This is a genomic window from Amycolatopsis sp. NPDC114504 (genome assembly GCF_055633595.1).
The window spans coordinates 1-56,974 of the sequence record NZ_JBVKDU010000004.1 but is presented as its reverse complement, the minus strand read 5'-3'; the positions used below and the strand labels follow the sequence as shown (position 1 = coordinate 56,974).

Genomic DNA, 56,974 nt, shown 5'->3' with positions numbered 1-56,974 from the left:
GCGCACACGGACGATCGAGATGCCTGCGATGTCCACTGTGGCGCCGGTCGCGGGCCTGCCGAGCCAGGTGCCGCTGTTGACGCTCGTCTGGTGCCAGCGTGCCGCGACGAGGTCGCCCTCGGCCACCGAGTCCTCGAACGTAGTGTCGAACCGGGAGAACGCAGTGAACACCGTGTTGGCGAGGAAGCTCTGCGTGCCGGCGAGCCCGGTCTGCTGCCCGGTGTCCTCGCCCGGGGCCCGGTCGTGGTGCAGGAAGTTCCGGCTGAGGAACTTCTCCGCCGCCGGCAGGTCCTTGCCGTCCAGCACGGTCTTGACGAAGGACTGGAGCACTGTCGCGTTCTCCGCAGTGGTCATGACAACCGTCCCCTTCGTTCAGTGACTGCCTGCGGCGAGCAGCGGCCGGATGTCCCACTGCTGCCAGGACTCGACGATGACGCCGGCCCGGACGGTCAGCATCGTGATGCCGGAGAGCGTGAGGTACCGGCCCGACGGCGGGATGCCCAGCAGGCCGCCGCGGTGCGTCCCACGGGACGTCCAGCGCACCACTGCCCGGCCGTGATCGACGACGAGCAGGTCGACGGAGACGTTGACGTCGGGGAACGCGGTGCGCCACCGGGCGACGAACTGGCGCACGCCGTCGCGGCCCGGCCGCTGACCGGCCAGTGGCGTGTGGTTTGTGTAGTCCGGGCCGAAGAGGGTGTCGACGATCGTCAGGTCCCCGGCGCTCCAAAGGTCGTAGACGAACCGGCCGGCCGTGGCCGTGACGTCGTCGCCGCCGTCGGCGTCGAGCTCGCCGGGCGCGCTCGCCGCACCCGTCTGCCGCAGTAGCTCGTTCACGTCGGGCGCCTCCCACCCTTCGGCCAGCTTGCCCTCGCGCACTCTGCTGATCGTGATTCCCGGAATATCCACTTCCTTACCCTGGTGGACGAAGGTCAGTGCCCACCGGGTCCCAACCAGATCGTCCTGGGCGACCTGGTCGTCGATCCGGGCCGACCAGCCGGAGAACCGGGTGGACCCGACCTTTGCGAGTCCTGCGACACCGGTCAGGCCGACCTCTTGGCCCCACACCGCGTCGTGCAGGACGTAGGAATCCGCGAAGTAACGGGCCGCGAGCTGTCCGGGCGTGTCGCCGGAGACATCGTCGGCGTAGCCGAGCACGAGTGCCACGTTGTCGGCCTGCTGGGCGGCGGCGCCGCTGGCGACTGTGGCGTCAAGCACGCTTGCGCCGTCGCCCGCGAGCTCCACGACACCGCCGGCCTGCAGCAGCATGCCGTCCCCGGCGGCCAGCTCGGCCGGCTGCCCGGCGGTGAGAGGATCGGGCTTACCGAGCGGGTCCGCCGCACGGGTGACGGTTCCCGTCCCAGACCGCAGCTTCGCGGTCAGCGTGCCGGACTCGACGTGCAGGATGCGGGGGCCGTCGGAGTCCTCGGGCGTCCGGTGCCGCCTGGCGGCGAGGGTGAACCTGCGCACCGACGCCGTGACTGGGGCGGCAGGCAGCGCGGTGACCGGGCCGAGGGTCAGCGGCTCGAAGGTGATGCCGGGCGGGAACTGCTGGGCCGGCTCGCCGGCGAACAGCGCCAGCCCGAGGGTGCGGGCCGGGCCATCACCTGCCGTGCGGGCGCTGTGCACGACGTCCCCGGGCACTACCAGCTGGTCATCCGCCGTCACCGTGAACGTCTGTCCAGCGGGGATGTCCTGCGCGGTCCGGCTCCCCGCCGGAGTTTTGGTGACCACGCCCTCGGCGGTGAACTCGAGAGTTCCCCGCACCACCCGGAAGGCGACGGGGCCGGCGCCCTTCGCCGGTGGGAACGACGCCCCGACGCCGTAGTCGAAGTATGCCAAGGCGAAGAAGGCCGGCGTACTTACCAGCGTTCGGAAGGTCTGCTGGATCACCGGATCGGTCCGGTTGGCCGCCGTGCTGTGGTCGGCTGACTGCGTCATCTCGCCCCTTCCGCGTTCTGGATCCCGGCTCGTTGCTCGCCGAGGTGCCGTAACGTGCTGATCGACGGCGTGAAGAAGTAACCGCCGCCGGTCAACGCGGTCCATGGTCGTTCCGGCTCCAGTGGAATGGTGCGGACACCATCGCCGGCTGGGACCCGCAGCCCGAACACGTGCCGGCCGGTGAACACCGGGGCGACGATCAGGTCCTCTCCCTCGTCCGGTGCGCGGAACTTCGGGTTCGCCAGCCACTGCTCCATGACGAACTCGAACTGCTGCTCGATCGAAGTCTGGTAGCTCAGGAAGAGCAGTCCCCGGTCCCGAGCGTCTACGGAGGACGTGTAAGGGATGCCCCTGCGCAGCATCCGGTGCCGTTGCACTTCCGCTGGAGCGATGTCATCCCTGGGGTAGCACTTCCGGATGTGCGACGCGTACGGGCAGGCCAGTCCGCCGGGGTCGGCCGGTGCAGACGCGAAGCCGCCCCCGCCGCACAGGCCCGGCGCGGCGTCGCCGAGCGGCTGCCGCGGTGACCGGTAGGCGAAGTCGTTGTCGGCGCACCGGTCGAGTGCCATCGCGGGGTCGTCCGCCCACGGTGCCCGGACCGTGGGTGCGCCACTGCGCCACCGGCCGACCAGCAGGGCGGCGAGCCGTTCCTCGGTCAGCCCGGCGAGTGACCGCTCGGTGGCGGCCAGCCGTTCCGCGGTGGCGCCGGTGAACCGGCGGAACTCGACCGGGTCCTGCCGGAACCGGCCGTACACCAGGAAGGACCCGTTGCGCGCCCAGCTGGGTGCACCGGACCGCTCCACCGGTGTGCCGGTCCCGCTTGCGGGCTGCGCCGGGTAGCCGAACACGAACTCGCCCGGCCACACCAGTGCCTGTCCGGGCTTGCCCTCGTCCGGGCGCACGGGGTTCTGCCGGGGTGTCAGCGGTTCCCACGGGACATCGGATCTGCGGCCGCGCAGACCAGGCTGGGAGATCCCGTCCTGGAACCCGAACGGCTCCCGGCCGGCCAGTCTCGCTCCGTACTCCTCGGTGACGGGCCGGAGCCCGGGAACGAGCAGTGCGGCCGCCTCGGCCACCTGGGCGCGCAGTTTGTCCTCGTCGTCGGAGGCGACGAGAAGCAGCACGTCCGCGGCGGCACCGTCGTCCCAGGACGTCAGGTCGACGCCGGCCTCCGCCATCCGATGCCGCATGCCCGCGCGGAAGCCCGCGTCGGCGAACTGCTCGGCGCTGGTGGTAAGCGCGCGCAGCGCGGGGTACGACAACGCGACGTTGCACCAAGTCGACGACACCGGCTTGGCGCCTCGCCGCGAACGCGCCGCCGAGAACAACCGGTTGAAGGACAGCACCTCGGCTGCCGTCGCGACCTGGTCGGCGAACGCGGCGAGCGCTCGGCACGCGGCCGCGCCGTCGGTGATCGTGAACTGCACCACGGCCAGCCGGGCCTTGTTGAACCCGGGGAACACGTTGCCTTGGAGTTCGTCCAGGTCGACCAGCGGTTCGCCGGCGGTGGGCGCCGGCGAACCGCCGACCTCCGTGGTGTCCCACGCCTGCCACGCGTCGACGATCCGGGCGTTCGTCACCCGATAGCTGCCGAACACCGGCAGGGCCAGCAGCTGGCCCGTCGGCCCGTGCCCGGCGGTCGGACCGGTCTGGTTGCCGCGCAGCGTGAGCCTGAGTACCACGGAATCGGTCTCGTGCACCGAGTCCTCGATTTCCAGCCGCCCGTCCGGGAACCTGGCCAGCAGAGCCAGCACCCGGGCGCAGTCGAGCAGCGCGTCATGCGCGGCGGGATCCACCAGCCCGGCGAGCGGACCGGCGTCCCGGCTCCGGTAGACGGTGTCAATCAGGCTGCGGACCACGTCGGCCGGGGTGCGGACGGACGTGTGTACGGTCATCGGCCCGCAGTCCCCGCCGTGCCCCAGGGTCCCGGTCCCGGGTTCGGTACCGGGTTCGGGTACTGGACGAGGCCGAGCTGGAACAGCAGGCTCGCGTCGTCGAAGAAGCCCCAGTGGCCGGTGATCTTGCCGTCGGCCACCGAGTGGATGCTGATTCCACTGACCTCGACCGGCTTTCCGGTGGCCGGTAGACCTCGGAACGTCCCGCGGTGAGTGCCCCGGAACGTGTACCGCGTCGCGACCCTGTCGCCTTCGCCGGTCTGCAGGTCCACGCTCACGGAACAGTCCGGGAAGCCGTTCCGGAACGCATGCACGAGCTGTTTCACCCCGGCCACTCCGGGGCGCTGACCGGCGACGGTGCTGTTGTTGGCGAACTCCGGGGCGAAGATCGTGTCCGCGACGGCCAGGTCGCCGCTGTCCCACATCTCGTAGAAGAACCGGCGGGCGAGCTCCTTCGGGTCTGTGGTCGCCGGTGCTGTGTCGTCTTCGAGCGCGCCGAACGGCGACGGAACGCCCATCTGGTTCAGCAAGCTCAATGCGTCCCGGGCCTCCCATTCCTCGAGGATCCGGTTGTCACGCACGCGCGTGATAGTGATTCCGCCGATGTGGATCTGCTTGCCGCTCGCCGGGAAACCGAGATAGGGGCCGGTGTTCACAAAGCTCTGCGACCAGCGGCCGACGACGATGTCGGCTTCGGCGAGCTGCTCCTCGATCGTGGTGTGGAATTCAGAAAACGCCGCGAAGATGCTGGATATGAAGGCGATCGCGCCCTCGACACCGTGCTGCTCGCCGGGTGCGGGGTCGTGGTTGTAGAAATTGCCCGCCATGTAGTACCGGGCGTTCTCGGCCGCCATGGCGTCGATGACGTTGCGGACGTAGGTCCGCATGAACTCCTTGTTGGCCGCGGGCGAGCCCGTCGGCGGGGGGCCCGGACGCCAGTCGTCCGGCGTGCTCTTCTGCCCGAACGGTCCTTCGGCCGCCCAGTGTTCGGCGATCTTGCCGTTGTCGTCGACCCGGACGACCGAGGTGACGTTGAACTCCATCTCTCCGGCAGCGTCCACACCGGCGGCATCCGGTGCCAGCATGGACGAAAAGTGTGCGGGGGTCGGGGCTTTGCCGGTCTGCCGAATGGTCACGAGATCGCCCTGTACCTCGATGGATTCGACGTGCGACGAATAACCGGGAAGGCTGTTGAGCAGCTGCTGCACCAGCTGCTTGTACCCGTAGCAGCCCTCGCCGTGCCCGGCAGCCAAGCCGGAATGGTCGACGACGTCCGGCGCGACGATGTCGTCCAGCGCTTCCACGTTCCCGGAATTGATCGCGTCAACCCACTGGTGCGCGATCTGTTTCAACTGCGTACTCGACAGCGTCATCTTCGGCCTCCTCCCCAGCCCTGACCGGTTTAGTCGATCTCAACTCTTGACCGGTGAGCGACGCGGTTCTTCTTCGAGGCTGCTATTGTCACGGCCAGGTTGACTGTGTCCTGCTCAGGATCCAAGCTGGGGCGCGAACCGATTTCCCGAGGAGGGTTGATGGACCGCCGTGAGTTCGACGCCGTTCTGGAAGCCGACCAGCGCGGGCACGTCCGGATCAAGCTGCCGTTCGACCCGTCGGCGGCGTGGGGCAAGAAGCAACGGCACTTCGTCCGCGGTTCGCTGAATGGGACGGATTTCGAAGGTTCGCTCGGCAGCAGAGGCGGCGCGTGGTTCTTTCCGGTCAACAAGGCATTGCGGGCTTCGAGCGGTATCGGTCCCGGCGATGACGTGCAGGTCGTCCTGGAGCCGGTCGACAGCCCGGCTCCGACGGTGTCCGCGGACCTGGCGGACGCTCTCCGGGCCGATGCCGCGGCGAAGTCCTTCTTCGACGGCCTGTCAGGGTTTTATCAGCGGGAGTACGTGGCGTGGATCGAGGGCGCCAAGAAGGAGGAGATCCGGAAAAGCCGCGTCGCCGAAGTGATCGAATCGCTCAAGCGGGGCCGTAAGCAGCGCTGACCGGCGCCCGGGACTGCTTGTAACGGGACCCAGCACGGCTGCTGGCCGATCACCGTGCTGGTGTCGGTGACGGTCAGCCCGACCACGACCCGCAGCACGACGACCTCCCGTTCACTGTCGGAGAGCATGGCCAGCAGACGCCACACCTGCGAGACATCGCCGGTGCGTTCATTTGGGCAGCGCCGCTCGCCGGACAGCCGGTTCCACAGCGGCGTCCGAGTCCGCGAGCGCGGGGCATCGCGGCCTGCGCCGAGCCGACCTGCCGCGCGGTGATGCCATACACGAGCCGAAGCAGATCCTGGTACCGCCCGGACGGCCAGGCAGATCTCCTGCGCCAGGTCGTCCCCGGCCACGAACGTCCCGGCGTGCTGCCCGATCCGCGCGCGGCAGTACCGCTTCAATCGGCATTGACATCCTGCGCAGCCCTGTTCGAGGACCGCGCGCGAACGCGATCGCTGAGCGCTGGGTGGGCAGCGTGCGTCGCGAGTGTCTGGATCGGTGCTTGTCGTCGACCGGCGTCATCTGGAGAAGGTGCTGGCCGAGTATGCCGATCACTTCAACCAGCGTCGACCTCATCGCTCTTTGGGCCAACGACCGCTCGATCAGGTGCTGGTTTCCTGTCCGAATGACTGACGTCGGGCGGGTTCGTGAGCGTGATCGGCTCGGTGGATTGATCCACGAATATCAGCAGGTCGCGTGATGAGACACAGTTTCGGCACCTACACGCCCGCAGCGGGTCTGCGCACGGCTCGGTGGTCTCGGCTTCACGGGCACACCGTACATTTCATCGTGCTGGCTGTGGACTATCGTGTTCTGGGGCGTCGCGGCCGCTGGTTCCGCTGGGAGTGACCTGTGCCGGACAAGGAGTCACCGAATTCGATGGACTACATCGCCGAACTGCGCGCTCTGGCCGGTACTCGGCCGCTGATCCTGCCCGGCACCTCCGTGCTGATCGCGGACGAGTGGGAAAGGCTCCTGCTGCTCACCCGCTCGGAGACCGGTGACTGGGGCCTGCCGGGCGGATTCATGGATCCCGGAGAGTCCTTCGAGGACACCGGCCGCCGCGAGGTGCGAGAGGAAACCGGGCTCGTGGTCGACGAGCTCGAACTCTTCGGTGTCTACGCCGGTCCGGAGTACTACTACCGCTACCCGAACGGCGACGAGGTGCACAACGCGACCGCCGTGTTCGTCACGCGGGTGGCCGCCGCGACAGTGCGCGTGGACGGGTTGGAGATCTCCGGGCACGAGTTCTTCGATCTCGACCGGATCCCGGATGACATCTTCGGACCGGAGCGGCCGATCGTGGACGACTACGTCGAGCGGTACAGCGGCAGGTAGCCCGACCCACCTCGGACCCTTCCGACAGCTCGGCAGTCATCCCGGGAGACGGTGAATCGGCGAACTTGGCGAAGAGACTCGATCACGGCCGGCACGCCGGGGATCTTCTTGACGGCGTTCAGCAGACCGAAGACGTCAGTGCTGTCGTGGGATGGCGGCAGGACGATCGCCGATTTCGGGCTGCGCGGGTCCAGTTCGTCCTCGGCTGCCCGTGACGATGCTGTCCATGATCACGAGGTAGAGCTTGCGGTAAGGGGTGATGGCGGCGGCAACCCCGGTGGATCGTTGGCTGGTTTGGAAGGTACTTTCGTGGCTCGGTGCCGTTTTGTCCGGATAACGGTCAAACGCCCCAGGCTTCCACCAGGGGGTTTGCTTGAGTACCGCTGCTCAGGTGACTACTGATGTTACTATCTACATGAGTGTGATCGGATCTTGGTGCGGAAGGCGCGAGGTGGCATGGCCGGCAAGCGGGACTACGGGCAGTTTTGCGGACTGGCGGCGGGCCTGAACGTCGTGGGGGAGCGGTGGACGCTCCTCATCATCCGCGAGCTGCTCATCGGCCCGGTCCGCTTCAGCGAGATGATCGACAACCTGCCCGGCATCGGACCCAACCTGCTGGCCGACCGGCTGCGCGGCCTCACCGAACAGGGCGTGATCGAGCAGCTGCCGGTACCGGGTGACGGACGCGGCAAGCTGTACCTGCTGACCGAGCGCGGCCAGGAGCTGCGCGTCCCGCTGCTGTCCCTGGCGAAGTGGGGGATGCAGTTCCTGGGGGAGGGCGACCGGGACGGCTCGGTGCGCGCGGAGTGGGGATTCGTCGCGGTCCAGGCGATGGTGATCCCGGAGCGCATCCCCGATGTGGACGAGTCCTACGAGTTCCGCGTCGGCGAGCGGGCGTTCACAGTCGAGGTGAGCGGCGGCGAGGTCGGCTACCGCTTGGGTGCCGGGACCAATCCCACGCTCGTGATCACCAGTGATCCGGAGACTTTCGTGCGCATCGGCGCCCGGATGATCAGCCCGTTCGACGCGCTCGCCGCCGGCGAGATCAAAATCGAGGGTGCCACCGAAGCCGTGCAGCGGTGCACCCGGATGCTCGGGCTGGGCTGACTCCGTTTTCCGAAGTATTCCGCGAGTGTCAACAAGAATTTCGCGGTCACTTGTGGTGCCGCAGAATAGGGCCTTGGGCGAGCCGGAGGCAATCCGCTAAAAGGGTTCATATTTAGATAGTGACCTGCTCGGAGGCACCTCGACCTGCGGACTCTTGACGTACGGGACGGGGCGATGGTAGAAAGGGACAATCCAGGCGTCTGAAGTGTCGAAATCTGACTTCTATTTAATGTAGTGACTGGCGTGCGCGGGGGAATGGTCATGGGGCTGGGTGACTCGAAGGAAATACCACGGTCCGCCCGGCCCGCGATCGGTGTGCTTCCGCTGGGTCTGGCCGACTTCTCGAAACGGGGTTTCCGGCTGGATCGACCCGATGCGCGGCAGTTCCTGGAACGGCACGCACGCAGTTTTCTGCACGGATTCAACATTGTCGCGGGGCACGCCGATCCGCACTCGGCCCTGGCGACAGTCGCTGACGAAGAAAAGGGCTTCGCCTACGAAGGCGCGGCCATGCGGGCCGGGCTCCTCGACCTCGTCACGGCCGGCCGCCGCCGGGCCCTCGCCACGCTGCTCGCCGGACCCGGGCAGCGGTACGTCCACCTCATCCACGTCGGGCACGGGTGGGGCCTGGTCCCCACCCGCGTCCCCACGCCGGTTCTCGTGCCCCGGACCCCTTTGCTGCGCTGGCTGGCGCTCGACGGCGCCGGGTTCGCCGAAACCTTCTTCGGCGGGCACCGCGCGTTGCGGTCGCGGTGCCGGCGTGTCCCGACGCCGCGCTGGGAGGCGAGGGTGGCGGGCTGTGGGCGCGCGCTGTGGTTCCTGGAGGCCGCGGACGTGCCCGCCATCGGGCAGGTGATCGAGTCCGTCGCACCGGCGGCACGGGCTCATCTTTGGGCCGGGGTGGGGTTGGCGGCGTGCTACGCCGGTCGCTCCGAAGGTGTGTCCGGCGTGGGGGAGCTGGTCCCGGCGGCCGGCTCCGCCGGGCCGCAGCTGCTGCAAGGGGCGCTTTTCGCGATCGCGGCGCGGGCCCGCGCCGGGATCGTGCCCGCGCACACCGAACTCGCCTGCCGCGATCTCTTCGCGGTCGGCTGCGAAGAGGCTTCGAACTGGACCGACCGGGCCGCCGCAGGCCTGGACGAGTCGATGGAGCCGGCCGCCTTCCTGGAGTGGAAGGCCCGCCTTCGGGTGAAGGCCGCACAGTACCTCTGAACGGCACAGTACTTCTGACCACACGGTACCTCTGAGCCACACGGTATCTCCGCTCGTCGGCATCTGAACAAACCGTGCTGGGCTGCGAAAGCCCTCACGGGAAATCGTTGTCCTGTGAAACCGCGATCGTGGGGAGCATCATGTCCTTTTCATGGCGCGCCGTCGTGTTGCCGGTGGTCGCCTTGCTGCTGGTGACCGGCACCGGTTTGCTGACCGTCCGGCCCGCGCCGGGCGCGGAGGGGGCGCGCGAGCTCGCCGCCCGGTTCGCGTTCGAGAAGATCCCGCTGAACACGCGGCCACCGGCCGCGCGGGCCCAGCGCGACGTGGCACCCGGTCTCGTTCCCATCCGGGCGTGGATCTCCGCGGTCGGGGCCGCGGTCGCGCTCGCGGATCTGCGGCGGGCCGGTCACCCCGGCGACGCCTGCCTCGTCGATCCGCGCGACGACTCGGTGACGGTGCTGCCCGTGCCGGGCAGTGCCGCCCCGTACCCGCGGTTCCAGCTGCGGCCCGACGGCCTGCCGTACGACGCGACCATGGCGCCGATGGGCTGCGTGCCCGCCGACCTGAACGAAGACGGTGCGCTCGACTTCCTCGTGTACTACTGGGGTCGTTCTCCCGTCCTCTTCCTGAACCAGCGGGTGTCGGCCGCGGCCCCCGCGGCCGCGGACTTCCGCGCGACGGAGCTGGTTTCCCCCGTGCAGGTGTGGAACTCCAGCGCGGCGAACATCGGCGACGTCGACGGGGACGGCCACCTGGATGTGCTGGTGGGCAACTACTTCCCGGACGGCGCCCGGGTCCTCGACGTCACGGCGGCCGACGACGGCCGCATGCAGATGCAGGACTCGCTGGGCAAGGCCCGCAACGCCGGGACCAACCGGCTGCTGCTCACCCGGCCGACCGGCCGCCCCGGCGAGGCCCCGCTGCTGACCGACGCGAGCACCGCCTTCCCCGCCGACTCCGCGAGCTCGTGGACGCTCGCCTTCGGGCTGCAGGAGCTGTCCGGCACGGGTGTGCCGGACCTGTACGTGGCCAACGACTTCGGCCCGGACCAGCTGCTCGTCAACACCTCGAGCCCCGGGCGCGTCCGGTTCACCGAGGTCCGGGGCACCCGTGACCTGCTCACCCCGCGGTCGGAGGTGCTCGGGTACGACTCCTTCAAGGGCATGGGCATCGCCTTCACCTATCCGGACGGCACCGGGTTGCCGATGATGGTCGTCAGCAACATCACGACGCCGTATGCCTTGCAGGAGAGCAACTTCGCGTTCGTGCCGACCGGGAGCGCCGCCGACCTGCGAGCCGGGCGGCTGCCCTACGACGAGCGGAGCGAGGACCTCGGGCTGGCCCGCAGCGGCTGGGCTTGGGATGTCAAGGCGGGGGACTTCGACAACTCGGGCACCGACCAGCTCATGCAGGCCACCGGGTTCCTCAAGGGCGACACCGACCGGTGGGCGCTGCTGCAGGAGCTCGCCCTCGGCAATGACCAGCTGCTGCACCACCCCGAGGCCTGGCCGCACTTCCGGCTGGGCGACGACCTGTCGGGTCACCAGCCGAACCCGTTCTACGTCCGCGACGGCGGTGGCCGCTACGCCGACCTGAGCGGCGAGCTCGGGATCGCCGATCCGTGGAACACCCGTGGGCTGGCCTTCGGTGACGTGGACGGCGACGGGCGGCTCGATGCGCTGGTAGCCAACCAGTGGGAGGACTCGGTGCTGCTTCGCAATGTCTCGCCGCGCGCCGGCCAGGGTGCGGACCTGGAGCTCGTGCAGCCCGGTGCGGCCGGCGGGATGCGGGCGGCGATCGGGGCGACCGTCGAGGTGGGCGGGCCGCGGCCGCAGAAAGCCCAGCTGTTCCCCGTCAACGGCCACGCGGGGGTGTCGGCGGCGACCGTCCACCTGGGACTCCCCGACGGCACGCCCCGGCCCGTCACGATCACCTGGCGCGACGGGACGCGCGTCCTCCGCGCCCAGACCCAGCTGACGCCCGGGCACCACGTGGTGACCCTCGGGCCGGACGGAACGGTGGCGACCCGATGACCAGCACTGCGAAGCCCCCGGCGATCGACCTCCTCCGGGAGCGGCAACCGCGCTCCGCGCCCGAAGCTCCGCCCGCAGCGGTGGCGAAACCACCGGCCGACAAGCGGGTGCTGGCGCTGATGCGGTTCGCGATGTCGCTGACCGCCTTCAACATCGCCGGCCACCTGATCCTCGGGTTCGAGCAGTCCCCGGTGACCCCGCTGCTCGCGCTGGTGACCAGCTACGCCGTGGCGCTGCTGTTCGAGACCATCGACAGCCGGGCGCACCGGCGCCGCCCCCAGTACGCCGGCGGGACGCGCAACCTGCTGGTCTTCCTGCTGCCGCCGCACATCACCGCGCTCGCCTGCGCGATGCTGCTCTACGGCAACGCCTCGGTCTGGCCCTACCTGTTCGCCGTCGTGGTTTCGCACGCGACGAAGTACCTCGTGCGCCTGCGGCTCGGGGGCCGGCTCAAGCACGTTCTGAACCCCTCGAACGCCGGAATCGTGGTCACCCTGCTGCTGTTCCCGTGGGTCGGCATCGCTCCGCCCTACCACTTCACCAACAACATCACCGGTGCCTTCGACTGGCTCATCCCGCTGTTCATCCTGGCGGCGGGGACGATGCTGAACGTGGGACTCACCGGCAAGATGCCGTTGATCCTGGGCTGGGTGGGCGGTTTCCTGGCGCAGGCCGTGCTGCGCTGGCTGCTGCTGGACCACGCGCTGGCCGGCGCGCTGCTCCCGATGACCGGGCTGGCGTTCGTGATCTACACCAACTACATGATCACCGACCCGTCGACGACCCCGGTGAAGCCGCGCAACCAGGTCGTCTACGGCGCGACCACCGCACTGGTGTACGGCCTGCTCGTGGTGTTCGGCGTGGTGTTCGGCTTCTTCTTCGCGCTGGTGATCACGTGCGTGCTGCGCGCGGTCGTGCTGGTCGTCGCCGAACAACGGAAGCGCCGGGAAGCGGTGCCCGCGGAGAAGGAGCTCGCGACCGCCGGGGCATCCAGATGACCGGCGGTCGGATCGCGATCGTCGGGCTGGCCTGCCGCTATCCGGACGCCGTGTCCCCGGAACAGCTGTGGCACAACGTGCTCGGGCGGCGACGGGCCTTCCGGCGCCTCCCGGACGTCCGGCTGTCGGACGCCTACCGCGGCGAGCGCGCCGACGTGGAGCTGAGCTACCTGACCCACGCCGGGGTCCTGCGGGACTGGGAGTTCGACCGGGGCCGGTTCGGGATCCCGGGGCCGCTCTTCCGGGCCGCCGACCTGACCCACTGGCTCGCGCTGGAGACCGCGGCCGAAGCCTTGGCCGACTCCGGCCATCCGGACGCCGCCGGGCTGGACCGCGATGCCGTCGGCGTAATCCTCGGCAACTCCCTCGGCGGCGAGTTCACCCGCGCGGCCACCTTGCGGTTCCGCTGGCCGTTCATCGCCGCCGCGGCCGCGACGGCGCTGCGCGACACCGGCGCGGACGCCGGGCTCGCCGGCGAAGTACTGGCCCGGCTGGAAGAACTGGTGAAGCAGCCGTTCCCGGTGCCGGGCGACGAGACCCTCACCGGAGCGCTCGCGAACACCGTCGCCGGCCGGGTGTGCAACCACTTCGACCTGCACGGGACCGGGTACACCGTGGACGGCGCCTGTTCGTCGAGCCTGCTGGCCGTGATGAGCGGCTGTCGCGCGCTCGTCGACGGCGAGTGCGACTACGTGCTGGCCGGCGGTGTCGACATGTCGCTCGATCCCCTGGAGCTGGTCGGGTTCTCCCGGCTGGGCGCGCTCGCCGGGGAGGAGATGCGGGTCTACGACGCCGACCCGACCGGCTTCCTGCCGGGGGAGGGGTGCGGCATCGTGGCGCTGATGCGGGCCGAGGACGCCGACCGCGCCGGCGTCCGCAGCTACGCGCACATCGTCGGCTGGGCGTCCGCTTCGGACGGGGCCGGCTCGTTGAGCCGCCCGGAGCGGCGGGGCCAGGAGCTCGCCATGCGGCGCGCGTACCGGAAAGCCGGCTTCGCGCCGGGCGCGGTGCAGCTGGTCGAAGGCCACGGGACCGGGACCGAGGTCGGCGACCGCACGGAGCTCGGCGCCCTGACCGCCGTCCGCGACGGGGCACCGCCGGCCGCGCTCGGCTCCATCAAGGCCAACATCGGGCACACGAAGGCGGCGGCCGGGGTGGCCGGGCTTATCAAGGCGGCGCTGGCCACCGCGCACCGCGTCCTGCCGCCGACCACCGGGTGCGTCCGGCCGCACGAGCTGCTGCGTGGCCCGGCTCCCGCGCTGCGCGTGCTGGCCGGACCCGAGGCCTGGACGTCGGACGTGCCGAGGGCCGCGGTGTCCTCCATGGGGTTCGGGGGGATCAACACCCACGTCGTGCTGGAAGGCGAGCCGGTCGCCGTGCCGCCCGTGCTGCCCGCCCAGGTGCGGCGGCTGGCGGCCCGCCCGGGTCCGGCCGAGATCGTGGTGTTCGGCGCGGTCAGCCCGGCCGCGCTCGCCGGCCGCCTGCACGCGCTCGCCGGCACCGCCGGCCGGCTGAGCGCCGCGGAACTCGGCGACATCGCGGCCACGACGTGGCGCGAGGGCACCGGCGGCGAACCGTTCCGGGTCGCCCTGGTGGCGACCCGGCCGGAGGACCTCGCCGCGGCGGCGGCGGCCGCGGCCACCGCGACGGAGAACTGGGACGGCAAGTTGCTGCTTGACGAACGGGCGGGCTTCACCCTGGCTTCCGGCCGTCCGGCGCGGGTCGGGCTGTTGTTCCCCGGGCAGGCGGCACCGGTCCGGCACGCGCTGCCCGCGTGGACCTCCCGGCTGGCCACCGCCCTGCCCGGGAACCGCCCCGATCCCGTCGGCGACGAGACGGACACCGCGGTGGCGCAGCCCGCCATCGTCCGGCAGTCGCTGGCCGGGCTCGCCTGGCTCGACGCGCTGGGCACTGTGGCGGTGGCGGCGTGCGGGCACAGCCTCGGCGAGCTCACCGCCCTGCACTGGGCCGGTGCCTGGTCCGCGGCCGAGGTGCTCGACCTGGCGCGGACCCGCGGCAGGCTGATAGCCGAACACGGACTGCCGGGCACCGCCATGGCGAGCATCGGCTGCACCGCGGAGGACCTCGGGCCGCTGCCGTCCGGTGCGGTGATCGCCGGCTACAACGCGCCGGCCCGCGTGGTGGTCGCCGGTGCGGCGAGCGCGATCGGGACGGTCGTCGCCGACGCGGGCGCGGCCGGGATCGAGGCCACCCGGCTGCCCGTCTCCCACGGTTTCCACAGCCCGGCGATGGGCCCGGTCGAAGGCCCGTGGCGGGCCGCCCTCGCCGAGGTGCCCACGGCCGAACCGGTGCGCTGGGTGGTCTCCACCGTCACCGGCAAGGAACTGGCGTCCACTGTGGACGGATTGGTCGATCTGCTCGTCGACCAGCTCACCCTGCCGGTCCTCTTCGCGTCCGCGAGCACGGCGCTGGCCGCGGAGTGCGACCTGCTCGTCGAGGTGGGGCCGGGCAGCACCCTGGCCGGTCTGGTGCGCGCCAACGAAATCGACACCCCCGTGGCGAGCCTGGACTGTGGTGGTGACCCGCGGCGGCACGCCTTCGCGACCGCGGCGCTCGCCGCCGCCGGTGCGGCGGACCTCGACCCGTGGTTCGCTGGCGGGGTGTTCCGCAGGCTCCTGCCGGACGCGGTCCCCGCGTTCGTGGCCGGGCCGTGCGAAAACCGCGCCGGCTGGGCTTCGGCACCGGGCCGCCCGAACGCCACGGCGCCGGTCCGGGTCGCGGTGCCCCCGGCCGAGAGGGCGGGTTCCGGCGCGCCGCTCGAGGTGCTGACCACGCACCTGGTGAACACCCTGGAGCTGCCGGAAAGCTCGATCACTCCGGAGAGCTCCCTGCTCGCCGACCTGCACCTGAACTCGCTGCAGGTCGTCCAGCTCGTCAGCACCGTCGCCACGACGCTCGGCCGGAAGCCGCCCGAGACCCCGATGTCGCTCGTCGAAGCCACGGTCGGGGACGCCGCGGCCGCGCTGTCGGGACTGCCCGTCGTCACCGGCGCGCCCGAGGACGACCGGGTGCCCGGCGTCGCCGGCTGGGTGCGCCCCTTCGAGGCGGTGTGGGTCCCGTTCGAACCGGCGGCGGACGGCCCGGAGCCCGACGCCGTCGTCACCCTCCCGGACGACACCGGTGCGGCCGAGATCGCCGCGCTGTGCCGCCGGTTTGCCGCCGATCCGCCGGACCGCCTGCTGCTGGTCCACAACGGACACCCGGCGGCCGCCGGCCTCGGCCGGAGCCTGGTCGCCGAACTGCCGGCCACGGCGGTCGTCGTGGCCGACGTGGCCGGGCCGCTGCCGGCCGGACCCGCCACGTTGTCCGACGGCGGACGCTACCTCGAACTGCAGCACGGACCCGGCGGCACGTGGGCCCGTTCGGAGCTGCGCGCCCGGCGTCCGCACGGCCGTGGTGAGCCCGTGCTGCCCCTGGGTGCCGGGGACGTCTGCCTGGTAACGGGCGGGATCCACGGGATCTCGGCCTTCCTCGCGGCGGAGCTGGCCGAGCTGACCGGCGCCACCCTCGTGCTCACCGGGCGCACCCCCGCGGACGACCCCGCGGTGGCCGCGGCCCTGGCCCGGCTGCGGGAACGGGTCCCGGCGCACTACGTCGGCTGCGACGTCACGGACGCGGACGCGGTCGCCGGCCTGCTCGCGGCCGCGCGCGGCCACGGCGAGCTGCGCGGCCTGCTCCACGGCGCCGCGGTCAACGAGCCCCACCGCCTCGCCGACGTCACCGCCGCGACCCTGGCGGGAACCCTGCGCCCCAAGGTGACCGGCCTGCGCACCCTCCTCGAGCAGGCCTGCGACGGCCTGAGCCTGGTGCTGGGCTTCGGGTCGATCATCGGCCGCGCCGGCCTGGCCGGCCAGGCCGAGTACTGCGTCGCGAACGACTGGCTCCGGGTCGACCTCGAGCGCTGGGCCGAGCGGCACCCCGGCGTCCGCTGCCACGTCCTGGAGTGGTCGGTGTGGTCCGAGCTGGGGATGGGGGTGCGGATGGACGTGCTGGACACGCTGCGCCGCACCGGCGTCACCGCGATCACGCCCGAGCTGGGCGCGCGGGCGCTGATCGAGCTGCTCGCCGACGAAGACGCTCCGGTGAGCGTGCTGCTGACCTCCCGGTTCCCCGGCTCGCCCACGCTGCCCGCCGGCTCGGAGCCGGCGACGTCGCTCCGGTTCGCCGAACGGTCGCTGGTGCACGTGCCCGGAGTCGAGGTCGTCCAGGAAGCGGATCTCTCGCTCGGCGCCGATCCGTACCTCGCCGAGCACGTGATCGACGGCACGCCGGTGCTGCCCGCGGTCCTCGGGCTGGAGGCGCTCGCGCAGACCGCGGCTCCGCTGCGCGGCACTTCGCTGCCGGTGGCACTGGCCGACGTCGAGCTGCGCGCCCCGGTCACCGCCGGCCGCACGACCGGGGCGACCATCCGCACGGCTGCCCTCTCCGGGCCGGCCGGCGTGGCGGTCGTGCTGCGCGAGCGCGGCGACCGGTTCGCCACCGACCGCGTCACGGCCGTGGTGGAGCCGGCGGCGCCGCGACCGGAGGCGCCCGCGGCCTACCGCGGGCCGTCCGCGAAACCGGATCACGCCTGGTACGACTCCGGGTTGTTCTTCCACGACGGGCGGTTCCGCCGGCTCGCCGGGTACGACCTGCTCACCGCGTTCCGGGTGCGGGCCGGTCTCGCGCCGACCTCGGGGGACTCCTGGTTTTCCGAGTACCACGGCCAGGCGAAGGTGCTGGGCGACCCCGGCGCCCACGACGCCACCCTGCACGTGCTGCTGGCGTGCGTGCCGCACCGGAAGGCACTCCCGGTCGGCGCCGGGCGCTTCACCGCCTGGGCCCGGCCGGAAGGTCCGCTGGTCGTCGACGCGCGCGAAATCTCCCACGGCGACGGCGAATACGTGTTCGACGCGGAGCTGTCCGACGAAGCCGGGACGCTCGTCGCCCGCTGGGAACGGCTGCGCCTGCGGGACGTGGGAGCCCGGCACTGGCCGGACGGCCTGCCGCCGAGGCTGGTCGGCCCGTGGCTGTCCCGGATCGCGATCGAATGCAGGATCGACGGCCCCGCCGAACTGAGCAGCGCGCTCGTGGAGCAGGACCTGGTGGTCACCGCGGAGGAGACCGGGGTGACGCGGGTTTCGGTGACCCCCGTGCCGGAATCGGACGCCTGCCTGTCCCCGCGGGTCGAGCGCACCGGTGCGCTCACCGTCGTCACCGCCGGCACCCGGGTGCGCGGCGTCGGTCCCGTCACCATCACCTTCGCGACGAGGAGCCGCGGATGACCCGCACCTACCACTACCGGCACGTGGTGACCCTCGACGAGACCAACGTCGTCGGGAACGTCTACTTCGCGCACTATCTGCACTGGCAGGGCCACTGCCGCGAGCGGTTCCTGGCCGAGCACGCGCCGAGCGTCCTCAAGGCCGTCCAGGCGGGCGAGCTCGCGATGGCGACCGTGTCGTGCGCGATGGACTACTACGCGGAGTGCTTCGCCCTCGACGAGATCGAGGTCGTGATGACCCTGCGGACGACGTCCGGCAACCGGATCGCGATGGACTTCGAGTTCCTGCGGGCGGGAGTGCTGGCCGCGCGGGGCAGTCAGTCGGTGGCTTGCCTCGCGCGGACGACGGCCGGGACCGAGCCGGTGAGAATTCCGGCGGAGCTGTCGGGTGCGCTCCGGTCGTACAGCTGAGGGCCGCGCCCGCGGCCGGGATTCCGGCCGTGGGCGGGGTTCCGTGCGTCGCCTCGGACCGGGTGTCAGCCGCGGGTGCGGCCGGCGTAGTCGTTGCCCGCGTACCAGTCGCCGCGGCCGGCCGGGAGCAGGTCCAGCAGGTTCCACACCGGCGACAGCAGGTCGATGCCGCCTTCGGTGTCGTCGAGGAAGTTGGCGGGCAGGCTGTAGAAGTGCCGTACCCGGTCCTCCTCGGCGGTGAACACGCTGACCATCGGCCGCTGCCCGCCGTCGCGGTGCTCGCCGTTCATGTCCTCGGTGAACGTCGTCCCGTGCGAGGAAAGCACCCGGAGCCCGTCCCAGCCGCGGCCCAGTGCCCAGGCGCGGACCTTCGGCAGCGGCGCCTTCGCCACCACCGCGAACGCGGCGTGCCGGGTGACGTGGTGCGCGACGCCGTGGAAGCCGTCCACCCACATCGAGCACATCGGGCAGGCCTCCGCCGCCGACGGCTCGAACATCAGGTGGTAGACGACGAGCGTGCGGTGTTCGCCGAAGAGGTCGCGCAGGCGGGTTTCCCACACCGGGGACCGCAAGCCGAAGTCGGGCGGGCCTTCGGCGAGCCGGTAGTCCGGCAGCACCAGGCCCGGCGGCAGGCGCCGGCGGGCCGCGGCCACCTCTTCGATCCGGTCGCGCAGGAGCCGTTCGGCCTTGGCGAGCTCGACGCGGGCCGCGACGTAATCGGCGTCCGCGCCGACCGGCCACATCGGCTCCATATCGCTGTCTTCGGTCGTGTCCATCGCCCGTCCGGATCCCTTCGTCAGCGGAGGTCGGCGTCGGCCACCACGAACAGTAGACCGTGCGGCCGCGCCGGGCCGGTTTCGCCGTGCGGCCAGGACTGCCGGTCGAAGGCGACGCACGACCGGTGGGTGACCTCGTCCCGGAAGGCCGGGTCCGGGCGCAGCCGCCCGTCGGGACCGACCGAGGTCATGCAGATCCGGTGGTCGCCGTCCACACCGGTCAGCGCGGCGAAGTAGTTCGACGTCGCGAGCCTGCTGATCTGCGCGGATTCGTGGTACCGGCCGTCGGCGCCGAGCCGGAAGTTGTCCATCGCGGCCCAGTGCGGCCCGCCGGTCGTGACGTCCCGGATGGGGACCGCGTTGGTGAGCCGGGGGCAGTCCCGCTCGGCGCCGCCCGCGGCGACCTCGGCGAGCGTGTCCACCCGGCACTTCGGCGCCGGGCCCGATCGCAGCAGCGCCTGGATGTCCAGGGCGAACAGCATGCCGGTCTCTCGTTCCCCCGGCGACTTCACGCCGCCGGTCAGCACGACGTGGAACAGGAACCGGTCGTCGGGGGAGACGGCCAGCCAACCGCCGCCGTCGCCGTCGGAGGTCGGGGTGTCCCGCGGGAAGAGCGAGCGGAACGCCGCCTCGTCGTCGAAGACCTCCTGCCACTGCGGGTCCTTCGCGGTGATGTCCGGGGTGTAGAAGACCGCTCCGCCGCCGGAGGTCGAGGCGAAGGCGCCGCGGTGCCCGGGCAGGTTGGTGACCGCCGGTTCCATCACCGCCCGGGGTTCGGCCGTGCTGGGGTCCGCGTCGTGGCGCGGGCCGACCGGCAGGTGCGACACCGCGACCAGGCGCGGCCGGTTGCGGTCGGCGATGTCGAAGAAGCGCACGGTGTCCCGAGCCAGGTTGGGGTCCAGCGGCGGGGTCGTCGGGGACAGCCCGATCAGGTTGCGGATCTCCGCGAAGTCGGTCGTGACGAGCCGGTCGAGGTCTTCGCGAGCCTGGATCCCGTGCGGATTGGCGCAGCTGGGCTGCGGCAGCGCCGGAACGTTCGGGCAGCGCACCGGGTCCTCGCCGTCGGCGGTGGCGGCCGGCATCTCGCTGAGCACGCGCCCGTCCGGTCCGATGTGGACGATCTCGCCGGGCGAGCCGGCGAACCCGTTGCCGGTGCGGACTTGGCCGTCGGAGTAGCGGCAGTCACCGGTGACGTCCGGGCCGCCCATGTTGGTCCCGTACGCCGTGCCGTCCTTCAGCACGGCGAAGGCGTCGGGCGCGGAACCGCACGGTGTGTCGGTGGGCCGGACGACTCCGCTGAGGCTGAGCTGGGGCAGCCGGGTCGCGTCGAACACGTACGTCGTGTCGGAGACCAGGCCGCCGGCGTAGATCTTCTGTCCCTTGTGCCACACGTACTGCATGTGGTGCGGCTCGTTGCCGGTCTGGTTGTCGATCGTGACGGTGTTGACGACCCGTCCGTAGCCGGGCGTGCCGGCGGTGGCGTCGACGACCGCGAGGAAGTCCGGCGCGTTCTCGGTCGCCGCACCCGCCCAGACGAGCAGGTACTCGTGCCGCAAGCGGTGGTACGGCGCGGAGAACGTCTCCGCGGTGAGGTGGTTGGTGATGCCGTAGGCGGTCCCGTCCGCGTCCACGAACCGGGAGCCGACGCTCACGGCCGGTGCGGCGGCCGCGGTGCCCGCGGAGCCGGCGAGCACCCCGCTCGCGACGGCGACGAGTGCGGTCCAGACCGCCGTCGCCCGGATGACCGTTGATCGCGATCGCACCTGCATCGCTTCTCCTCGCGCGTGCGGGACAAGTTACTTAGGTAATATATATCGACTGTGGAGGCTTGGGAACCCCGCTCACGATGCGGACAGAGCCCCGCTGACGGCGGTGATCGCACCGCCGGGCAGCCAGCCGCCCCGGGTGTCGTGCCCGTGGGCGGGCGCGGTGAAGTCCACATTGATCCGCGAGGCCGCGTAGATGCGGAGGGGGCCGGGAGGTCCGGTCGCCGACCACGCCGCGAACCCGGACGACGACGGCGTTTCTCCTGCGAAGCGCGCGTCGAGTGCGGAGCGGTAGGCGAAGGCTTCCGGGCCGGCCGGGGAGAAGTCGAGCGGCAGCAGCTGTCCGGCGGGGATTTCGAGCAGGGGTGGCGTGAGGAGCCACGGCGCGAGGTAGCTGCCGCGGCCGGGAAGTCGTCCCGCGGCCACGTCGCGCAGGACGGCTTCGGTGCGGGTCCAGCCGGCGACGATCACGAGCGGCCCGAGTGGCCGGGTCGGTGGGGAGACGGTGAGACCGAGTCGAGTGGCGGTGGATCGGACCAGGGCTTCGGCCGCGGCTGAGCGTGGTGAGTCGTCGGTGATCAGGGTGAGGGTGTGGTCGCCGCGGCCGGCCAGGAACCCGAGGGTGGCTCGTAATGCCGTGGCGTCGGGGGTGCGCAGGTGATCGGCTGGGCAGGTTGGGGCGCCGGGGTTGCCGGGGTCGCCGGTTCCGCTGGGCTCGCCGGGTCCGCTGGGTGCGCTGGGCTCACCGGTTCCGCCGGGGTTGCCGGGTTCGCTGGGCTCGCCGGGGTCGCCGGCGAGCAGGGTGCCCAGCCACGCGCTGGCACACTCGGCCGCGTCGGGGCCCCGCAGGTCCGGCACCGATGCCGGCTCGCCGGTGGGGACGGGCACCGATGTCCACTGCCCGTTGCGTTCCGCCCACAGCGTTCCGTGTCCGGCCGGCAGCCGCACCTCCGCCCAGCCGCCGGTCGTCCCGGGCCGGGGTGACGGGGTGACGAGGGTGTCCGGTGTGGTGCCGACGCGCGTGCCGTCGGCGGTCACGTGGACGAGACCGCGGCCGTCCCGCCCCGGGATGATGAGCACTCCGGCGTCCGCGATGGCGACCGGCAGGCCCGGCCGTTGCGGGAACGCCGCTCCGGGCACGGCCGCGGTGGCCGCCGCACCGATCGACGCGATCGCGAGACTCGCGCCGATCGTCCGGGCCAAGACCCGGTAGCGGCGGGTGCGGGGGAGGCAGACGGTGAGCCAGCCGAGCGCGGTGAGCCCGGTGAGCAGGCCTGAACGCAGGAGTTCCTTCTGCTGCAATGGATCCCGCGTCGTGAAGTAGGCGCCGGCCATCAAGGCCACGGCGGCACCGGTGGCCGCCGAGAGCGGCCAGCCAGCGAACCGGGCGATGACGGCGAGCATCCCGGGCCGCGCGCCCAGGACGAAGACGGGTACGGCCAAGGTGACCGTCGCGGCCACGGTGGCCGGTGCGGGTCCGGGGCCGGGGAGCAGGACCAGTCCGGCGGCCGCCGCGGCCACGGCGCCGGCCACCGCCAGCCGCTCGCGCCGGCTCGCCGGGGGCATGAACGGTTGCAGCAGCGCGTAACCCGCACCGGCGAGGGTGCCGGCGACCAGCAGACAGCCGAGTAGCGCCCCCCAGATGCCGGGCGCCGCCGTGCCGGCGTGGTCGTGTCCGGGGCCGAGGACGCTGGGTGCCGCTGCGCCGGTGTGGTCGTGCGCGGGGCCGAAGACGCCGGGTGCCGTCGCGCCGTCGTGGTCGTGCACGGGGGCGAAGACGTTAGGTGCTGCCGTGCCATTGTGGCCGGGGCCGGGGCCGGGGCCGGGGCCGGGGACGCTGGGTGCCGCTGCGCCGGTGTGGTCGTGTGCGGCGGCGTAGATGCTGGGTGCCGTCGCGCTGTTGTGGTCGTGCACGGGGCCGAGGACTCCGGGTGCCGCCATGTCGTCGTAGTCGTGCGCGGGCCCGAAGACGCTGGGTACCGCCGCGCCGCCGTGCCCAGGGTCAGTGGCCGGTCTCACCCGTGTTCCCGGACGAGACCCGCCGGTGTCGGGAGCGTAGGAGTCGCCAGCCACCACGGGTTGCGCCTGGCCCAGGCGATCGTCTCCGCCAGGCCCTCCCGCAACGGCGTCCGGCAACGCCAGCCCAGCAGTCCGCCGGCCTTGCGAGTGTCCGGTACCCGTCGGAGACTTTCCGGGCGCCGGTCGCCGAATCCCGTGTCCGTCTCGACCGGCTCGGGTGGTTCGGCTAGGCCGGCCAGTTCGCACACGGTCCGGATCAGCTCGCCGATCACCGTCTCGCGGCTGCTGCCGATGTTGAAGCACTGGCCGTTCGCCGCGCGGGTCGTGCCGGCCAGCACTGTCCCCTCGACCGCGTCGTCGACGAACGTGAAGCTCCGGCTCTGCGCGCCGCCGTCGTAGACGAGCGGGGCGAGCCCGCGCAGCGCGCGGTGCACCGTCTGGCTCACCACGTGCGCCGGTCGCTGGCGAGGTCCGTACACGTTGAAGTACCGGACGATCACCACCGGCAGGGCGCGGCGCCGGGCGAACGCGAACGCCATGTGCTCGGCGAGCGCCTTGCTGGAGGAATACGACCAGCGGTCGAGCGCGGTGCTGCCGAGCACCCGGTCGGCGTCCTCGCCCCAGGGCGCCTCGGGGTTCTTCCCGTACACCTCGCTGCTACTGGCGAGCACGACCTTGGCGCCCGCGGCGTCGGCGGCGCGCAGGACGTTCTTCGTGCCCGAGACGTTCACCTCGATCACCTCGAGCGGGTCGGCCAGGTAGCGGTCCACGCCCACTCGCGCGCTCAGGTGGTAGACGACGTCGACCCCGCGGGTGATCGGCCCGGCCAGCGCGGCCGCGTCGAGAACGTCCCCGCGGACGTGGCGGACCGGTCGGTCGGGGCGGAAGTCGGGCGGGGGTCCGGCGGGGTCGAAGACCGTGACGTCGCCGCCGTCGCGGACGAGCCGTTCGACCAGGTGGCTCCCGATGAAACCGTGGCCGCCCGTGACGACGATCCTGGCCATCGGCTAACTCTTCGCGTCGGGCACGGGTGACCTCCTCGGCTGCCCTCACCCTAGCATTGTAGGTATTTATTTATGAAGCTTTCGCGGTAACATCCCGACGGGGGACCGGCACCCGTGGGCCCATTCCGGCAGCTGGAGGACTTCGATGCGCGTCCTGTTCACCATCATCCCGGCGAGGGGACACCTCTACCCGATCGTCCCGCTGGCCCGGGCTCTGGAGGTCGCGGGGCACCAGGTCCGCGTCGCCAGCCACCGTGGTGTGGCGGGGTTCTGGGACATGCGCGAAATGATCACCTCCCAGGCACTGACCGCGGTCCCGCTCGGCGAGGACCTCGACGTCGCGGCGACCGAAGGACGAGTGCCCGACGACCGGCTGAACGCGGCGATCGACGAGCTGGCCGCGGCCGGGGCGGACCCGGAGCTGCTGACCACCGCGCGCGACTTCGTGCAGTCCGCCCTGTGGGCCTACTATCCCGTCACCCCAACGGGTTCGGGGCGGCTGACGGTCGACGACCTCGTCGAAGTGAGCCGGTCCTGGCGGCCGGACCTCGTGCTCTGGGACCCGCTGTTCCTCGCCGCGCCGGTCGCCGCCCGCGACTGCGGTGCCGCGCACGCCCGGTTCTTGTCGACCCGCGACTACGTGGGCTGGCTGCGCGCCGCGCTGCGGGCCGGGGACCCGGGGGCGGACGATCCGATCGCCGCGCTCATGACCCCGACGCTGCGGCGGTACGGGCAGGACTTCGGGGAGGACCTGCTCGTCGGGCAGTGGACGATCGACCCGATGGTGCCCGAGCTGCGGCTGCCCGCGGCCACCCGGACCGTCGCCGTCCGCCAGACTCCTTACGGCGGGGCCGCCGCGGTGCCGGACTGGCTGGCCGAACCCCGGAGGCGACGCCGCGTCTGCGTTTCGATGGGCGTCACGCCGCGCGAAGACTTGATCGAGCGGGCGGTGCCGCTGGCCGAGCTCTTCGAGGCCGTGGCCGAGGTCGACGCCGAAGTCGTCACGACGATGAGCGCCGAGCAGCTCGGCACGGTGGGTGCCGTGCCCGGCAACGTGCGCCCGATCGGCTACCTGCCGCTGGACCTGCTGCTGCCCGTCTGCGACGCGATCGTTCACCACGGCGGCGCGCACACGGTGGCGGCCGCGGTGGCCCACGAGGTGCCGCAGCTGGTCGACCCGCAGGAGGGACTGGACTACGCGGCGATGGGCCGGTACGTGGCCGCCGCGGGCGCGGGCCTGGTGGTGGAGCCGGGCAGTGGCGCGGACGTCGTCCGCAAACAGCTGTGCCGGGTGCTCGACGAACCGGGTTTCCGTTCCGGGGCGGCAGAACTGCACGCCCGGACCCTGCTGCTGCCGGCCCCCGCGGACATCGTTCCGCTGCTCGTGGAGCTGATCGCGGGGCACCGCCGGTGACGGTGCCCCGCGCGGTCACCGTTTGCCGCGGGACAGGTACTTCACCATTGCGGCGGGCGCGAACAGCACGATCAGCGCGCCGCAGGCGATGGCCGCCCAGGTCAGCTGACCGCTGGTGACGGTGTCGTTCATCAGGCCGCGGGTGGCCGTGCCCGCCGCGCTGATCGGGTTGACGTTGACGATCGCGCGCAGCCAGCCCGGCATGGTGTCCGGTGAGACGAACAGGTTGCTGGCGAACATCAGCGGGAACTGGATCGCCGTGCTGAGCTGCTGCAGGGACGACGGGGTCTTCACCGTCATCCCCAGCAGGACCCATGCCCAGGCCAGGCTGAACGCGAACACCTGCAGCACCAGCAGGGCGAGCAGGACCCCGAGGAACCCGCCCGCCGGCCGGAAGCCGATGAGCAGCCCGAAGGCGACCACGACGACCGAGCTCAGCAGGTAGCGCACCGCGTCCCCGAAGAGCGCGCCCACCAGTGCCGACGGCTGCCAGATGGGCAGGGTGCGGAACCGGTCGAAGATGCCCTTGCCGACCTCGGTGTTGAGCGCGATCCCGACCTGCGGGGTCATCATCACGACCGTCATCACGACGACCCCGGGCAGCACGTACTGGAGGTAGTCGCCGGTCGAGCCGGCGATCGCGCCCCCGAAGAGGTAGGTGAACAGCAGCGTGAACATGATCGGGAACAGGGCCAGGATGACCAGGTCCTGCGGGGCGTGACCGATCCGGAGCAGGGCGCGTTTGCCGAACGTGATCGACGCCGACAGGGCGCCGGGCCGATCCGGCCGCTGCGCGGAGAACAAGGCCCGGCCGAGGGTTTCGTCGTTGGTGGCGATGTCGGAGTGGGTCTCGGAGACGGTCATGCCACGTCCTCCTTGGTGCCGGTGTCGCCGGCGGTCGTGTGGCCGGTCAGGGCGAGGAACACCTCGTCGAGGCTGGGTGGGCCGAACGTGAGTTCCGTGACCGCGATGTCCCGCCGGGACAGCTCCGCCAGTGCGTCGGTGACGCGGCCGGGCGCGGAGGTGCGGCCGCTGAGGGTGCTGGTGCCGTTGTCGGCCGCGTCGACCGCGGTGCCGTCGACGTGGTCGCCGAGGACCTGCTGCGCTTCGCTCACGCGGCCCGCGTCGGCCACGGTGAGCCGGATGGTGGCCGTCCCGGTGGCGGCCTTGAGCTCCGCCGGCGTGCCCTCGGCGATCACCTTGCCGGCGTCGATCACGGCGACCCGGTCGCTGAGCCGGTCGGCCTCGTCGAGGTACTGGGTGGTGAGCAGGACCGTGGTGCCGCCGTTCACCAGCGTCCGGATGATCCGCCAGACCTGGTGCCTGCTCTGCGGGTCGAGCCCGGTCGTCGGTTCGTCGAGGAACAGCAGGTCCGGGGTGAGCACCAGGCTGGCGGCGACGTCGATCCGGCGCTGCATGCCGCCGGAGTAGGTACCGACGAGGCGCCCCGCGGCCTCCGTCAGGTCGAAGGCCGCCAGCAGCTCTTCGGCGCGGGTCTTGGCGGCCTGGCCGCGGAAACCGAGCAGCCGGGCCACCACGACGAGGTTCTCCAGCCCGGTCAGCTGGTCGTCCACCGCCGCGAACTGGCCGGTCAGGCTGACCCGGTCGCGCACCGCGGCGGACTCGTGCACGACGTCGTGGCCGAACACCTTCGCCGTGCCGGCGTCGGGGTGGAGCAGGGTGGCGAGGATCCGGGTGGTGGTGGTCTTCCCCGCTCCGTTGGGCCCCAGCACGCCGTACACCGTGCCGGGGGGCACGGCGAGGTCGATGCCGTCGACCGCCGTGACCTTCCCGAAGTGCTTGACCAGACCGGACGCCTCGATGGCGAGGGAGTGCTCGGTCACTGCTGTCCTCCTGCGGTGAGGGACGGGACCCGTGCTGCTTCCCGGCGATCGGTGTCGGTTTCCCGACTTGTACATACCCAACTGGTAATATAACCCATCGGGTATCAAGTCGGTCAATACCGGGAGGTGCGGGTGAGTAGGGCCTTCGGAGTCCTGGCGGACCCCACGCGGCGGCGGATCCTCGCCCTCCTCCTCGACCGGCCCCGGTCCGTCGGCGAGCTCGTCGGGCTCCTGCCGCTCAGCCAGCCGACGATCTCGAAACACTTGCGAGTGTTGCGGGAAGCCGGCTTCGTGACGGTGCGGCAGGACGCCCAGCGCCGGTTCTACGAACTGTGCCCGGAGCCGCTGCGCCGGATCGACGAATGGCTCAGTGACTACCGGAAGTTCTGGTCGGACCGGCTAGACGTCATGGAACGGCACCTCGGCGGGGCCGAGCCGGTCGAGCAGCAGCTCGAACAGCAGGCAGTCGACGTACTGCCCGCCGATCTCGACTAGCTCCGGCAGGTGCGCGACCTGCCGGAAGCCGAACTGCTTGGCGAGTGCGATGCTGGCCTCGTTGGTCGCCCAGACCCGGTTGACCAGCGCGTGCAACCCGCGTTCTCGCGCTTCGCCGATCATGTGCCGCCGAAGCGCCGTGCCGACACCGCGGTGCCGCTGCTCCCGGCGCACGTAGGTCGAGAAGGTGGCCGTGCGGTGGAAGCACGGTTTCGCGTCGTACGGTGCCAGCAGTACCCAGCCGGCCACCACGCCCTCGAGGTCCGCCACCCAGACGCCGTGCCGGTGCCGGTGCCGCTCCAGCCAGTCCGCCCGGTCCGCCGGGGCGACGTCGCTGAGGTCGCAGGTCGCCGTCCCCTCGCGCACGGCCTGGTTGTAGATCTCGGTGATCGCGGGGACGTCACCGGTTCCCGCGCCCCGGATCCGGCCGGTGAACCCGGCGGTCACCGGAAGGCCGTGACGACGTCCGTGCCGACCCGCCGCCCGGGCAGCCGGCGCACGGTCGCGTCCACGAACCCGGCCTGGGCGAGCGCCCGCAGCTGGTCGACGGTCGAGTAGGCCGGCCCGGCGGTGGTCTCCAGCTCCATCGCCAGGCGCAGCAGCGCCGACCCCGGCTCGTCGCCGGGTTCGTGCAGCGGCGCGACCAGCACGACGAGCCCGCCGGGGGTGAGGGCGCGGTGGATCTTGCGCAGCAGCGCGGCCGCGGCGTCGGGGGCCCAGCTGTGCAGGACGCTGGCCACGAGCGCGCCGTCGTGCCCGCCCGGCAGCTCGTCGACCAGGAAGTCGCCGGTGGCCACCGTGATCCGGTCGGTCAGCCCGGCCTCGGCGATCCGGGCGCCGGCGAGGTCGCCCACCCAGGGCATCTCGTAGACGGTCGCGTGCAGGTGCGGGTGGTCGGTGCAGAGGGCGATCGTGTACGGGGCGCTGCCGCCGGCGACGTCGAGCAGCCGCCGCACCCCGCCGAAGTCCACGACCCGGCCGAGCGCGTGCCCGGCTTCCTCCGAGACCGGGCGGACGGCGGGCCAGAACGTGCGCACGAGCGCGGCGGCGGGGTCGTCCCACGCGGACGCGGCGCCCGCCGCCGGAGTGTGGGACCAGGACTCGTCGCTCCGCAGCAGTTCCGTCAGCCGGTGCCACGGCAGGTGGTTCGGCCGGCTCAGCAGCGAACCGAAGTTCCCGAAGTAGCAGGACGGGCCGGGCAGCAGGAACCCGGCGGCCGCCGGGCTGTCGCGGTAGCGCCCGTCGTCGTCGCGGACGAGCAGGCCGAGGTCCGCGCAGGCGTCGAGGAACAACCGCCCGCGCAACGGCGCCAGCCCGGTCTTCTCCAGCACCTCGGACGCCGTCCGCGGCACGGAAAGCGTGGTGAACAGGTCGAGCTCGATCGCCGCCGCGAGGACGTTCGCCGCGAAGAACCCCGAAGCGATCGAAACCAGCGGTGTCACGTCCGGCGCCGGAGCCCGGTCCTCGGTGGTCACGGTGCAGGTTCCCCTTCCCCCGGGTGCCCGGGTCAGCCGCAGTTCCCCGGTGGCGCCGTGGAAACCGCCCCGGCCGCCGCGTTGGCCAGGACGACCTCGGCGGGCATGCCCATGTAGTGGACGATCACTTCGTGGTTGGTCGAGTTGACCGCGTTCTCCGCGTCCACGCGGTAGTAGAGGTCGACGGTGACCGGGGACGGGCGCAGGTCCGGTTCGTGGCCGGCCCGGAGGTCGTCGAAGATCGCCGGGACGTCGAAGACCCACGAGACGCCGGGGCGCACGTAGTACGACTCGTCGCGCACGGTCGTGGTCTCCAGCGTCTGCCGGTCCGCCGGGTCCGCTTCGTCGCCCTTGACGCAGATGGGCTGGGTGAGCAGGTCGTAGCGGAACATCTCGTCCAGCACCGGGGTGACCGCGGCGGGCAGCCCCGGCCGGACGGCTTCGGCCCACCACCGCCGGAGCAGTCCTTTGGCCGCCGGGTTCGTGTAGAAGAAGCGGACGCCGTCGCCGAACTGGTCCGCGCCGAACACCGCGCCGGCGGTGATCGCCTGCAGTGGTTCCGCGCCGGGGTCGTCGACCGCCTCGAACCAGGCGTCCAGGCTGCGCAGCACCGTCGACTGCGGCATCCCGCCGAGCACGCGCAGGCCCGCCCAGATGTGCCGGAACACGGCCATCTCGGCGACCACCCTGGCCCAGAACAGGAACCGGTGCATCCGCCGGTTCTCCGCGATGGTGACGGTGTTGTTCGACAGCACGTACTGGAAGTCGTCGGTGTCGCCCCGGACCGAGACGATGCCGAAGTCCGCCTTCCGGTCGGTGTAGGCGGTGTTCGGCAGCATCAACATGGGGTAGACCGCGATCCGGGACACCTTGGCCGCCAGCCGGTCGTAACCGTCCATGAAGGACTGCGGGGTTTCGCCGGGCGCGCCCCAGATGAGTTCCGCGTAGCAGTCGATGCCCTGCTCGCTCAACCAGGCGAAGAGGTCCTCCCACTCGTTGACCTTCATGTTGCGCCGGTTCATCAGGTCCAGCGCGTCCTCGTCGAGGGTCTGCAACGAGAGGGTGAAGGAGCTCTGCATGCCGGCGTTCTTCATCTTGGTGACGATTTCGTAGAACACCTTCGACTTGTTCTTCGCCCAGGACGTCTCGAGCGCGCGCGGGAACCCGTAGCGGTCGCGCAGGTCGATCATGTCGTCGACGAACTCGACGTCGCTGCGGAGCATGCCGAAGTTGGCGTCGCAGAGGACGATCGTGTGCACCCGGTGCTTGGCGAACAACTCGAGCTCCGCGCGCAGCCGCTCGCGCGAGAACGCGCGCACCCGCTGGCCGGTCGCGCCGCCCCAGAAGCAGAACGCGCACTTGTACGGGCAGCCCCGGTTGGTCTCCATCAGGGCGACGTCGTAGCGGAAGCGGCCGTCGCCGTCGGTGAGCTCCATGGCCCCGCTGAGGAACGGTGAGGAGATCTCGTCGAGGTCCTGGACCCGCTCCCGGGCGTCGTTCGTCACCGCGGCGCCCGTGGTGTCCCGATAGGACAGTCCGGTGATCGCCCCGAGGTCGCGCGGGCCGGTGCCGTCGAGGTAGGCGCGCAGGAGGTCGCGGAAGATGAACTCGCCTTCGCCGTCGACCACGACGTCGACCTCCGGCCACAGCCGGAAGACCCGCTCGGCCTGGTGGGCGACGTGGGTGCCGCCGAAGACCACCCAGCCGCCGGGCTTCAGCTGCTTGAAGGTCTCCGCGAGGAGGCCGAAAGTGCGGTGGTTCCACCCCAGCACGGAGAACGCGAGCACGTCCGGCAGGTCCCCGCCGAACAGCTCGTGGGCCATCGTCGACGCCGTGGCGCCGCCCTTGAAGTTCAGGATCCGGATGTCGGCCCGGGGCCGGATGGTGTCGTCGGCGAGCGCGGTCGCCTTGAGGTACCCCGACGCGAGCGGCATCGACTCCAGCGGGGTCTCCCAGATTCCCTGCTGGACGAGGAAGACGCTGGCCTTCGCGGTGTTCGTCATGACGGGCTCCTAGCGGGCTTGGTCGGCGGTGAGCACCCGGGAGTCGGCGAGCACGTGGTGGTAGCGCTCGACGCACTCGCGGACGTGCGGGCGCATCGACGACGGGAAGTCGGCGACAGCGGGGACGTCCTCGTCCGGGGGTTCGAACCCGGTGCTCGCGAGCACCCGCCGGTACCAGCTCCGCTGGCGGTCGCCGAGCTGACCGAGGGGGAGCTCGGCGACGCTCGGCCAGCCGAGCATCGCGGGGGTGAACTCCAGGCCGAGCCGGTCGCACAGCGCGGGCAGCAGCTCGGCCGGCCGGGCCCGCAGCCGGGTGAACTCGACGATGACGCACGGGACGCCCGTCCGCTCGGCGAGGGCGAGCTGGCTCGTCAGGTCGGCCCACCCGGACTCCTCGGCGGGGAACTCGGCGGGTTCGCCCGAGCCGGCCCGCCGGCGCATCCGCGACCGGATCGCCAGCCGCGGGTCCCGGACGGTGACCACGACCGGGAGCGTCGCCGCGGTGAGCAGCTCGGCGGCCAGCGGCCCGGTCTGGAACGTCATCTCCTTGACCACGACCCCGGTCCCGGCACCGCCGAGCCCGGTCGCGCCGTCGACGGCCCGGCCGACGGACTCCCGGTCCTCGCCGCCGTGGTAGATCCGGTCGTAGGGCTCGTGGACGTACCAGCCGAACGCCGGGTGCCGCCAGAACGCCCGGGCCGTCGCGGTCGAGCCGCAGCGGGGCGGGGACAGGATGACCAGCACGGGTTCGTGGCCGCGCCCGCCCAGCCGATCGGCGAGCCGGCCGGCCCGGGGGACGAGCGGGAGCGCCATCACGGCAGGCCCTTGGTGAAGGAGTACCAGCGCCAGACCCCGAGGCCGAACTGCCGCCGGACGGCGAACCCGCGGCGGCGCGCGTGCTCCAGCAGCACGGCGGGTTCGGCGGGGTAGCTCGGCGGGCGGCGCAGGGCGAACCGGAGGTTCACGATCGCCTCGTCCGCGGTCCCGGTCACCGAGCGCACGTAACCGACGCAGAACGTCCCCCCGGGCCGCAGCACCCGGGCGACAGTGTCCCACAGCGGCCCGGCGTCACGCAGGAAGTGGTAGGCGCCCATCATCACGGCGCCGTCGAAGAAACCGTCGCGCAGGAACTCCTGCGGTCGCTCGAGATCGCCGCGCACGACCTGGACGCGGTCGTCGCCCGCGGTGCGCTCCATCGCGCTTCGCACGTAGTCGTCGGTCAGCTCGACGCCGAACAGCGTCGCGTCCGTGCCGGGGAGCCGTTCGGCCAGCTCGGCGAGGCCGTGCCCCGGCCCGCAGGCCAGGTCCAGCAGCCGGGTGCCGGCGGCCAGCAGCTCGCGCACGCCCTGGAGCCGGCAGTACCGGTAGAACGGGATGACGAACATCTCGTCCAGCTTCGGCTGGTGGCCCGCGGTGAAGTCGACCGCGATCGGGTTCCCGGTGACCGTGAGCGCGGCGAGGATGCCCGCGTAGCTCTGGCCGTGTTCCAGCTCCTCCACCGACCGCTTGCCGGTGGCGAGCCGGATCAGCCCGGTGTCGAGCTCCCGCGGCGCCGGCGGGTTCGCGGCCGCGGCGTACCGCGGCGGCGTGCCGGGGACGCGGCGGACGGCTCCGTGCTCGGCCAGCGCGTCGAGCAGGCAGCCGGCGGCGGCCAGCTTCTCCGGTACGACACCCATGCGCTCGCCGAACTCGGCGAGCGTCGCGGGCGTGCGCACCAGGTCGAGCACGCCGTGCGCGAGGCAGTCGCGGTAGACGATTTCGTAGCAGGCGCGGCGGTATTCGAGGTAGGCCGCCTCCATCCGGGCGGGTGGGACGTCGGTGAGTTCACCGGGGTCGGTCAGCTGATGGGCCGTCATGCGGCACCCTCCGGTTTCGACGGGGCGGCGAGGATCTCGATCAGGCGGGCCGCAGTGTGCACACCGCGCCGGAACAGCGACAGCTTCATGGATTCGTTGGGGCCGTGGTGGTTCTCGTCCGCCGGGGCGAAGGGCAGCATGATCGATGGGAGCCCCAGGACGGTGGTGAAGACGTGGTCGGGGGTCGTCCCGGCGAGGCTCGGCACCCGGGCGGGGGCACGGCCGAAGCCTTCGGTGACGGCTTGTTCGACGAGGTCGGCGTACGGGTGGTCGATCGGGGTGCGCGAGGGCGGCTGCCCGAACAGCAGGTCGACGCCGATGCCGGGAAAGCCTTCCGCGGCAAAGGCTTTGAGTGCGGCGTACGCCTCTTCCGGGTCCTGGGCCCAGACCAGGCGGAGGTCGCCGGTCGCGGTGGCGGTGGCCGGGATGAGCCCGCCGGGCCCGCCGGCGGTGATGCTCGAAACGGTGAGGCTCGGTTTCCGCAGCAGGCGGTCGTGGTACGGCTCGCCGAACCGCAGCGGCAAGGGGTCGACGCCGGTGTTCGCGCGGACCTCGCTGAGGTCCAGCTCCAGCTCCAGTTCGTCGAGGGCCGCGCGTTCCCGGGCGCTCGCCGCCGGGATGCGGTCTTCGAAGCCCGGGATGCGCAGATCGCCGTTGGGTGCCACCAAAGCGGCGAAGAACCGGCTCAGCTCCAGCACCGGATTCGGCACCACCCCGCCGAAGTTGCCAGAATGCAGGGGGCGGTCCGCGCCGGTGCTGGTGAACCGCAGGGCGAGCCCGCCCCGGGCGCCGAAGAGCAGCGCGGGCCGGTCGCCGGGGAGCATCGGCCCGTCAGAGTACACGCAGAGGTCGGCCGCCAGCTCGTCGCGGTGCGCGCGGGCGAACTCCGGCAGGTGCCCGCTGCCGTTCTCCTCCTCGCCCTCCAGCAGGACCTTCACCTGGATCGGCAGGCCGCCGCCCTCTTCGTGCCACCAGCGCAGAGCGTTCAGGTGCGCGAGGAACTGGCCCTTGTTGTCCCCGGTGCCGCGGCCGTACATCCGGTCGCCGGTCACGACCGGCTCGAACGGATCGGTCCGCCAGTCCGCCTGGCCCGCGACCGGGAAGACGTCGTAGTGGCCGTAGGTGAGCAGGGTGAACGGCGCGTCCCGCGGGCCCCCTCGGGCCAGCACGACCGGGTGCCCGGCGGTCTCGTGCACCCGGGTCTCCAGGCCGGCCTGCTCGCACTTCGCCGCGGCCCGGGCGGCCATCCGCCCGAGCGCGGGACCGCCTTCCGCCGCGATGGCCGGGATCCGGACGAACTCGGCCAGCTCGGCGACCATCCCGGCCAGTTCGCGGTCGAGGTAGGCGGCGATCCGGGGCCCGGCCGTCGTCATGATCAGCGGTCTCCCGGCCAGATGCCGGGGCAGGTCGCCACCGCGGGACGCCGGAGGGTGACCAGGAAGTCGTCGATCGCCGCCCGGGCGCACGGGCTTTCGCGGTAGGCGAGCGTCCCGGGCCCGAGGTAAACGAGGTGGCTGGACCCGGGGATCTGCGCGGCGACCGAGTCCGCCCACTGGGCCGGCTGCCCCGGCGCCTGGAACGCGTTGACGACCAGGACCGGCAGCGGTTTCGTGATGGCCAGGCGGTGCTGCGGGTTCCCGGTGCCGAACGGCCAGCCGAGGCAGCCGAGCACGTTGAGCCACTGGTTGAGGTTGACGCGGGTGTTCGGCGCGATGGCGCTCTGCGCCGCGACGATCCGGGTGAGCTCGGCGTAGTCGGCGACCGGCAGCTTCCAGTCCTGGCAGAAGCTGCCGTAGGAGAAGCCGCGCCGGAACCCCGCGGGCGCGACCGAGCCCTGCAGGCTCATGTCGTGGACGTCGCGGTAGTACTCGGCGAGGTCGTGGAAGTAGACGTCCGGGTAGTCGGCCGAACCGCCGATGCGGGCCGAGAGGTCGGCCGGGGTGATCGTGCCGAGCAACCCCTGCTCGGCTTTGGCGCGCAGGTCGCCGTAGAGCGCGCGGACGTCGGTGCCGTGCAGCGCGCAGTCGGGGGCCCGGCCGCACCAGTCCGCGAAGCCCTCGAAGCTCGCTTCCACCGACCAGGCCTTCGTGGTCAGGTAGTCCATGGCGGTGGTGACGCTGTGGTCGAGGTTTCCGTCGAGCACCAGCGCGCGGACCCGGTCGGGGAACTGCTCGGCGTACATCTGGCCGACGATCTCGTTCTCCCAGGTGTGCATCAGGCTGATCTGCCGCTCGCCGAGCGCGTCCCTGATGGCGTCGACGTCCCGGGCTTCGTCCGCGCTGTTGTCGTGGAGGAAGGCGGGCCCGACGACCTTCGCGCAGGCCAGGTACCAGTCCCGCATCCCCGCGACCACCCGGTCGAACTGGGCCTGGTCGCTGGGGAACAGCGGCGTGTCGGGGTAGGCGACCCGGCAGATCCGGGCCGGCCGCGCCGAGTAGGTGATGATGTCGAAGCGGTCCAGCAGGGCGGCCGAAGTGTTCGTCAGCGCTTGGGTGCCGGCCAGGACCAGCACGCCGATCCGGTCGGCGGGCGAGGCCGCGCGGTGCCGGGTCAGGTCGAGGGTGACCGCCGGGCCGCCGGGTACCTGCCAGTCGACCGGGACGGACAGCTCGGCGCAGTCCTTGGTCGCGGCGGGGGTGCAGGGCTCCCAGGCGAGCCTCGAGGGGGGCTGTGCGGCGGCCGCGGTCAGGCCCGCCCCGCACACGACGGCGGCGCACGAGACGGCGATCAGGCTGCGGATACGCATGTCGTCTCCTCCTGGCTCACGGCCAGATCGCCGGGCAGGTGGTCCGGGCGGGTGCGGTTCGCATGACGAGGAAGTCCTCGACGGCTTGCCGCGCGCACGGACTGCTCAGGTAGGCGCTGCTGCCCGGACCTTCGTAGGACAGGGTCTTGGCGCCGCGGAGCTGGCGGGCGAGCGACGGCCCCCAGTCCACGGGCTGGAGCGGGTTGAAGGCGCTGGTGACCACCAGGACCGGGACCGGCCGGGTGACCGACAGCCGGTGCGGCGGGTTGGTGACCGGCCCCGGCCAGCCGACGCAGCCGAGCACGGTGCCCCACAGCAGTCCGCTCATGCGCAGCAGCGGAGCAGTGCGGGTCAGCGTCTCCCGGAGCCGGAGCAGGTCCGCATAGGACGAGATGCCGAAGTTCCAGTCCTCGCAGGCTGCCGGGGACGGGCCGGTGAACGGCGCGGCCGGCCGGGCGGCCGCCGGCGCGACCGGTCCCGCCACGGGCGCTACCGGTTTTGCCGCGGCGGCGCGCACTTCGGGCACCGCGGGGCGGCTCTGCTGGTCGCGGTTGTAGATGTCGCGCAGGTGCCAGCCGAAGTCCAGCCAGCCGTAGCGGGGGAAGAGGAGGAAGTACTCCGTCGCGCTGCTGAGGCTCGGCAGGTCGATCGGGTAGCCGCGGAGGTCGAAGAAGGCGTCCTGCTCGGTCTTGGCGCGGAGGTCGTCGTAGAAGGCCCGGAGGTCGTGGCCGTACATCGGGCAGATCGGGGTGCGGGCGCACCAGTCCGCGAAAGCCCCGTAGGCGCGTTCGGCCGCGCCGGCGAACGCGCTCAGGTAGCCGGCGGCACTGTCGACGCTGTGGTCGGCGTTGCCGTCGAGCACCATCGCCCGCACCCGGGCCGGGAACCGTTCGGCGTAGAGCTCGCCGACGATGTCGCCGCCGGTGGTGCTGAGGAAGCTGATCTGCGGTTCCCGCAACGCCGCCCGGATGGTGTCGACGTCGTCGGCCTCGCTGGCGCTGTCGAGACGCCGCCACAGCGGGCCGTAGGCGTCGGCGCAGCGGGTGAACGCGGTCCGGTTCGCCGTGCGCAGCTGGGCGAAGTCCGCTTCGCTTTGCGGGAAGTAGGTGACGTCCGTGGGTTTCGCGCAGCCGGGGGCGGACCGCGGCGCCGCGTCGAGGCTGCGTTCGGTGTAGCCGACGACGTCGAACCGGGCCCGCAGCGCCGGCGACACCAGCTGGACCGGCTGGGCGGGCGGCGAGATCAGCACGCCGAGCCGGGTGCCGAGGCCGGTGGCGCGGGCCCGGGTGAGCTGCAGCGTGGTGCTGCCGGCCTTCGGGCGGGCGTGGTCGACCGGTACCCGCAGCGTGGCACAGTCCACTGTGGAGTCCGCGGCGCAGGCCGTCCAGCGAAGGTCGGGCTGGTCGAGGGGACTGGCGTCGGCCGGGACGGTGGACGCGGTGAGCATGAGCGAGAAAGCGGTGATGAAGGAGATCGAGCCCTGCTTCACCGGGACCTCCGATCGTCAGATAGCTATATTTACATTAAGTATGTTGCTCGTCAACGTGCGGTGTGGACACACCTCACGACAGGTGTCGGACGAGCCGGGCCGCGGTCTCGGCCGGGGAGGGCAGGGCGGCGATCTCGGCACGGACCTCCGCCGCCGCGGTGCGCAGCCCGTCGTCGGTGAGCAGCGCGGTGATCATGGCGGCGTCGACCTCGTCGGCCGTGGTCACCCGCCCGATGCCGCGCTCGCGCACGGCGAGCCCCGTGACGTGCTGGAACTGGTCGCGCGGGTTCGGCGCGAGCAGCTGGGCGGTGCCCGCGTCGACGGCCGTGAGCGTGCTGCCGCCCCCGCCGTGGTGGATCACCGCGGCGCACGTGCCGAGCAGGGGCCGCAGCGGTGCCCAGCCGATCGAGCGGACGTTCGCCGGCAGGGGCAGCAGCGGCCCGACGTCGATGTCGCCCAGCGCCAGCACGAACTCGGCGTCGACCTCGGCGGCCTCGGCGACCAGGCGTTTCAGCGTGCCGACCCCGAAGGTCTGCAGCTCGATCGAGCCCATGGTGACGGCGATCCGCGGCCGTTCGGCCGCGCGCAGCAGGTCGGGGGATAGCAGGCCGCCGCCGTCGAAGGGCACCCAGCGCATGAACCAGCCCTCCGGCGGGCCGGCCAGCATGCTCGGCGGGAAGAACTCGATGGTCAGCGCCGGGTCCGGCAGGCGGAGCTCGTACCGGTCGGCGAGGTCGGTGAGGTGGGCGGCGACCGCGGTGTGCAGGCCGTGGGTCCGGAATCCGCCGAGGTTGCGCTGCACGGCCGGGATCCCGCGGTGCGCGGCGGCGAACAGGCCGCTGGTCGCACCCTGGTCGTAGACCACCAGGTCCGGTCGCCACTGCTCCGCCAAGCGCAGGGTGCCCTCGATCAGGGGCCGGTTGACCCCGGCCAGCGCGACCGCCCACGGCACGAGGTCGACCGCGGGCCTGCTGGCGACGGTCTGCGCGAAGTCCGGGTGCTCGCGCGCGGTCCGTTCGAAAATCGCCACCGAGTCGTAGTCCGGGGCGACGTCGACGACGTCCAGTCCGGTGGCCGCGGCGCGGTCGACGTGCTCGGCGATGGCGACCAGCACCTCGTGCCCCGCGGTCCGCAGCGACCAGGCCAGCTGGACCAGCGGGAAGAAGTGACCGAGCCCGGGAACCGAGCAGAACAGCACGCGCATGGGCGTCCTTTCCGAGGGAGGGCCGGCGTCACCAACCGGACCGGATGGTGTCGGCCACGTGGGCCCGGTCGTCTTCGGACAGCCACCAGCCGACGGGCAGGTGGATGACGCGGTCCTGCACCGAGTCCAGTCCGGGTAGCCGGCCGGCCGGGCCCGGCACGCAGCTGTGGGCGTCGTTGCGCCGGACCATGACCGTGGTCATCACGCCGGCGTCGGCGAGCTTGCGCATGAAGTCCTCGCGCCGGTCGACCTTGAGCGGGTACATCCAGAAGGCGGGCTCGCGGTCGTCGGCCCGCTCGGTCTGCTCGAGCCCGGGCACGTCCGCCAGTTCCTTGTCGAAGAACCGGGCGTTGTCCCGGTGCTTGAGCAGCATCTTCTCGGCCAGCGCGAGGTTCGCCAGCCCGATGCCGGCGGCGATCTCGGTCATCTGGAACCGGTAGCCCCACTCGGCGATGTCGTAGCTCCCGCCGACCCGGTCGGCCGTGCGGTCGATGCCGAACCACCGCAGGCGCCGCGCGCGCAGGTAGGCCGTGGCGTCGGGGAGGGCGACGAGGCCGCCGCCCGCCCCGCAGGTGAGGTGCTTGATCGCCTGGAAGCTGAAGACGGCGGTGTTCCCGTGGTTACCGAGCGGGGTGCCGCGGTAGGTGGCGCCCCAGGCGTGCGCGCAGTCCTCGATGACGACCGGCCGGGTCCCGTGTTCGGCTTCGGCGCGGTCCAGCACCGCCGCGAGCCGGTCCAGGTCCACCGGGTAGCCCGTCCAGTGCACGACGACGACGGCCCGGGTCGCCGGGGTGATCTTCCGGCCCAGGTCGTCGAGATCGACGTTCAGGGTCGCCGGGTCGACGTCCACCCAGCGGATCCGGAGGCCGGCGGCGCGGATCGCCCAGTTGGTGGCTTCGAACGTCAGCGGGGTGCTGAGCACCTCGCCCGGGGTGGCCGCGGCCAGCCGGACCGCCAGCGTCAGCCCCGAAGTCGCGCTGTTCACCGCCACCAGGTGGGGGTTCCCGATCCGGGTGCGCAACGCGGCTTCGAACCGCTCGACCCGCCGGCCGTGCTCGAGCTCGCCGCTGGCGAGCACGGCGGCCACCTCGTCGAGTGCGGCCGGCGCCATCGTGACCTTGAACAGTGGGATCATCGCCGGCTCCCCGCGGCCGTGAGCGAAGCAGATGAGAATATCTTTTTACAGCAAAGTTGAGGGACGCTCAACGGGTGAGCAGTATCTTACCTGCAAGAGACGCTGTGATCTCGTCCACCTTGTCTGGTCACTTAAGTTAGATGTACTCTTTACGGAGTTCTGGGGTGCCGATGGGTCGCTGATCGAGGGGGACCGATGCTCCTGTCGAGTGCGACGTCGACCAGGATGTTCACGACACCCGGCGCGGACGTCTCCGCCGGGTTCACGAGGTCGGCAGCGGCCCGCGACGGCGTGCGGACGCCGACGGACCGGTTCCACGAGTGGTTCGCCGAGCGGGCCGGGCACACCCGCCACCGCGTCGAACGCGTCCCGTTCGACCGGCTCACCGGCTGGCGGTTCGACGAGCGCACCGGTGATCTCGTGCACCACAGCGGGAAGTTCTTTTCGGTCGCCGGCCTGCGGGTCCGGACGGACCACCGCGAGGTTCCCGAGTGGACACAGCCCATCATCGTCCAGCCGGAGATCGGCATCCTCGGCATCCTGGTGAAGGAGTTCGACGGCGTCCCGCACTGCCTGATGCAGGCGAAGATGGAGCCCGGCAACGTCAACCTCGTCCAGCTCTCCCCGACCGTGCAGGCGACCCGCAGCAACTACACCCGTGTGCACCAGGGCGGCGCCACGCCGTACCTGGAACACTTCACCGGCCGGCGGCGCGGCCGGGTGCTCGTCGACGTCCTGCAATCCGAACAAGGCGCCTGGTTCCTGCACAAGCGCAACCGCAACATGGTCGTCGAAGCCGACGGCGAAGTCCCGGAGCTGCCCGACTTCCGCTGGCTGACCCTCGGGCAGATCCACGACCTGCTCCACGTGGACAACCTGGTCAACATGGACTCCCGCACGGTGCTGTCCGGAATTCCTTACGCGACAACGGACATCGGCGACACCGGCAGCGCACTGCACGACGCCGCCACGGTGCTCAGCTGGTTCACCGAAGCGAAGGCGGAACACGTGCTGCGCCAGCATCGCCTTCCCCTCGGGGCGGTACGGGGCTGGACGAAGACCCCGGACCGGATCCACCGCCCCGACGACCGGTACTTCAGCGTGATCGGCGTGGACGTCGAGGCCGGCAACCGCGAGGTGGCGCGCTGGAGCCAGCCGCTGATCGCCCCGGCCGGGCGCGGCCTGCTCGCCTTCGTCACCAAGGAGATCGCCGGGGTCCGGCACCTGCTGGTGCAGGCCAGGACGGAGGCGGGCACCCTGGACGTGGTCGAGATGGCCCCGACCGTGCACTGCACCCCGGCCAACTACCGGGACGCCGCGCCCGGGCGCAGACCGCCTTACCTGGACTACGTTCTCGGCGTTCCCCGCCGGGCGATCCGGCACGACGTCGTGCACTCCGAGGAGGGCGGCCGCTTCTACCACGCCGAAAACCGGTACCTCGTGGTCGACGCCGGCGACGAGGTCGACCTCGCCGTGCCACCCAGCTACCTGTGGATCAGCACGGCGCAGGCGAGAGACCTGGTGCGGCACGGGAACCACTTCAACGTCGAAGCCCGCAGCCTGATCGCGGGCCTGCTGCCGTTCGGGTGACGGTGGTGCGCGCTTCCCGCCGTCCGCTCGGGTTCGGCATCCTCGGCTGCGGTGACGTCGCCCGGCGGCGGATGCTGCCCGCGCTGGCCGCCACGCCGGAGGCGAATGTCGCCGCGGTCGCCAGCCGCTCCGCCGAGAAGGCCGCGGCGGTCGCGGTCCGGTTCGCCGCGGCCGCGGTGGCGGGCTACCGGCCGCTGCTCGACCGCGACGACGTCGAAGCCGTTTACATCGCGCTGCCGGCTGCGTTGCACGCGGAGTGGATCCGGCGGGCCCTGCTCGCCGGGAAGCACGTGCTGGCCGAGAAACCGCTCACCACCGGCTACCGGGAGACCGCCGAGCTCGTCACCCTGGCCCGCTCGCGCGGCCTGGTGCTGCGGGAGAACTTCACGTTCGTCCACCACTCCCGACACCAGTACGTGCGCACTCTGGTTGCCGACGGCCGGATCGGCGACCTGCGGGCGTTCCACGCGACGTTCGCCGTCCCGGCCCGGCCGCCCGGGGACATCCGGTGGTCCGCCGGGCTCGGCGGTGGGGCGCTGCTGGACGTCGGCGGCTATCCGCTGCGCGCGGCGTGCTTCTTCCTCGGCACCGAGCTGGAGGTGATCGGTGCCGTGCTGCGGCCGGACGCCCGGCACGGGGTGGACGCGGGCGGCGCGGTGCTGGCGCGGGCGCCGGGCGGCGTGACCGCGCAGCTCACCTTCGGCATCGACGACCAGTACGCCTCCGAGTACCGGCTGACCGGCAGCGCGGGCCGGATCAGCGTGGACCACGCGTTCACGACACCCGCGACGCTCGCGCCCGGCGTGGTGCTCGACCGCGAAGGCCGGAGCGAACGGCGGGCCCGGCCCGCGGAAGACCAGTGGGTGGCGGGGATCCGGGCGTTCGCCCAGGCGTGCCGAAGCGGCGTCACCGACAGCGACGAAGAGCTCCTGCGCCAGGCGGCCTTGCTCGACGACGCCCGCGAGGCAGCTTCAGTGACGGGGAGGCCGGCATGACCGACAGAAAAGCCCGGATCCTCGACGAAGTCCGGGCGTACCACGTCGAAGCCGGGACGACCGAGTTCGTCCCCGGGGTGACGCCGATCCTGTCCTCCGGGGCCGTGCTCGACGCCGACGACCGCGTGGCGCTCGTCGAAGCCGCGCTGGACCTCAGGATCGCCGCCGGGGCGACCTCCCGCAAGTTCGAGCGCGAGTTCGCCGGCGTGTTCGGGTTGCGCAAGGCGCACCTGACCAACTCCGGGTCGTCGGCCAACCTGCTGGCCCTCACCGCGCTGACCTCGCCCCAGCTCGGCGAGCGCCGCCTGGTAGCCGGGGACGAGGTGGTGACGGTCGCCGCGGCGTTCCCCACCACGGTCAACCCCATCGTGCAGAACGGCCTGGTCCCGGTGTTCGTGGACATCGAGCTCGGCACCTACAACACCACCCCGGACCGGGTCGCCGCGGCGATCGGCCCGCGCACCAGGGCGATCATGATCGCGCACGCGCTCGGCAACCCGTTCGAAGCGGCCGAGATCAGCGCATTGGCCGACGAGCACGGCCTGTTCCTCGTCGAGGACAACTGCGACGCCGTCGGTTCCACCTACCGCGGCCGCCTGACCGGCACCTTCGGGGACCTGTCCACCGTGAGCTTCTACCCGGCCCACCACATCACCACCGGCGAAGGCGGCTGCGTGCTCACCGGCGACCTCGGCCTGGCGCGGATCGTCGAGCAGCTGCGCGACTGGGGCCGGGACTGCTGGTGCGAGCCGGGTGAGGACAACACCTGTGCCCGGCGCTTCGGCTTTCAGCTCGGCACCCTGCCCCGGGGCTACGACCACAAGTACACGTTCTCCCACATCGGCTACAACCTGAAGTCCACCGACCTGCAGGCGGCGCTGGGGCTGAGCCAGCTGCCGCGGCTCCCCGCGTTCGGTGCCGCCCGCCGGCGCAACTGGGCGCGCCTGCGGGCGGGGCTCGCCGGCCTGCCGGGCCTCCTGCTCCCGGAACCCACGCCCGGCAGCGAACCCAGCTGGTTCGGGTTCGTCCTCACCGTGCTGGCGGACGCGCCGTTCACGGCCGCGGAGCTCACCGGGTTCCTGGAGAGCCGCGGTATCCGGACGCGCCGGTTCTTCAGCGGCAACCTGACCCGGCACCCCGCCTACCGCGACGTCCCGCACCGGCTGGCCGACACCCTGGTCAACTCCGACATCGTCACCGAGCGGACCTTCTGGATCGGCGTCTACCCGCAGCTCACCACGGTGATGATCGACTACGTGATCGACTCGATCAGGGAGTGCGTGTGCGATTCCGACCGCTGAGGGTGCCGGGAAGCTTCCTGCTCGTCGGCGACCGCGTCACCGACACCAGGGGAAGCTTCGCCGAGACCTACCGCCAGGACGAGGTGACCGCCCACACCGGCATCGACTTCGAGCTGGCACAGGTGAACGTTTCCGTTTCGCGCAAGGATGTCCTGCGCGGCATCCACGCGACCCGGCCGCCGGGCCAGGTGAAGATCGTGACCTGCCACCGCGGTGCGATGCTGGACGTGGTGGTCGACATCCGCCGGGGCTCGCCGACCTACGGCAGGCACGCCAAGGTGGTGCTCGAACCCGGGAACGCCCGGTCCGTCCTCATCGGACCCGGCCTCGGTCACGGTTTCCTGGCGCTGGCCGACGACACCTGCGTCGGCTACCTCTGCTCGACGCAGTACGAGCCGGGGACCCAGCTCGACATCGACCCGTTCGACCCGGACCTCGCCGTCGACTGGGGCGCGCGCGAAGGACTGGTGCTGTCCGAAAAGGACCGCAACGCGCCCCGGCTGGCTCAGCTGGCCGAGACCGGGCTGCTGCCGCACTACCGGGAACTGCCGTCCGTGCCGTGACCGGCCCACCCAGCCGTCATCCCAGCCGAGAGGACACCATGAGCGGTTGCCGGATCTGTGGCGGGATCGTCACGCCGTTCTTCGACTTCGGGCGCCAGCCGATGTCCGACGCGTTCCTCACCCCGGCGGAGCTGCCGGACGAGTTCTTCTTCCGGCTCGAGGTGGGGGCCTGCGAGTCCTGCACGATGGTCCAGCAGCTCGAGGAGCTGCCCCGCCGGCGGATGTTCCACGAGCGCTACCCGTACCGCTCGTCGGGTTCGGCGGTCATGCGCCGGCACTTCGAGCGGACCGCGCGCGAGCTGGTCGCCAGCCTGCCGGGACCGGACCCGCTGGTCGTCGAGATCGGCTGCAACGACGGTGTGCTGCTGCGCACCGTCCGGGACGCGGGAGTGCGCCACGTCGGGGTCGAACCTTCGGCCGGGGTCGCACAGGTCGCCCGGGAAGCGGGGTTGCGGGTGCGCGCCGAGTTCTTCGAAGAGTCCTCGGCGGCGGCGATCCGGGCCGCCGACGGCCCGGCGGACGTCGTCTACGCGGCCAACACGATCAGCCACATCCCTTACCTGGACTCGGTGTTCCGGGGCGTCGACACGCTGCTGGGGCCGGACGGCACGTTCGTCTTCGAAGACCGGCACCTCGGGGAGATCCTCCGATCCAACGCCTTCGACCAGATCTACGACGAGCACTTCTACCTGTTCAGTGCTACTTCGGTCCAGGCGGTCGCCGAGCGGTTCGGCTTCGTGCTGGCCGACGTGCAGGAGCTCGGCGTGCACGGCGGTGCGGTGCGCTACACGCTGGCCCGCGCCGGCCGGCGTGCCCCGGCACCGGCGGTCGCCGAGCTGGTGGCGCGCGAACGAGCCGGCGGCCTCGCGGACCCGGCGACCTTCGCGACGTTCGCCGGCGCGGTGAAGCAGATCCGCGACGACCTGGTCGGGCTGCTCGGGGACCTGCGCGCCCAGGGACGCACCGTCGTCGGCTACGGGGCGACGGCCAAGAGCGCGACGGTGACCAACTACTGCGGCATCGGCCCGGATCTGGTCGGGTACGTGTGCGATTCGACGGTCGCGAAGCAGGGGCTGCTCACCCCCGGCGCGCACCTGCCCGTGCGTCCCCCGGCCGCGTTCGCCGACCCCTACCCGGACTACGGCCTGCTGTTCGCGTGGAACCACGCGGCCGAGATCATGGCCAAGGAGAAGGGTTTCCGCGCCGGGGGCGGCCGGTGGATCCTCTACGTCCCGGGCGTCCGGGTGGTGTGAGCGGCCCGCCGCTGGGCGCGCATCCGGTGCAGGGCCTCGTCGATCGTCGCGAAGCCGACCCCGAGGACCCGGCGGGCCCGGGCGTTGGACACCGAGAGGTTGCGGGCGTATGGCCGGGTGCCCGCGGTGAGGTGGTCGGCGAGTTTTCCTTCGGGCAGCGGCACTCCGGTCAGCCCGAAGGCCTGGGCGACGCGCACACCGAGTGCGTGGGGTGAGAGCGCGGTCGAGCCGGCCGCGTGCAGGATCCCCGTCGGCCGCCGGGCGGCGATCCGCCGGAACGCCGGTGCGAGGTCGTCGACGAAGGTGGGCGTGATCAGCGTGTCGGTGAACAGCGGGCCCAGGCGTCCCTCGCCCAGGCCGCGCAGCAGCCGGCGGACCAGGTCCTCTTTCGCGGGGAACGTGGTGCGGAACGGGAACGACGGGCGCAGGACCAGGTGCTCGCCGCCTGCCGAGCGCACCTCCTCCTCCGCCCAGGCCTTCGTGCGGCCGTACCAGTCCCGCGGGTGCACGGGGTCCGCTTCGGTGTAGCTGCCGTCCTTGGTGCCGTCGAATACGTAGTCCGTGGAGACGTGCACCAGGTAACGGCCGTGCCGCCGGCACGCGGCCGCGATGTTCCTGGTGCCGAGGACGTTCACGCGGTAGCACGTGCCGTCGAGGTCGCCGCGCTGGCGCCAGGCGGCGTCCGTGTCGGTGAAGGCGGCGAAGTGCACGATCGTGCCCGCCGCGCAGTCGCCGGTCGCCCGGTCGACGGCGGCGGCGTCGGTGATGTCGCAGCCCAGCGGCCACCAGCCGAGCTCCGGGGTCAGCTCCCGGACGCGCGAACCGACCAGGCCGGTCAGCCCGGTCCCGGCGAGGCCCGGCTCAACCCGCGGAGACACGCTCGAGGTAGGCCGTGATCTCGTCCGCGGCCCGCGCCCCGCCGCCGGCTTCGCGGATCTCGGCCCGCATCGCGCGGACGCGGGTCCGGACCTCGTCGTCGCCGTCGAGCTTGCGGACCAGGGCGGCGACCGACTCCGCCGTCACCTCACCGGGTTCGAGGGCGTAGCCCAATCCCAGCTCCGGCACGCGCCGCGCGGTGGGCTCGGCTTCGGCGGAGTGCGGGGCCACGATCAGCGGGCAGCCGTGGTAGAGCGCCTCCATCAGGGTGCCGGTCGCCCCGTGCGTGACGCACACCCGGGCGTGTTCGAGCACGGCGAGGTGGGAAATCCAGCGGTGCACCTCGACGTTCGGCGGCAACGGGCCCAGCGACGCCGGATCGAGCTCCTGGCCGACCGACATGACCACGTGCCACGGCGTCCCGGCGAATGCCGCGGCGCACTCGCGGAAGAACTCCGGCCGCCGGTTGTGGGTCGTACCCAGGGAGACGAGGGCGACCGGCGCGCCGCCCGCCGGCGGTTCCCAGCGTTCGGCCAGGCGGTCGCTGGTGAAGGACGGGCCGACGAACGCGAACCGGTCGTCGAACGTGTCGGCCGCGATCTGGAACCCCCGCGGCACGAACACCACGTTGAAGTCCTCGATCGCGTCCCAGAACCGCCGGATCGGCTGCCGGATCCCGTACAGCGCCAGCACTTCGGTCATCTTCGCCCGGAACTCGTCCAGCTCCGCGGGGTGGCGGTACCCAGCGGACGCCCAGATGGCGTCGAAGATCGAGTAGTGCTCGTTGGCGGCGAGGATCGGGTACAGCCGGACCGCGGGCCGCCGCCACCGGGCGGCCAGCAGCCGCCCGGCGATGAACGGGAAGACGTCGTAGACGACCAGATCGGGCGGGTCGTCGCCGAGCTGTTCCTCCGCGGCGTCGAGCAGCGCCAGGTTCTCGGCGAGGTAGAGCAGGTGCATCCGCGTCTCGGCGTCGGCGCTCTCGGCGATCGCCGGCACGTCCGTGCCGGCGATCTCCGAGCCGTAGCGCAAGGCCCGCGCACCCGCCTTCTCGACCGCGCCGGTGAACTCTTCGGTGGTCACGTAGCTGACCTGGTGGCCGCGGGCGGTCAGTTCGGCGACGACGGCCAGCGAGGGGTAGACGTGGCCGTGTCCCGCGACGTTGACGAAGGCGATGTGCTGCGGTCTTGGCATGACGGCTAACCGCCCACGGCGGCCACGTAGTCGTCCCGCAGTTCCATCGCGCGTTCCCACGAGGACCAGGTGATCTCGGTGCCGTCGAGCCGGGCTTCAACCACTTCGAGCGCGGCCTGCCAGCCCGCGCCGAGGTCGGGGGCCTGCTCCCGGCCGTCGAAGGTGTAGGTGAAGAGCAGCCGGCAGCCGCCGTGGCCGTCGTCGCTCAGCTCCCAGCGGAGGACCTCGCCGCTCCAGGTGTACTCGAGCAGGTGCGGCGGCTCGACGACGGTCATCTGGCCCTTGGTGACGGTGTCGGCGCCGTCTTCGAGGCCGAGGCGCTGCTTCGCCTCGTCGGTCATGTCGAACTTGATCTCCGCACCGGGAGTCAGGTCGAACGTGACGGCGGCGGGAAACCAGGCCAGCAGTTCTTCCCGCTCGGTGAGCGTGCGCCAGACCCGCGCGGGCGGGTGGGCGAGGGTGCGCTCGAAGCGCAGCGCCAGGCGGTCGTCCTCAGTGGAGTTCACGGTGCCAAACACGAGCTGGGTCCCTTCGAGTGGACGGCACCCGGCGTGGCCGGGCGGCTGGGTGGGGCGCGCCCCGAGTATAACAGTAGGGGAATATAGCCGATACGGCATCTAGCGTGACTCTGCGCGTCCGGCCGCCGGGACACCCAGGAGGTCCGCCCAGAACGCATACCGGTGCTCTGCCCCGAAATCCACCCGCCGGATGGCGCCGGGACCGGGTGCCAGTGACTGAACGTATCGGTTCCGCGCGTCGAACCGCGGCCACCACGGCGACCGTCCCCCGTTCGGGTCACCGGTGTGCGCGAAGCGGGTCCAGTACTCGATCATCTGGTCCGACAGCCGCCGCTGGGCACCGTCGAGCGGCTCGTTGTAGGCGATCGCGAAGAGGTACGGCAGCTCCATCGTGTGCCCGGCGCGGATCACCGCGGGCCGGTCGAGCCCGACGAAGAACGGCGCCGCGCCGTCGGCGAACTCGTAGGCGTGCACCGGCACGCGGCCGGCCAGCAGCAGATCCGTTTCCAGCGTCGGCTTCGCCCAGGAGGAGTCGGTCTGCAGCGCGGCCAGCGTCGCGGCGGCGCAGGAGTCCGCGGCGCACGGGTACTCCGCCCGGACCCGTCCGGCCAGCGGGCCGAACGCGGCGTCGGTCTGCTGCAGGTAGTCGTCGTGGGTGGTCGGGTGCTGGAACAGCCGCTCCGCCCAGCCGATCATGAACGACTGCTCGTCGTGGTTCATCCCGGTGAGCACCGGCACGCGGGTGAAGTCGCCGTCGGCGAGGGCTCGCGCGGGCTCGCGGGGCAGGAAGGTGCCGCCGAACACCGGAGCCCAGCCAACGCCCTGGTCGTTGGCCGCCAGGAGCGTGGGCACCGGGACCCGCCGCAGGCACCCGGCGGTGTCCGGACCGCCGCAGCCCAGTTCGGCCGCGATGGCCTCGCCCTGCCGCTCGGCGTCGGGACGGGCCCGGGACACAGTCGCCACCGGCAGCGCCGACGAGACCCCGCACGGCCAGCTCTGGATGACCACCCGCCGGAACAGCCCGGCGGCCGACGGCGAGGTGAGCTGCGCGCAGACGCTGTCGCCGCCGGACGACTCCCCGACGAGCGTGACGTTGCCCGGGTCGCCGCCGAACGCGGCCGCGTTGCGCTGCACCCAGCGCAACGCGGCTCGCTGGTCCTGGAGGCCGAAGTTGCCCGACAGCTCGCCCGCGGGATCGCCGTCGAGGGCCGGGTGGTCGAGGAACCCGAACGGGCCGAGCCGGTAGTTGACCGTCACGACGACGACGTCGCCCTTCGTCGCGAGCGGCGCGCCGCCGTAGTTGGCGCCTGCGCCGAACACGAGCCCGCCTCCGTGCAGCCAGACCAGTACCGGGCGCCGGCCACCCCGATCGGTGCGGGGCGTGGTGACGTTGAGGTACAGGCAGTCCTCGGTGGTGCTCGGCACGCTCATCGGGTTGCCGGGGGAGTCCTGCGGGCAGGCGTTGCCGGGCCGCGTCGCGTCACGCGGAGCGGTCCACGGGGCGGGTGGGCGCGGGGCCGTCCAGCGCAGCGGGCCGACCGGGGGTGCGGCGTACGGGATCCCGGTGAACTCGCGGTGGTCCGCGGTGACGGTGCCGCGTACCGGCCCCGCTTCGGTCCGCACGACGGCGGCCGTGGACGCCGCCACCGACGTCACCGGGACGAGGAGCGAGGCCAGCAGGGGCAGCCCGGCGGCGAGTGCGCGGAGGCGTGGTCGGGCCATGGCCTCGAGGTCCTTCCCGGTCGGGGGTGGCGGTCAGGCGGTGCGCACACCGGCGAACACGCCGGTGGTGAACGGGGGACCGGGGACGAAGCCGCTCGTGCACCCGGCCGCGGTGAACGCCGCGACGTACTCCTCACGGGTGAACGGCGTGTGCAGGTGGGTCTCGGTGAAGTGCTCGATGCCGTCCGGATCCGCGACCAGGCAATGGATTTCCATCCGCGTCGTGCCGCCCTGCCGGACGGTCCGCGACACGCGGGTGATGGCCCGGTCGCCGTCCCGGACGACGTCGCAGCCGACGTAGCGGTCGATGTAGCGCTCGGGGAACCACCACGGTTCCACGACGAGGACCCCGCCGGGGTGCAGGTGCGCCGCCATCCGCCCGATGGTCACCGTGAGCTCGGCGGCCGTGTGCATGTACCCGATCGAACCGAACAGGCAGATCACCGCGTCGAAGCGCCGGTCGAGGGTGAAGTCCCGCATGTCGAGCGCGTGCACGAGCACCTCGGGCAGCTTCTCCTTGGTGATCGCGAGCATGCTGGGGGACAGCTCGAGCCCTTCGACGTCGGCGAAGTGCTCCTGCAGGGTCCGCAGGTGCTCGCCGGTGCCGCTGGCGACGTCGAGCAGGGACGTCGCGCCGGGGCGGCGGGTCCGGACGAGCTCGGCGACGGCGAGGGCTTCGGCGTGGTAGTCCTTGCCCCGCGCGCGGTAGATCAGGTCGTAGACGGCGGCGAGCTTGTCGAACACGGTCACTCCTGCCTGCGCCGGGCGGCCACCAGCATGTAGCTCGGTTCGGAAACGGCGAGGCAGTCGCGGAAGACGGTCTGGAACTTCGTCACCATCTCGTCGCCGTAGAGCTCGGTCAGTTCGGTGCGCTGGCGGTCGACCCGCTCGATCATCCGGACGTGGTGCTCGGCCGTGGGCACGGTGATGTCCCGGTACTCCTGCGGGTCGAACCCGGACTCCCGCAGCAGGCAGAAGTACTCCGCGAGCGGCAGCAGGTCCCCGTTGAGGGTGAACCGGCGGTACTCCTCGACGACCTCGAGCCTGCGCCCGGTCAGCGGCACCCGCTCGTAGAAGTCGGTCAGGGCGAGCCGGCCGCCCGGCCGCAGCACCCGAGCCAGTTCCCGGAACACGACGCCGCGGTCGGGCATGTGCACCAGCGACTCGATCGCGAGCACCGCGTCGAACGAGCCGTCCGGGTAGGGCAGGTCCGCGGCGTCGACCAGCTCGAACGACACCTTGGCGGCGAGCCCGGCCGCTTCGGCGCGGGCGCCCGCCGCCTCGATCAGCGCTTCGCTGGTGGCGATGCCGACGACCTGCGCGCCGGTCCGCTCCGCCAGGCGGAGCGCGGGACCGCCGAGGCCGCAGCCGACGTCGAGCACCCGCGTGGCCTCCCCGAGCCGGTCGAGCACGAGGTCGGTCAGCCGGTCGGTGGCCTCGGCGACCGAGGCCGGGTCGTCGGGTGAGGTCCAGTATCCGAAGTGGACGTTCACGCCGGCGAGCCGGGTGATGAGCGGGATCGCGGCGTTGTAGAAGGCCGCGACGTCCTCTTTGGCCGGTGTGTACGGGACGGTCATGCGTTACCTCCGGGCAGTCCCGGTGCGCTCGTCGATTAACTTTCAATTACTATAGTGATATTGCCGGAAAGGTCAACGCGTCACCCGATGCGTTCGCCGAGTCGCGACTCGAGCGCGTCGGCCGCCGCGGCCGCGCCACCCGCTCGGCGGACGTGCCGGCCCATTTCTTCGGCGCGCCGGCGCATGGGCTTGTCGGCGAGCGTCGCGGAAACGGCGTCGCGCAACCGTTCTCCGTCGTTCTCGCCGAACGGTAGCAGCGTACCCAGGCCCAGTTCCGCGACGCGGCGGGCGACGGGCATCGCGTCCGGCGACTGCGGTGCGACGACCAGGGGCAGGCCGTGGCCGAGCGCCTGCAGCACCGTGCCGACTCCGCCGTGGGTGACGCAGGCCGCGCTGTGCGCCAGCACGGCCTGGTGCGACACCCAGTTGTGCGCCTCGACGGACGGCGGCAGCGGCCCCAGCGTCGCAGCGTCCACCCACGGCCCCAGTGAAAGCACGGTGTGCCAGGGCATCGCGCCGAACGCGGTGGCGCAGTTGCGGAAGAAGTCCGGCCGGTCGCCGAAGGTCGCCCCGAGCGACACCAGGACGACCGGCGGCCCCGGCCGCGGCGGCGACCAGTCGCCGAGCAGGCCGCCGTCGTCTTCGCCGGGGCCCGCGAAGACGAACCGGTCGTCGAAGCTCGGTCCTTCGATCTGGAACTCCCGGGGCACGAACACGACGTTGAAGTCGTCGACGGCGTCCCAGAACTCGCCGAGGTCCTGGGTGACGCCGAAGTCGTGGAGCAGGCCGCGCAGCGCGGTGGCGAACCGGCCGAAGGTCAGAGGTTCGGCGAAGCCGGCCTCGGCGACGACCGCGCGGGAGTAGGAGAACCGCTCGTTGGAGGCGAAGCCGGCGTGCAGCCGCGCGGCGGGGCGGTGCCAGCGGGCGGCCAGCAGCCGTCCCGCGATGAACGGAAAGGAATCGAAGATCACCAGGTCGGGCGGAGCGTCCGCGAACCGTGCCTCCGCCGCGTGCCGAATCGCTTCGTTCTCCTTGAGGTAGAGCAGGTGCCCGGTGGCGCCGTCGTCCGCCGCCTCCAGTACCTCGGCCGGGTTCACCGACGCCATCGGGGAGGTGTAGACCACCGGCTCGGCGCCGGCGGCGGCGATCGTCGCCGCGAACTCGGCCGACGTCACGTAGTGCACTCGGTGCCCCCGCCGGGCCAGCTCCGCGATCGCCGGCAGCGACGCGTGGATGTGGCCGGCGGCCGCGACGTTGAGGACGAGAATCTCGTGCGCCATCGGGACTCCGTCCGGCCGAGGTGATCCGAGAGCCAAAATGCTAACATAACATATAGTTATCCGGAGGGTGGTGCTCGTGTCCGGCGCTCCGCGGAAGCCGTTCCGGTTCGGTGTCGTCCTGTTCTCCGCGACCTCGCGCGCGGACTGGGTCCGCAAGTGCCGCGCCGCCGAGTCGCTCGGGTACGACGTGATCGGCGTCCCGGACCACCTCGGGCTCGCCGCCCCGCTGCCGGCGCTCGTGCTCGCCGCCGAGGTCACCCGGCGGCCCCGGGTCGGCACCTACGTGCTGAACACCGGCTTCCACCACCCGGCCGGACTGGCTCGCGGTGTCCTGGCCGTGCAGCGGCTGACCGGCGACCGGCTCGAGCTCGGGCTCGGCACGGGGTACGTCGAGGCGGAGTTCACGGCCGCCGGCCTGCGGTTCGGTTCGCCGGCCGAGCGGATCGCCCGGCTCGCCGGGACGGTCGCCGAGGTCTCGGCCCTGCCGTCCCCGCCGCGGCTCCTGCTCGGCGGGGACGGTCACCGGGTGCTGCGGCTGGCCGCGAAGACCGCCGACGTGGTGAGCTTCCTGGGGACCCGGCCGGGGCCGGCGGGCCGCCGGGTCCTGGTGGACGCGGCCGAGCTGGCCGCGCGGGCGGCACTCGTCCGGCGGACCGCGGGAGGCCGGGACCCCGAGCTCAATCTCCTGGTCAAGCGCGTGGTGCTGACCGGGGACCGCCGGGCGGCCGCCGGGAGCCTCCGGCACTACGGTCCCGACCTGACCCCGGAGCAGCTGCTCTCGGTGCCCACCCTCTGCGTCGGCACCACCGCGGAGATCGCCGAGCAGCTCCGGCGGGCCCGGGCCGAGTCGGGGTTTTCCTACGTCACCGTGCCGGAGCCGTCGATGCGCTGCTTCGGCCGGGTGATCGAGCGGCTCGGCTGATGCCCCGGGACTTCGGTGCCTACCTGGTGGTGGCGGTGCTCGTCGTCGTGGTCCCGGGGCCGGACTTCGTCCTGATCGTGCGCACCGCGACCGCGCGCGGCCGGCGGGCCGGCCTGCACGCCGGGCTCGGGGTGATCAGCGGCCTGCTGGTCCAGGGGGTGGCGGCGGCCGCGGGGCTGGCCGGCCTGGTGGCTGGCTCGGCCGTGGTGTTCGACGGGGTGCGGATCGCCGGTGCGGCCTACCTCGGCTGGCTCGGCGTCCAGGCGCTCCGGTCGGCGGTGTCCGAGGCGGGCGCTCCCGCGGCGGGGCCGGGTGACGCCGCCCGCGCGTACCGCCAGGGCCTGCTCACGAACGTGAGCAACCCGAAGGTGCTCGTGTTCTACCTGTCCCTGCTGGCCCAGTTCGTCGACCACGCGCGACCGGCGCTGCCGCAGGTGCTCGTGCTGGCGGCGGCCCACGCGGTCATCGGGCTGCTCTGGACGCTGGTCGTGCTCGGCGCGGTCAGCCGGGCGCGGCGGGTGCTCGACCGCCCGAGGGTGGGCCGCTGGGTGTCGGGGCTGGCCGGGCTGGCGTTCCTCGGACTGGCTGTCCGGTTGGTGCTGTCCGGTGGGCGGGCTTGAGCCGTTCAGCCGAGGAAGTCGGGAACGCGGAGGCCCCGGCCCTCGGCCTCAGCCACCTCCTCGACCAACGCGGTGACGGCGAGGTCGAGGACGCCGAGCCCGAACGGGGAGAAGACGGTCACCGCGGCCGGGTCCCGCCTCGGGTCCCGCGTGCCGTCGAGGTGCTCACCGAGGGTGCCGTCGAGGAACCCGCGGCCGCCGCTGAGCTGCTCGGCCAGGTGCACCGACGTCTCTTCCCGGCAGACGTGGCTCACGTCGTCGACCACGTTGCGGCAGGTGAGCAGCGACTGTGGCGTCAGGTCGCGCAGTGACACGTGGAGCACGAGCGTGCCGGGGGCGCAGGCGGCGAGCCCGACGTGCGGGCGGGCGGCGGTGGTCGCGAAGGAGACGAGCCGGTGCGCGGCCAGCGCGGTTTCAGGGTCCCCGGCTTCGGCCAGGGTCAACTGCGGCCACTGCGCGGTACAGCGCGTGGCGAACTCCGCGCGGCGGCGCGCGTCGAGGTCGAACAGGGTCACGGTGGCCAGGCCGGGGAGCACGAGCCGGAGGAACCGCAGGACCTCGAAGTTGATCACCCCGCAGCCGATCAGCGTCACCCCGTCGTCGGGGTGCGGCCCGGCCAGCGTCCCGGCCGCCAGCGCCGCGCTCGCTCCGGTTCTGCGTGCCGAGATGAGGGACGCCTCGACGAGGTACTCGGGTCGCCCGGTCCGCGGCGAGTTCGTCACGATCACCGCGCTGGCGCGGTCGAGCCCGGCCGCCAGGTTGCCCGGGAACGACGCGATCCACTTCATCCCGGCGACCGGCTGTTCGCCGCCGAGGTAGCCCGGCAGGCCGATGATCCGGTCGCGGGGTGAGTCGGGGAACCGCAGGAACACCGAATGCGGCAGCGCGGTCTGCCCGGCGCGGTGGGTCAGGTAGGCGGCGCGGACCGCCGCCAGCACGGCCGCGTCGCGGCCGGTGAGGATCGCGTCGACGTCACGGCGCCTCAGGATCAGCATCGCGGGTCGCGTCCAGGTGCCGCTCCAGCGCGTCGAGGCGTTCCGACCAGAGCAGCCGGTAGGGCGCGAGCCACCGGTCGAGCGCCACCAGCGGCTCCGGCCGCAGCTCGTAGATGCGGCGCTGGGCGTCCCGCCGCGCCCGGACGAACCCCGCGTCGCGCAGGACCTTGAGGTGCTTCGACGTACCGGGCTGGGACAACCCGAGCTGTTCCACCAGCTCGCTCACCGGGCGCGGGCGTTCGAGCAGCAGCTGCAGGATGTCGCGGCGAGCGGGCTCGGCCAAGACGGCGAAGGCATTGGCCATGAACCGAGGATAACCGCTGGGAGAGACCGCCGCGACGGCGTGGCGTGCTCATCACGGCCCCGCGAGCGGGGAGAACGCCACGCCGTGCTCGGCGTAGCCGGCGAGCGCCGAGGCGACGTCGATGCCGCGGGCGCGCACCCAGGCGTCGTCGTAAAGCGTGTCGGCGTACTTCGCGCCGTCGTCCGGGCAGACGCAGACCGCGAGCCCGACGTCGTGGCCCTCGGCCAGCCGCGCGAGGCAAGCCGCGACGGCCGCGCCACTCGACCCGCCGACCCACAGGCCCGTCTGGCCCGCGAGCAGCCGGCAGACGGCGACGGCGTCCGCGTCGGCGACCGCGGCCACCTCGTCGAGGTCGCCGGGGCGGACGAACTCCGAAGGACGGCTCGCGCCGTGGCCGTCGAGGTGCCGGGGATGTGCCGGTCCGCCCAGTGCCACGGACCCCACCGCGTCGACGCCGACGATCCGCGGCGGCCGGTCCGGGCGCGCGGCGCGCAGGAAGGCGGCGATGCCGGCGGCGGTACCGCCGGTGGACGCCGCGACGAAGACGTGGTCGTGCGCCGGGCCGGCTTCGGCCAGAATCTCGGGCCCGGTGCCCGTGAAGTGCGCGGCGGGGTTGGCCGGGTTGGCGTACTGGTCGGTCCAGCGGGCCCCCGGCACGCTGTCGACGAGCGCGGCGACGAGCGCGATCCGGTCGGCCAGGAAGCTGCCCGTGCGGTCGGCGTGCACGGCGGTCTCGACCCGGGCGTGAAAGCGCTTCATCAGCGCCAGGTTGCAGGTGGAGGCCCGCGGGTCGACCACGGCGATGAAATGGTGGCCGCGCAGGTGGCAGAGGGCGGCGAGCGCGGCACCGAGGTTGCCGGAGGTGGACTCCACCACGGTCAGGCGCTCGCCGGGACAGGTCGTCTCGAGCGAGCGGAGCAGGCTGTAGGCCGTGCGGTCCTTGATGGAGCCGAGCGGGTTGTACCCCTCGAGCTTGAGCAGGAGCGTCCGCTCGGTCCCGCGGAACCGGAGCCGGACCGGGACCATCGGCGTGCGGCCGATCCGGCCGATGAACTCCGCCCAGTCGCGCGGGAGCGACCGGACCGGCGGCCGGGCGGGTCCCGCGGTGGCGGTCGCGCTTCCGGGAATGCCCATGCGGCCTCCGGGTGCCGGGAGAAGGTGATCAGACTGCAAGTGACGTGCGCGTCTGGGCAGGTGGAAGCCTTGTTGCGCCAAGATAGATACTCTAACATATATCGAAACGCGGGTTCCTGAGTCACCGTGACCGAGGAAGTGCCCATGTTCGAGAGGTTCACCGGTGACGCCCGGCGCGTGGTTTTCCTGGCGCAGGAGGAGGCCAGGGCCCTCGGCCACGGCCGGTGCGGGCCCGAACACCTCCTGCTGGGGCTGATCCGCGTCGGCGACGAGCTCGCGATCCTGGTGCTGGGCATCGAGCCGACCCGCGCCCGCGAGCAGATCGCGTTGCTCGGTGCGCGCAGCGCGCATCCGCCCCGGCATGTCCCGTACGCCGAGCACACGCAGGTGATCCTGACGCGGTCACTGCACGAAGCGTTGCGGCGCGGGCATTCCCAGGCGGGCACCGAGCACCTCCTGCTGGGGTTGCTCGAGGGCTCCGAGGTCGTCGCGAAACTACTGACCCGGCTCGGTGCCGATCCCGGAGGGCTGCGCGAACGGCTGCGGCTGGTGCTGGCCGGGAACGTCGCGCGGGAGCCCGGAACCGGTTCGGGCGGCGACCAGGCCGCCGGCGCAGCAGTCGAGGGAGTGCACATGTTTGAGAGGTTCACCGACCGCGCGAGGCGGGTGGTCGTTCTGGCTCAAGAAGAAGCCAGGA

The 56,974-nt window shown here is 72.1% G+C and carries 49 protein-coding genes (1 of these 49 cut by a window edge); 19 read left to right on the top strand and 30 right to left on the bottom strand.

The features are described from left to right. The 4 genes in view from ACZ7PG_RS30115 to ACZ7PG_RS30100 are tightly spaced (at most 18 nt apart) and all read right to left on the bottom strand, a layout consistent with a single transcriptional unit that may run on beyond the window. Positions 1–354: the beginning of an ester cyclase gene (locus ACZ7PG_RS30115; RefSeq protein ID WP_470242494.1), read on the bottom strand. 585 nt of this gene lie to the left of the window's left edge; only the first 354 of its 939 coding nucleotides appear in the window; the start codon lies at positions 352–354; the stop codon falls past the left edge of the window. Positions 355–372: 18 nt separating this feature from the next. Then, on the bottom strand, positions 373–1,941 hold the full coding sequence (locus tag ACZ7PG_RS30110) for an ester cyclase (RefSeq protein ID WP_470242493.1): 1,569 nt from the start codon (positions 1,939–1,941) through the stop codon (positions 373–375). Beyond that, the gene (locus ACZ7PG_RS30105) at positions 1,938–3,836 is read right to left on the bottom strand and encodes a Dyp-type peroxidase (RefSeq protein WP_470242492.1); all 1,899 of its coding nucleotides are present in this window, start codon (positions 3,834–3,836) and stop codon (positions 1,938–1,940) included. The genes ACZ7PG_RS30110 and ACZ7PG_RS30105 overlap by 4 nt, the downstream gene beginning before the upstream one ends. Next, complete coding sequence (locus tag ACZ7PG_RS30100; RefSeq protein ID WP_470242491.1) at positions 3,833–5,209, bottom strand: ester cyclase; 1,377 nt, start codon at positions 5,207–5,209, stop codon at positions 3,833–3,835. Before ACZ7PG_RS30100 ends, ACZ7PG_RS30105 begins: the two co-directional genes overlap by 4 nt. A gap of 159 nt (positions 5,210–5,368) precedes the next feature. On the opposite strand from ACZ7PG_RS30100, the gene ACZ7PG_RS30095 reads away from it, so the two are divergent. The 9 genes from ACZ7PG_RS30095 (at position 5,369) to ACZ7PG_RS30055 (ending at position 18,207) form a co-directional block, all read left to right on the top strand. Then, a complete protein-coding gene (locus ACZ7PG_RS30095) occupies positions 5,369–5,827 on the top strand; it encodes a YdeI/OmpD-associated family protein (RefSeq protein WP_470242490.1) in 459 nt (152 codons plus the stop codon). A 486-nt stretch (positions 5,828–6,313) separates the two neighbouring features. Then, a complete protein-coding gene (locus tag ACZ7PG_RS30090) occupies positions 6,314–6,460 on the top strand; it encodes an integrase core domain-containing protein (protein WP_470242489.1) in 147 nt (48 codons plus the stop codon). Between the two features lie 246 nt (positions 6,461–6,706). Continuing rightward, positions 6,707–7,165: an NUDIX hydrolase gene (locus tag ACZ7PG_RS30085; protein ID WP_470242488.1), complete on the top strand. Its 459-nt coding sequence runs from the start codon at positions 6,707–6,709 to the stop codon at positions 7,163–7,165. A gap of 456 nt (positions 7,166–7,621) precedes the next feature. Continuing rightward, positions 7,622–8,272 (top strand): winged helix-turn-helix transcriptional regulator, encoded by a 651-nt coding sequence (locus tag ACZ7PG_RS30080; protein ID WP_470242487.1) that lies wholly within the window; start codon positions 7,622–7,624, stop codon positions 8,270–8,272. Between the two features lie 255 nt (positions 8,273–8,527). Continuing rightward, positions 8,528–9,481, top strand: a complete 954-nt coding sequence (locus ACZ7PG_RS30075; protein ID WP_470243646.1) for a DUF1702 family protein — start codon at positions 8,528–8,530, stop codon at positions 9,479–9,481. A gap of 140 nt (positions 9,482–9,621) precedes the next feature. After that, complete coding sequence (locus tag ACZ7PG_RS30070) at positions 9,622–11,514, top strand: CRTAC1 family protein (protein WP_470242486.1); 1,893 nt, start codon at positions 9,622–9,624, stop codon at positions 11,512–11,514. Continuing rightward, positions 11,511–12,512, top strand: coding sequence for an enediyne biosynthesis protein UnbU (locus ACZ7PG_RS30065; protein ID WP_470242485.1), 1,002 nt, complete (start codon positions 11,511–11,513; stop codon positions 12,510–12,512). Before ACZ7PG_RS30070 ends, ACZ7PG_RS30065 begins: the two co-directional genes overlap by 4 nt. After that, on the top strand, positions 12,509–17,797 hold the full coding sequence (locus tag ACZ7PG_RS30060) for an SDR family NAD(P)-dependent oxidoreductase (RefSeq protein WP_470242484.1): 5,289 nt from the start codon (positions 12,509–12,511) through the stop codon (positions 17,795–17,797). The genes ACZ7PG_RS30065 and ACZ7PG_RS30060 overlap by 4 nt, the downstream gene beginning before the upstream one ends. After that, positions 17,794–18,207 carry an acyl-CoA thioesterase gene (locus tag ACZ7PG_RS30055; protein WP_470242483.1) on the top strand — a complete coding sequence of 138 codons (414 nt, stop codon included), beginning with the start codon at positions 17,794–17,796 and terminating at the stop codon, positions 18,205–18,207. Before ACZ7PG_RS30060 ends, ACZ7PG_RS30055 begins: the two co-directional genes overlap by 4 nt. Positions 18,208–18,272: 65 nt before the next feature. Here the strand turns inward: ACZ7PG_RS30055 and ACZ7PG_RS30050 are convergent, their stop codons facing one another. The 4 genes from ACZ7PG_RS30050 to ACZ7PG_RS30035 all read right to left on the bottom strand — a co-directional run bounded on the left by ACZ7PG_RS30050 (position 18,273) and on the right by ACZ7PG_RS30035 (position 23,772). After that, a complete protein-coding gene (locus ACZ7PG_RS30050; protein WP_470242482.1) occupies positions 18,273–18,983 on the bottom strand; it encodes a DUF899 family protein in 711 nt (236 codons plus the stop codon). Between the two features lie 20 nt (positions 18,984–19,003). Continuing rightward, a complete protein-coding gene (locus tag ACZ7PG_RS30045) occupies positions 19,004–20,752 on the bottom strand; it encodes a hypothetical protein (protein ID WP_470242481.1) in 1,749 nt (582 codons plus the stop codon). Positions 20,753–20,824: 72 nt separating this feature from the next. Continuing rightward, the gene (locus ACZ7PG_RS30040) at positions 20,825–22,768 is read right to left on the bottom strand and encodes a DUF6239 family natural product biosynthesis protein (protein WP_470242480.1); all 1,944 of its coding nucleotides are present in this window, start codon (positions 22,766–22,768) and stop codon (positions 20,825–20,827) included. Continuing rightward, the gene (locus ACZ7PG_RS30035) at positions 22,765–23,772 is read right to left on the bottom strand and encodes an NAD-dependent epimerase/dehydratase family protein (RefSeq protein ID WP_470242479.1); all 1,008 of its coding nucleotides are present in this window, start codon (positions 23,770–23,772) and stop codon (positions 22,765–22,767) included. The genes ACZ7PG_RS30040 and ACZ7PG_RS30035 overlap by 4 nt, the downstream gene beginning before the upstream one ends. A gap of 145 nt (positions 23,773–23,917) precedes the next feature. Here ACZ7PG_RS30035 and ACZ7PG_RS30030 point away from each other — a divergent pair, with 145 nt between their 5' ends. After that, complete coding sequence (locus tag ACZ7PG_RS30030) at positions 23,918–25,186, top strand: nucleotide disphospho-sugar-binding domain-containing protein (protein WP_470242478.1); 1,269 nt, start codon at positions 23,918–23,920, stop codon at positions 25,184–25,186. 15 nt (positions 25,187–25,201) lie between these two features. On the opposite strand, the gene ACZ7PG_RS30025 is transcribed toward ACZ7PG_RS30030, so the two are convergent. Both ACZ7PG_RS30025 and ACZ7PG_RS30020 read right to left on the bottom strand, forming a co-directional pair. Then, on the bottom strand, positions 25,202–26,050 hold the full coding sequence (locus ACZ7PG_RS30025; RefSeq protein WP_470242477.1) for an ABC transporter permease: 849 nt from the start codon (positions 26,048–26,050) through the stop codon (positions 25,202–25,204). After that, complete coding sequence (locus ACZ7PG_RS30020) at positions 26,047–27,030, bottom strand: ATP-binding cassette domain-containing protein (RefSeq protein ID WP_470242476.1); 984 nt, start codon at positions 27,028–27,030, stop codon at positions 26,047–26,049. The genes ACZ7PG_RS30025 and ACZ7PG_RS30020 overlap by 4 nt, the downstream gene beginning before the upstream one ends. Before the next feature lie 132 nt (positions 27,031–27,162). Here ACZ7PG_RS30020 and ACZ7PG_RS30015 point away from each other — a divergent pair, with 132 nt between their 5' ends. Then, entirely contained in the window at positions 27,163–27,525 is a 363-nt protein-coding gene (locus ACZ7PG_RS30015) for an ArsR/SmtB family transcription factor (RefSeq protein WP_470242475.1), read from the top strand. Here the strand turns inward: ACZ7PG_RS30015 and ACZ7PG_RS30010 are convergent. From ACZ7PG_RS30010 to ACZ7PG_RS29965, 10 genes are all read right to left on the bottom strand, one after another. Further along, positions 27,430–27,972, bottom strand: coding sequence for a GNAT family N-acetyltransferase (locus ACZ7PG_RS30010; protein ID WP_470242474.1), 543 nt, complete (start codon positions 27,970–27,972; stop codon positions 27,430–27,432). The genes ACZ7PG_RS30015 and ACZ7PG_RS30010 overlap by 96 nt on opposite strands. Then, positions 27,969–29,000 carry a methyltransferase gene (locus tag ACZ7PG_RS30005; protein ID WP_470242473.1) on the bottom strand — a complete coding sequence of 344 codons (1,032 nt, stop codon included), beginning with the start codon at positions 28,998–29,000 and terminating at the stop codon, positions 27,969–27,971. The genes ACZ7PG_RS30010 and ACZ7PG_RS30005 overlap by 4 nt, the downstream gene beginning before the upstream one ends. Positions 29,001–29,032: 32 nt before the next feature. Further along, positions 29,033–31,003, bottom strand: a complete 1,971-nt coding sequence (locus ACZ7PG_RS30000) for a KedN5 family methylcobalamin-dependent radical SAM C-methyltransferase (protein ID WP_470242472.1) — start codon at positions 31,001–31,003, stop codon at positions 29,033–29,035. Between the two features lie 9 nt (positions 31,004–31,012). After that, positions 31,013–31,816: a sulfotransferase-like domain-containing protein gene (locus ACZ7PG_RS29995; RefSeq protein ID WP_470242471.1), complete on the bottom strand. Its 804-nt coding sequence runs from the start codon at positions 31,814–31,816 to the stop codon at positions 31,013–31,015. Continuing rightward, positions 31,816–32,859 (bottom strand): class I SAM-dependent methyltransferase, encoded by a 1,044-nt coding sequence (locus ACZ7PG_RS29990; protein WP_470242470.1) that lies wholly within the window; start codon positions 32,857–32,859, stop codon positions 31,816–31,818. Before ACZ7PG_RS29990 ends, ACZ7PG_RS29995 begins: the two co-directional genes overlap by 1 nt. After that, positions 32,856–34,232, bottom strand: a complete 1,377-nt coding sequence (locus ACZ7PG_RS29985; RefSeq protein ID WP_470242469.1) for a M20/M25/M40 family metallo-hydrolase — start codon at positions 34,230–34,232, stop codon at positions 32,856–32,858. Before ACZ7PG_RS29985 ends, ACZ7PG_RS29990 begins: the two co-directional genes overlap by 4 nt. Positions 34,233–34,234: 2 nt before the next feature. Continuing rightward, positions 34,235–35,605 (bottom strand): alpha/beta hydrolase, encoded by a 1,371-nt coding sequence (locus ACZ7PG_RS29980; RefSeq protein WP_470242468.1) that lies wholly within the window; start codon positions 35,603–35,605, stop codon positions 34,235–34,237. Between the two features lie 16 nt (positions 35,606–35,621). Then, complete coding sequence (locus ACZ7PG_RS29975) at positions 35,622–37,094, bottom strand: alpha/beta hydrolase (protein WP_470242467.1); 1,473 nt, start codon at positions 37,092–37,094, stop codon at positions 35,622–35,624. A gap of 73 nt (positions 37,095–37,167) precedes the next feature. After that, positions 37,168–38,298 (bottom strand): nucleotide disphospho-sugar-binding domain-containing protein, encoded by a 1,131-nt coding sequence (locus ACZ7PG_RS29970; protein ID WP_470242466.1) that lies wholly within the window; start codon positions 38,296–38,298, stop codon positions 37,168–37,170. 28 nt (positions 38,299–38,326) lie between these two features. After that, positions 38,327–39,433 (bottom strand): DegT/DnrJ/EryC1/StrS family aminotransferase, encoded by a 1,107-nt coding sequence (locus ACZ7PG_RS29965; protein ID WP_470242465.1) that lies wholly within the window; start codon positions 39,431–39,433, stop codon positions 38,327–38,329. Positions 39,434–39,628: 195 nt separating this feature from the next. Between ACZ7PG_RS29965 and ACZ7PG_RS29960 the strand changes: the two genes are divergently transcribed. From ACZ7PG_RS29960 to ACZ7PG_RS29940, 5 genes are read left to right on the top strand one after another with little or no spacing between them, the layout of a single operon-like run. After that, entirely contained in the window at positions 39,629–41,023 is a 1,395-nt protein-coding gene (locus ACZ7PG_RS29960) for an NDP-hexose 2,3-dehydratase family protein (RefSeq protein ID WP_470242464.1), read from the top strand. Between the two features lie 5 nt (positions 41,024–41,028). After that, positions 41,029–42,018 (top strand): Gfo/Idh/MocA family protein, encoded by a 990-nt coding sequence (locus tag ACZ7PG_RS29955; RefSeq protein ID WP_470242463.1) that lies wholly within the window; start codon positions 41,029–41,031, stop codon positions 42,016–42,018. Then, entirely contained in the window at positions 42,015–43,319 is a 1,305-nt protein-coding gene (gene rfbH, locus ACZ7PG_RS29950; RefSeq protein WP_470242462.1) for a lipopolysaccharide biosynthesis protein RfbH, read from the top strand. Before ACZ7PG_RS29955 ends, rfbH begins: the two co-directional genes overlap by 4 nt. Further along, positions 43,301–43,882, top strand: a complete 582-nt coding sequence (locus ACZ7PG_RS29945; RefSeq protein ID WP_470242461.1) for a dTDP-4-dehydrorhamnose 3,5-epimerase family protein — start codon at positions 43,301–43,303, stop codon at positions 43,880–43,882. The genes rfbH and ACZ7PG_RS29945 overlap by 19 nt, the downstream gene beginning before the upstream one ends. A 38-nt stretch (positions 43,883–43,920) precedes the next feature. Continuing rightward, on the top strand, positions 43,921–45,135 hold the full coding sequence (locus ACZ7PG_RS29940) for a methyltransferase domain-containing protein (RefSeq protein ID WP_470242460.1): 1,215 nt from the start codon (positions 43,921–43,923) through the stop codon (positions 45,133–45,135). On the opposite strand, the gene ACZ7PG_RS29935 is transcribed toward ACZ7PG_RS29940, so the two are convergent. The 7 genes from ACZ7PG_RS29935 to ACZ7PG_RS29905 form a co-directional block, all read right to left on the bottom strand. Then, a complete protein-coding gene (locus ACZ7PG_RS29935) occupies positions 45,108–46,013 on the bottom strand; it encodes an SDR family oxidoreductase (RefSeq protein ID WP_470242459.1) in 906 nt (301 codons plus the stop codon). The genes ACZ7PG_RS29940 and ACZ7PG_RS29935 overlap by 28 nt on opposite strands. Continuing rightward, on the bottom strand, positions 45,997–47,205 hold the full coding sequence (locus tag ACZ7PG_RS29930) for a macrolide family glycosyltransferase (protein WP_470242458.1): 1,209 nt from the start codon (positions 47,203–47,205) through the stop codon (positions 45,997–45,999). The genes ACZ7PG_RS29935 and ACZ7PG_RS29930 overlap by 17 nt, the downstream gene beginning before the upstream one ends. A 5-nt stretch (positions 47,206–47,210) precedes the next feature. After that, entirely contained in the window at positions 47,211–47,723 is a 513-nt protein-coding gene (locus tag ACZ7PG_RS29925) for an SRPBCC family protein (RefSeq protein ID WP_470242457.1), read from the bottom strand. 99 nt (positions 47,724–47,822) lie between these two features. Next, a complete protein-coding gene (locus ACZ7PG_RS29920) occupies positions 47,823–49,445 on the bottom strand; it encodes a carboxylesterase/lipase family protein (RefSeq protein ID WP_470242456.1) in 1,623 nt (540 codons plus the stop codon). Between the two features lie 33 nt (positions 49,446–49,478). Then, entirely contained in the window at positions 49,479–50,189 is a 711-nt protein-coding gene (locus ACZ7PG_RS29915) for a class I SAM-dependent DNA methyltransferase (RefSeq protein ID WP_470242455.1), read from the bottom strand. A gap of 2 nt (positions 50,190–50,191) precedes the next feature. Next, positions 50,192–51,022 (bottom strand): class I SAM-dependent methyltransferase, encoded by an 831-nt coding sequence (locus tag ACZ7PG_RS29910; protein WP_470242454.1) that lies wholly within the window; start codon positions 51,020–51,022, stop codon positions 50,192–50,194. Between the two features lie 80 nt (positions 51,023–51,102). Further along, positions 51,103–52,302: a macrolide family glycosyltransferase gene (locus ACZ7PG_RS29905; protein ID WP_470242453.1), complete on the bottom strand. Its 1,200-nt coding sequence runs from the start codon at positions 52,300–52,302 to the stop codon at positions 51,103–51,105. A gap of 76 nt (positions 52,303–52,378) precedes the next feature. Between ACZ7PG_RS29905 and ACZ7PG_RS29900 the strand changes: the two genes are divergently transcribed. Beyond that, a complete protein-coding gene (locus ACZ7PG_RS29900; protein ID WP_470242452.1) occupies positions 52,379–53,224 on the top strand; it encodes a TIGR03621 family F420-dependent LLM class oxidoreductase in 846 nt (281 codons plus the stop codon). Beyond that, positions 53,224–53,844, top strand: a complete 621-nt coding sequence (locus tag ACZ7PG_RS29895; protein WP_470242451.1) for a LysE family translocator — start codon at positions 53,224–53,226, stop codon at positions 53,842–53,844. Before ACZ7PG_RS29900 ends, ACZ7PG_RS29895 begins: the two co-directional genes overlap by 1 nt. Positions 53,845–53,849: 5 nt before the next feature. On the opposite strand, the gene sbnB is transcribed toward ACZ7PG_RS29895, so the two are convergent. Genes sbnB through ACZ7PG_RS29880 form a run of 3 tightly spaced genes read right to left on the bottom strand, consistent with a single transcriptional unit; the run spans position 53,850 to position 56,277 of the window. Continuing rightward, entirely contained in the window at positions 53,850–54,839 is a 990-nt protein-coding gene (gene sbnB / locus ACZ7PG_RS29890; protein ID WP_470242450.1) for a 2,3-diaminopropionate biosynthesis protein SbnB, read from the bottom strand. Next, on the bottom strand, positions 54,817–55,143 hold the full coding sequence (locus tag ACZ7PG_RS29885) for an ArsR/SmtB family transcription factor (RefSeq protein WP_470242449.1): 327 nt from the start codon (positions 55,141–55,143) through the stop codon (positions 54,817–54,819). Before ACZ7PG_RS29885 ends, sbnB begins: the two co-directional genes overlap by 23 nt. A gap of 51 nt (positions 55,144–55,194) precedes the next feature. Further along, positions 55,195–56,277, bottom strand: a complete 1,083-nt coding sequence (locus ACZ7PG_RS29880) for a pyridoxal-phosphate dependent enzyme (protein ID WP_470242448.1) — start codon at positions 56,275–56,277, stop codon at positions 55,195–55,197. Positions 56,278–56,421: 144 nt separating this feature from the next. Between ACZ7PG_RS29880 and ACZ7PG_RS29875 the strand changes: the two genes are divergently transcribed. Next, positions 56,422–56,974, top strand: a 553-nt coding sequence (locus ACZ7PG_RS29875) for a Clp protease N-terminal domain-containing protein (RefSeq protein WP_470242447.1), incomplete at its 3' end; no start/stop codon positions are given.

Coding starts and splice junctions, on each gene's coding strand:
- ACZ7PG_RS30030 (WP_470242478.1), top strand. CDS start 23,918: ATGCGCGTCCTGTTCACCATCATCCCGGCGAGGGGACACCTCTACCCG.
- sbnB (WP_470242450.1), bottom strand. CDS start 54,839: ATGCTGATCCTGAGGCGCCGTGACGTCGACGCGATCCTCACCGGCCGC.
- ACZ7PG_RS30050 (WP_470242482.1), bottom strand. CDS start 18,983: ATGGACACGACCGAAGACAGCGATATGGAGCCGATGTGGCCGGTCGGC.
- ACZ7PG_RS30105 (WP_470242492.1), bottom strand. CDS start 3,836: ATGACCGTACACACGTCCGTCCGCACCCCGGCCGACGTGGTCCGCAGC.
- ACZ7PG_RS30045 (WP_470242481.1), bottom strand. CDS start 20,752: ATGCAGGTGCGATCGCGATCAACGGTCATCCGGGCGACGGCGGTCTGG.
- ACZ7PG_RS29905 (WP_470242453.1), bottom strand. CDS start 52,302: ATGGCGCACGAGATTCTCGTCCTCAACGTCGCGGCCGCCGGCCACATC.
- ACZ7PG_RS30060 (WP_470242484.1), top strand. CDS start 12,509: ATGACCGGCGGTCGGATCGCGATCGTCGGGCTGGCCTGCCGCTATCCG.
- rfbH (WP_470242462.1), top strand. CDS start 42,015: ATGACCGACAGAAAAGCCCGGATCCTCGACGAAGTCCGGGCGTACCAC.
- ACZ7PG_RS29885 (WP_470242449.1), bottom strand. CDS start 55,143: ATGGCCAATGCCTTCGCCGTCTTGGCCGAGCCCGCTCGCCGCGACATC.
- ACZ7PG_RS29980 (WP_470242468.1), bottom strand. CDS start 35,605: ATGCGTATCCGCAGCCTGATCGCCGTCTCGTGCGCCGCCGTCGTGTGC.
- ACZ7PG_RS30035 (WP_470242479.1), bottom strand. CDS start 23,772: ATGGCCAGGATCGTCGTCACGGGCGGCCACGGTTTCATCGGGAGCCAC.
- ACZ7PG_RS29990 (WP_470242470.1), bottom strand. CDS start 32,859: ATGACGGCCCATCAGCTGACCGACCCCGGTGAACTCACCGACGTCCCA.
- ACZ7PG_RS29985 (WP_470242469.1), bottom strand. CDS start 34,232: ATGACGACGGCCGGGCCCCGGATCGCCGCCTACCTCGACCGCGAACTG.
- ACZ7PG_RS29960 (WP_470242464.1), top strand. CDS start 39,629: ATGCTCCTGTCGAGTGCGACGTCGACCAGGATGTTCACGACACCCGGC.
- ACZ7PG_RS29920 (WP_470242456.1), bottom strand. CDS start 49,445: ATGGCCCGACCACGCCTCCGCGCACTCGCCGCCGGGCTGCCCCTGCTG.
- ACZ7PG_RS29970 (WP_470242466.1), bottom strand. CDS start 38,298: ATGCGCGTGCTGTTCTGCTCGGTTCCCGGGCTCGGTCACTTCTTCCCG.
- ACZ7PG_RS29910 (WP_470242454.1), bottom strand. CDS start 51,022: ATGACCGTCCCGTACACACCGGCCAAAGAGGACGTCGCGGCCTTCTAC.
- ACZ7PG_RS30025 (WP_470242477.1), bottom strand. CDS start 26,050: ATGACCGTCTCCGAGACCCACTCCGACATCGCCACCAACGACGAAACC.
- ACZ7PG_RS30085 (WP_470242488.1), top strand. CDS start 6,707: ATGGACTACATCGCCGAACTGCGCGCTCTGGCCGGTACTCGGCCGCTG.
- ACZ7PG_RS30075 (WP_470243646.1), top strand. CDS start 8,528: ATGGTCATGGGGCTGGGTGACTCGAAGGAAATACCACGGTCCGCCCGG.
- ACZ7PG_RS30055 (WP_470242483.1), top strand. CDS start 17,794: ATGACCCGCACCTACCACTACCGGCACGTGGTGACCCTCGACGAGACC.
- ACZ7PG_RS30095 (WP_470242490.1), top strand. CDS start 5,369: ATGGACCGCCGTGAGTTCGACGCCGTTCTGGAAGCCGACCAGCGCGGG.
- ACZ7PG_RS30070 (WP_470242486.1), top strand. CDS start 9,622: ATGTCCTTTTCATGGCGCGCCGTCGTGTTGCCGGTGGTCGCCTTGCTG.
- ACZ7PG_RS29995 (WP_470242471.1), bottom strand. CDS start 31,816: ATGGCGCTCCCGCTCGTCCCCCGGGCCGGCCGGCTCGCCGATCGGCTG.
- ACZ7PG_RS29965 (WP_470242465.1), bottom strand. CDS start 39,433: ATGATCCCACTGTTCAAGGTCACGATGGCGCCGGCCGCACTCGACGAG.
- ACZ7PG_RS30080 (WP_470242487.1), top strand. CDS start 7,622: ATGGCCGGCAAGCGGGACTACGGGCAGTTTTGCGGACTGGCGGCGGGC.
- ACZ7PG_RS30110 (WP_470242493.1), bottom strand. CDS start 1,941: ATGACGCAGTCAGCCGACCACAGCACGGCGGCCAACCGGACCGATCCG.
- ACZ7PG_RS29895 (WP_470242451.1), top strand. CDS start 53,224: ATGCCCCGGGACTTCGGTGCCTACCTGGTGGTGGCGGTGCTCGTCGTC.
- ACZ7PG_RS29930 (WP_470242458.1), bottom strand. CDS start 47,205: ATGCCAAGACCGCAGCACATCGCCTTCGTCAACGTCGCGGGACACGGC.
- ACZ7PG_RS30100 (WP_470242491.1), bottom strand. CDS start 5,209: ATGACGCTGTCGAGTACGCAGTTGAAACAGATCGCGCACCAGTGGGTT.
- ACZ7PG_RS30065 (WP_470242485.1), top strand. CDS start 11,511: ATGACCAGCACTGCGAAGCCCCCGGCGATCGACCTCCTCCGGGAGCGG.
- ACZ7PG_RS30000 (WP_470242472.1), bottom strand. CDS start 31,003: ATGACGAACACCGCGAAGGCCAGCGTCTTCCTCGTCCAGCAGGGAATC.
- ACZ7PG_RS29940 (WP_470242460.1), top strand. CDS start 43,921: ATGAGCGGTTGCCGGATCTGTGGCGGGATCGTCACGCCGTTCTTCGAC.
- ACZ7PG_RS29880 (WP_470242448.1), bottom strand. CDS start 56,277: ATGGGCATTCCCGGAAGCGCGACCGCCACCGCGGGACCCGCCCGGCCG.